At 72.2% G+C, this 54,562-nt stretch carries 56 protein-coding genes and 4 tRNA genes (1 of these 60 cut by a window edge); 37 read left to right on the top strand and 23 right to left on the bottom strand.

The genetic code is table 11. The features are described 5' to 3' along the window. Window positions 1–2 precede the first annotated feature (2 nt). The 6 genes from ADK52_RS26985 to ADK52_RS27010 all read left to right on the top strand — a co-directional run bounded on the left by ADK52_RS26985 (window position 3) and on the right by ADK52_RS27010 (window position 5,347). Window positions 3–1,325, top strand: a complete 1,323-nt coding sequence (locus tag ADK52_RS26985) for a S1C family serine protease (RefSeq protein ID WP_063783948.1) — start codon at window positions 3–5, stop codon at window positions 1,323–1,325. A 115-nt stretch (window positions 1,326–1,440) separates the two neighbouring features. Next, entirely contained in the window at window positions 1,441–2,346 is a 906-nt protein-coding gene (locus ADK52_RS26990) for a LysR family transcriptional regulator (RefSeq protein WP_053692440.1), read from the top strand. 99 nt (window positions 2,347–2,445) lie between these two features. Then, on the top strand, window positions 2,446–3,000 hold the full coding sequence (locus ADK52_RS26995) for a cysteine dioxygenase family protein (RefSeq protein ID WP_053692441.1): 555 nt from the start codon (window positions 2,446–2,448) through the stop codon (window positions 2,998–3,000). Then, entirely contained in the window at window positions 3,000–4,058 is a 1,059-nt protein-coding gene (locus ADK52_RS27000; RefSeq protein ID WP_053692442.1) for a YeiH family protein, read from the top strand. The genes ADK52_RS26995 and ADK52_RS27000 overlap by 1 nt, the downstream gene beginning before the upstream one ends. A 190-nt stretch (window positions 4,059–4,248) precedes the next feature. Then, window positions 4,249–5,223: a trypsin-like serine peptidase gene (locus ADK52_RS27005; RefSeq protein WP_053692443.1), complete on the top strand. Its 975-nt coding sequence runs from the start codon at window positions 4,249–4,251 to the stop codon at window positions 5,221–5,223. Window positions 5,224–5,262: 39 nt separating this feature from the next. After that, a tRNA-Ser gene (locus tag ADK52_RS27010) sits at window positions 5,263–5,347 on the top strand. A 73-nt stretch (window positions 5,348–5,420) separates the two neighbouring features. Here ADK52_RS27010 and ADK52_RS27015 read toward each other — a convergent pair. Further along, window positions 5,421–5,927: a GNAT family N-acetyltransferase gene (locus ADK52_RS27015; protein WP_053692444.1), complete on the bottom strand. Its 507-nt coding sequence runs from the start codon at window positions 5,925–5,927 to the stop codon at window positions 5,421–5,423. 143 nt (window positions 5,928–6,070) lie between these two features. On the opposite strand from ADK52_RS27015, the gene ADK52_RS27020 reads away from it, so the two are divergent. The 9 genes from ADK52_RS27020 to ADK52_RS27060 all read left to right on the top strand — a co-directional run bounded on the left by ADK52_RS27020 (window position 6,071) and on the right by ADK52_RS27060 (window position 14,783). Further along, complete coding sequence (locus ADK52_RS27020; RefSeq protein WP_063783951.1) at window positions 6,071–6,436, top strand: DUF6344 domain-containing protein; 366 nt, start codon at window positions 6,071–6,073, stop codon at window positions 6,434–6,436. 533 nt (window positions 6,437–6,969) lie between these two features. Beyond that, entirely contained in the window at window positions 6,970–7,275 is a 306-nt protein-coding gene (locus tag ADK52_RS27025) for a hypothetical protein (RefSeq protein WP_053692446.1), read from the top strand. A gap of 184 nt (window positions 7,276–7,459) precedes the next feature. After that, window positions 7,460–8,611, top strand: coding sequence for an acyl-CoA dehydrogenase family protein (locus tag ADK52_RS27030; RefSeq protein ID WP_053692447.1), 1,152 nt, complete (start codon window positions 7,460–7,462; stop codon window positions 8,609–8,611). After that, window positions 8,608–9,606 carry a bifunctional MaoC family dehydratase N-terminal/OB-fold nucleic acid binding domain-containing protein gene (locus ADK52_RS27035; protein WP_053692448.1) on the top strand — a complete coding sequence of 333 codons (999 nt, stop codon included), beginning with the start codon at window positions 8,608–8,610 and terminating at the stop codon, window positions 9,604–9,606. The genes ADK52_RS27030 and ADK52_RS27035 overlap by 4 nt, the downstream gene beginning before the upstream one ends. Next, a complete protein-coding gene (locus tag ADK52_RS27040; protein ID WP_053692449.1) occupies window positions 9,606–10,655 on the top strand; it encodes an acyl-CoA dehydrogenase family protein in 1,050 nt (349 codons plus the stop codon). Before ADK52_RS27035 ends, ADK52_RS27040 begins: the two co-directional genes overlap by 1 nt. Then, on the top strand, window positions 10,652–11,047 hold the full coding sequence (locus tag ADK52_RS27045; protein WP_053692450.1) for a MaoC family dehydratase: 396 nt from the start codon (window positions 10,652–10,654) through the stop codon (window positions 11,045–11,047). The genes ADK52_RS27040 and ADK52_RS27045 overlap by 4 nt, the downstream gene beginning before the upstream one ends. Continuing rightward, a complete protein-coding gene (locus ADK52_RS27050) occupies window positions 11,044–12,210 on the top strand; it encodes a lipid-transfer protein (protein ID WP_053692451.1) in 1,167 nt (388 codons plus the stop codon). The genes ADK52_RS27045 and ADK52_RS27050 overlap by 4 nt, the downstream gene beginning before the upstream one ends. Before the next feature lie 216 nt (window positions 12,211–12,426). After that, a complete protein-coding gene (locus tag ADK52_RS27055; RefSeq protein ID WP_053692452.1) occupies window positions 12,427–12,960 on the top strand; it encodes a SigE family RNA polymerase sigma factor in 534 nt (177 codons plus the stop codon). 161 nt (window positions 12,961–13,121) lie between these two features. Then, window positions 13,122–14,783 carry a long-chain fatty acid--CoA ligase gene (locus tag ADK52_RS27060; RefSeq protein ID WP_053692453.1) on the top strand — a complete coding sequence of 554 codons (1,662 nt, stop codon included), beginning with the start codon at window positions 13,122–13,124 and terminating at the stop codon, window positions 14,781–14,783. Between the two features lie 36 nt (window positions 14,784–14,819). Here the strand turns inward: ADK52_RS27060 and ADK52_RS27065 are convergent, their stop codons facing one another. The 3 genes from ADK52_RS27065 to ADK52_RS27075 form a co-directional block, all read right to left on the bottom strand. Then, complete coding sequence (locus tag ADK52_RS27065; protein WP_053692454.1) at window positions 14,820–15,404, bottom strand: antibiotic biosynthesis monooxygenase; 585 nt, start codon at window positions 15,402–15,404, stop codon at window positions 14,820–14,822. Between the two features lie 13 nt (window positions 15,405–15,417). After that, window positions 15,418–18,906: a PAS domain-containing protein gene (locus tag ADK52_RS27070; RefSeq protein WP_053692455.1), complete on the bottom strand. Its 3,489-nt coding sequence runs from the start codon at window positions 18,904–18,906 to the stop codon at window positions 15,418–15,420. A 119-nt stretch (window positions 18,907–19,025) separates the two neighbouring features. Then, entirely contained in the window at window positions 19,026–19,463 is a 438-nt protein-coding gene (locus tag ADK52_RS27075) for an SSI family serine proteinase inhibitor (protein ID WP_053692456.1), read from the bottom strand. Window positions 19,464–19,699: 236 nt separating this feature from the next. Between ADK52_RS27075 and ADK52_RS27080 the strand changes: the two genes are divergently transcribed. From ADK52_RS27080 to ADK52_RS27135, 12 genes are all read left to right on the top strand, one after another. Beyond that, window positions 19,700–19,790 (top strand) — tRNA-Ser (locus ADK52_RS27080). Between the two features lie 254 nt (window positions 19,791–20,044). Further along, window positions 20,045–20,117, top strand: a tRNA-Arg gene (locus ADK52_RS27085). Window positions 20,118–20,305: 188 nt separating this feature from the next. Then, window positions 20,306–20,671: a PH domain-containing protein gene (locus tag ADK52_RS27090; RefSeq protein WP_053692457.1), complete on the top strand. Its 366-nt coding sequence runs from the start codon at window positions 20,306–20,308 to the stop codon at window positions 20,669–20,671. 127 nt (window positions 20,672–20,798) lie between these two features. After that, window positions 20,799–21,233: an Lrp/AsnC family transcriptional regulator gene (locus ADK52_RS27095; protein WP_053692458.1), complete on the top strand. Its 435-nt coding sequence runs from the start codon at window positions 20,799–20,801 to the stop codon at window positions 21,231–21,233. Further along, window positions 21,230–22,111 carry a DUF2797 domain-containing protein gene (locus ADK52_RS27100; RefSeq protein ID WP_053692459.1) on the top strand — a complete coding sequence of 294 codons (882 nt, stop codon included), beginning with the start codon at window positions 21,230–21,232 and terminating at the stop codon, window positions 22,109–22,111. The genes ADK52_RS27095 and ADK52_RS27100 overlap by 4 nt, the downstream gene beginning before the upstream one ends. Window positions 22,112–22,228: 117 nt before the next feature. Further along, the gene (locus tag ADK52_RS27105) at window positions 22,229–22,567 is read left to right on the top strand and encodes an antibiotic biosynthesis monooxygenase family protein (protein ID WP_053692460.1); all 339 of its coding nucleotides are present in this window, start codon (window positions 22,229–22,231) and stop codon (window positions 22,565–22,567) included. Continuing rightward, window positions 22,551–23,429 carry an amidohydrolase family protein gene (locus tag ADK52_RS27110; protein ID WP_053692461.1) on the top strand — a complete coding sequence of 293 codons (879 nt, stop codon included), beginning with the start codon at window positions 22,551–22,553 and terminating at the stop codon, window positions 23,427–23,429. The genes ADK52_RS27105 and ADK52_RS27110 overlap by 17 nt, the downstream gene beginning before the upstream one ends. An 88-nt stretch (window positions 23,430–23,517) precedes the next feature. Beyond that, window positions 23,518–24,285, top strand: coding sequence for a response regulator transcription factor (locus ADK52_RS27115; protein ID WP_053692462.1), 768 nt, complete (start codon window positions 23,518–23,520; stop codon window positions 24,283–24,285). Window positions 24,286–24,296: 11 nt separating this feature from the next. Continuing rightward, window positions 24,297–25,904: a sensor histidine kinase gene (locus ADK52_RS27120; protein ID WP_078988635.1), complete on the top strand. Its 1,608-nt coding sequence runs from the start codon at window positions 24,297–24,299 to the stop codon at window positions 25,902–25,904. A 25-nt stretch (window positions 25,905–25,929) separates the two neighbouring features. Further along, window positions 25,930–27,198: a bifunctional glycosyltransferase family 2/GtrA family protein gene (locus ADK52_RS27125; RefSeq protein WP_053692463.1), complete on the top strand. Its 1,269-nt coding sequence runs from the start codon at window positions 25,930–25,932 to the stop codon at window positions 27,196–27,198. After that, window positions 27,195–29,438: an ArnT family glycosyltransferase gene (locus ADK52_RS27130; RefSeq protein WP_053692464.1), complete on the top strand. Its 2,244-nt coding sequence runs from the start codon at window positions 27,195–27,197 to the stop codon at window positions 29,436–29,438. The genes ADK52_RS27125 and ADK52_RS27130 overlap by 4 nt, the downstream gene beginning before the upstream one ends. Window positions 29,439–29,528: 90 nt before the next feature. Continuing rightward, on the top strand, window positions 29,529–30,206 hold the full coding sequence (locus tag ADK52_RS27135; protein WP_053692465.1) for a TetR/AcrR family transcriptional regulator: 678 nt from the start codon (window positions 29,529–29,531) through the stop codon (window positions 30,204–30,206). 72 nt (window positions 30,207–30,278) lie between these two features. Here ADK52_RS27135 and ADK52_RS27140 read toward each other — a convergent pair whose 3' ends face one another. Beyond that, complete coding sequence (locus tag ADK52_RS27140) at window positions 30,279–31,979, bottom strand: MDR family MFS transporter (protein ID WP_053692466.1); 1,701 nt, start codon at window positions 31,977–31,979, stop codon at window positions 30,279–30,281. A 14-nt stretch (window positions 31,980–31,993) separates the two neighbouring features. Beyond that, window positions 31,994–32,473: a MarR family winged helix-turn-helix transcriptional regulator gene (locus ADK52_RS27145; RefSeq protein WP_053692467.1), complete on the bottom strand. Its 480-nt coding sequence runs from the start codon at window positions 32,471–32,473 to the stop codon at window positions 31,994–31,996. A gap of 139 nt (window positions 32,474–32,612) precedes the next feature. On the opposite strand from ADK52_RS27145, the gene ADK52_RS27150 reads away from it, so the two are divergent. Next, entirely contained in the window at window positions 32,613–32,846 is a 234-nt protein-coding gene (locus ADK52_RS27150) for a hypothetical protein (protein ID WP_053692468.1), read from the top strand. 168 nt (window positions 32,847–33,014) lie between these two features. On the opposite strand, the gene ADK52_RS43965 is transcribed toward ADK52_RS27150, so the two are convergent. The 10 genes from ADK52_RS43965 to ADK52_RS27195 form a co-directional block, all read right to left on the bottom strand. Then, window positions 33,015–33,413, bottom strand: coding sequence for a hypothetical protein (locus ADK52_RS43965; protein ID WP_234344258.1), 399 nt, complete (start codon window positions 33,411–33,413; stop codon window positions 33,015–33,017). 412 nt (window positions 33,414–33,825) lie between these two features. After that, the gene (locus ADK52_RS27160; RefSeq protein WP_053692469.1) at window positions 33,826–34,692 is read right to left on the bottom strand and encodes an RNA polymerase sigma factor SigF; all 867 of its coding nucleotides are present in this window, start codon (window positions 34,690–34,692) and stop codon (window positions 33,826–33,828) included. 220 nt (window positions 34,693–34,912) lie between these two features. Beyond that, window positions 34,913–35,755, bottom strand: coding sequence for an RNA polymerase sigma factor SigF (locus ADK52_RS27165; protein ID WP_078988636.1), 843 nt, complete (start codon window positions 35,753–35,755; stop codon window positions 34,913–34,915). Window positions 35,756–35,976: 221 nt separating this feature from the next. After that, window positions 35,977–36,138 carry a hypothetical protein gene (locus ADK52_RS42565; RefSeq protein ID WP_159046037.1) on the bottom strand — a complete coding sequence of 54 codons (162 nt, stop codon included), beginning with the start codon at window positions 36,136–36,138 and terminating at the stop codon, window positions 35,977–35,979. Window positions 36,139–36,547: 409 nt separating this feature from the next. Then, window positions 36,548–36,835, bottom strand: a complete 288-nt coding sequence (locus ADK52_RS27170; RefSeq protein ID WP_053692470.1) for a hypothetical protein — start codon at window positions 36,833–36,835, stop codon at window positions 36,548–36,550. A 173-nt stretch (window positions 36,836–37,008) separates the two neighbouring features. After that, window positions 37,009–37,093: transfer RNA gene (locus ADK52_RS27175), tRNA-Ser, on the bottom strand. A gap of 57 nt (window positions 37,094–37,150) precedes the next feature. Further along, window positions 37,151–37,579 (bottom strand): tRNA adenosine(34) deaminase TadA, encoded by a 429-nt coding sequence (tadA, locus tag ADK52_RS27180; protein WP_053692497.1) that lies wholly within the window; start codon window positions 37,577–37,579, stop codon window positions 37,151–37,153. 62 nt (window positions 37,580–37,641) lie between these two features. Next, on the bottom strand, window positions 37,642–38,187 hold the full coding sequence (locus ADK52_RS27185) for a hypothetical protein (RefSeq protein ID WP_053692471.1): 546 nt from the start codon (window positions 38,185–38,187) through the stop codon (window positions 37,642–37,644). Between the two features lie 321 nt (window positions 38,188–38,508). Then, complete coding sequence (locus tag ADK52_RS27190; RefSeq protein WP_053692472.1) at window positions 38,509–38,703, bottom strand: hypothetical protein; 195 nt, start codon at window positions 38,701–38,703, stop codon at window positions 38,509–38,511. 127 nt (window positions 38,704–38,830) lie between these two features. Next, the gene (locus ADK52_RS27195) at window positions 38,831–39,787 is read right to left on the bottom strand and encodes a universal stress protein (RefSeq protein ID WP_063783950.1); all 957 of its coding nucleotides are present in this window, start codon (window positions 39,785–39,787) and stop codon (window positions 38,831–38,833) included. A 236-nt stretch (window positions 39,788–40,023) separates the two neighbouring features. Here ADK52_RS27195 and upp point away from each other — a divergent pair, with 236 nt between their 5' ends. Next, a complete protein-coding gene (gene upp / locus ADK52_RS27200) occupies window positions 40,024–40,659 on the top strand; it encodes a uracil phosphoribosyltransferase (protein WP_030160225.1) in 636 nt (211 codons plus the stop codon). A gap of 70 nt (window positions 40,660–40,729) precedes the next feature. Here the strand turns inward: upp and ADK52_RS27205 are convergent, their stop codons facing one another. Together ADK52_RS27205 and ADK52_RS27210 are read right to left on the bottom strand one after the other, a co-directional pair. After that, window positions 40,730–41,392: a LytR C-terminal domain-containing protein gene (locus tag ADK52_RS27205; protein WP_078988634.1), complete on the bottom strand. Its 663-nt coding sequence runs from the start codon at window positions 41,390–41,392 to the stop codon at window positions 40,730–40,732. A gap of 152 nt (window positions 41,393–41,544) precedes the next feature. Then, a complete protein-coding gene (locus ADK52_RS27210) occupies window positions 41,545–41,844 on the bottom strand; it encodes a type II toxin-antitoxin system VapB family antitoxin (RefSeq protein ID WP_030160221.1) in 300 nt (99 codons plus the stop codon). 88 nt (window positions 41,845–41,932) lie between these two features. On the opposite strand from ADK52_RS27210, the gene ADK52_RS27215 reads away from it, so the two are divergent. Then, window positions 41,933–43,525: a helicase HerA-like domain-containing protein gene (locus tag ADK52_RS27215; RefSeq protein WP_053692474.1), complete on the top strand. Its 1,593-nt coding sequence runs from the start codon at window positions 41,933–41,935 to the stop codon at window positions 43,523–43,525. A 112-nt stretch (window positions 43,526–43,637) separates the two neighbouring features. Beyond that, window positions 43,638–44,582 (top strand): glucose-6-phosphate dehydrogenase assembly protein OpcA, encoded by a 945-nt coding sequence (gene opcA, locus ADK52_RS27220; RefSeq protein ID WP_053692475.1) that lies wholly within the window; start codon window positions 43,638–43,640, stop codon window positions 44,580–44,582. On the opposite strand, the gene ADK52_RS27225 is transcribed toward opcA, so the two are convergent. Next, window positions 44,579–45,175 carry an HhH-GPD-type base excision DNA repair protein gene (locus tag ADK52_RS27225; protein ID WP_053692476.1) on the bottom strand — a complete coding sequence of 199 codons (597 nt, stop codon included), beginning with the start codon at window positions 45,173–45,175 and terminating at the stop codon, window positions 44,579–44,581. The genes opcA and ADK52_RS27225 overlap by 4 nt on opposite strands. Window positions 45,176–45,317: 142 nt before the next feature. Here ADK52_RS27225 and ADK52_RS27230 point away from each other — a divergent pair, with 142 nt between their 5' ends. Then, window positions 45,318–46,136 (top strand): VOC family protein, encoded by an 819-nt coding sequence (locus ADK52_RS27230; RefSeq protein WP_053692477.1) that lies wholly within the window; start codon window positions 45,318–45,320, stop codon window positions 46,134–46,136. Between the two features lie 49 nt (window positions 46,137–46,185). Here ADK52_RS27230 and ADK52_RS27235 read toward each other — a convergent pair whose 3' ends face one another. Further along, window positions 46,186–47,073, bottom strand: coding sequence for a hypothetical protein (locus tag ADK52_RS27235; RefSeq protein WP_053692478.1), 888 nt, complete (start codon window positions 47,071–47,073; stop codon window positions 46,186–46,188). Window positions 47,074–47,431: 358 nt separating this feature from the next. Here ADK52_RS27235 and ADK52_RS27240 point away from each other — a divergent pair, with 358 nt between their 5' ends. From ADK52_RS27240 to ADK52_RS27255, 4 genes are all read left to right on the top strand, one after another. After that, the gene (locus ADK52_RS27240; protein WP_053692479.1) at window positions 47,432–48,289 is read left to right on the top strand and encodes a helix-turn-helix domain-containing protein; all 858 of its coding nucleotides are present in this window, start codon (window positions 47,432–47,434) and stop codon (window positions 48,287–48,289) included. After that, complete coding sequence (locus tag ADK52_RS27245) at window positions 48,286–48,528, top strand: DUF397 domain-containing protein (RefSeq protein WP_053692480.1); 243 nt, start codon at window positions 48,286–48,288, stop codon at window positions 48,526–48,528. Before ADK52_RS27240 ends, ADK52_RS27245 begins: the two co-directional genes overlap by 4 nt. A gap of 67 nt (window positions 48,529–48,595) precedes the next feature. Further along, window positions 48,596–48,787 (top strand): DUF1059 domain-containing protein, encoded by a 192-nt coding sequence (locus ADK52_RS27250; protein ID WP_030160209.1) that lies wholly within the window; start codon window positions 48,596–48,598, stop codon window positions 48,785–48,787. A gap of 159 nt (window positions 48,788–48,946) precedes the next feature. Next, window positions 48,947–49,366, top strand: coding sequence for a TOBE domain-containing protein (locus ADK52_RS27255; protein WP_053692481.1), 420 nt, complete (start codon window positions 48,947–48,949; stop codon window positions 49,364–49,366). Window positions 49,367–49,393: 27 nt separating this feature from the next. Here ADK52_RS27255 and ADK52_RS27260 read toward each other — a convergent pair whose 3' ends face one another. From ADK52_RS27260 to ADK52_RS27270, 3 genes are all read right to left on the bottom strand, one after another. Further along, window positions 49,394–49,840 carry a molybdopterin-dependent oxidoreductase gene (locus ADK52_RS27260; RefSeq protein WP_234318312.1) on the bottom strand — a complete coding sequence of 149 codons (447 nt, stop codon included), beginning with the start codon at window positions 49,838–49,840 and terminating at the stop codon, window positions 49,394–49,396. Window positions 49,841–49,920: 80 nt separating this feature from the next. Next, the gene (locus ADK52_RS27265; RefSeq protein ID WP_053692483.1) at window positions 49,921–52,713 is read right to left on the bottom strand and encodes a molybdopterin-dependent oxidoreductase; all 2,793 of its coding nucleotides are present in this window, start codon (window positions 52,711–52,713) and stop codon (window positions 49,921–49,923) included. Further along, on the bottom strand, window positions 52,710–53,555 hold the full coding sequence (locus ADK52_RS27270; RefSeq protein ID WP_053692484.1) for an FAD binding domain-containing protein: 846 nt from the start codon (window positions 53,553–53,555) through the stop codon (window positions 52,710–52,712). The genes ADK52_RS27265 and ADK52_RS27270 overlap by 4 nt, the downstream gene beginning before the upstream one ends. Window positions 53,556–53,789: 234 nt before the next feature. On the opposite strand from ADK52_RS27270, the gene ADK52_RS27275 reads away from it, so the two are divergent. Continuing rightward, window positions 53,790–54,562, top strand: partial view of a PucR family transcriptional regulator gene (locus ADK52_RS27275; RefSeq protein WP_053692485.1) — the 5' portion only. The gene runs 688 nt beyond the window's last position; 773 of the gene's 1,461 nt are visible here — the first part of the coding sequence; its start codon is at window positions 53,790–53,792; its stop codon lies beyond the right edge, outside the window.

Below are 54,562 nucleotides of genomic sequence, written 5' to 3' on the forward strand. Positions count from 1 at the left end.
CGATCCACCTGGCTCCGGCCCCCGCACCGGCCCCGGCCTACGCCCAGGCCCCCGCGCCGCAGGCCCCGGGCGCGGCCCCGGCGGCTCACGGCGCCGAGGGCTGGCCGCCCCCGCCGCCCGCGGTCCCGGCGTACGGCTCGGGCGGCGGCCACGACGGCGGCGGCTGGGGTGTGCCCCCGACCGCCGACGGCTACCCGCCCGCCAAGCCGAAGGGCAAGGGCGGCATGATCGCAGCCGTGCTCGTGGCGGCGCTCCTCGCGGGCGGCGTCGGCGGCGGCATCGGCTTCTGGGCCGCCGAGCGCAGCGAGAACGGCGTCGGCTCGACCACGGTCGCCGCGGCCAACACCCCCAAGGACGTCAAGCGGGAGGCCGGCTCGATCGCGGGCCTGGCCGCGGGCGCGCTGCCCAGCGTCGTCACCATCGAGGCCTCGGCCGGCGACGGCGAGGGCGGCACCGGCACCGGCTTCGTCTACGACCAGCAGGGCCACATCCTCACCAACAACCACGTGGTGGCCTCCGCCGCGAACGGCGGCAAGCTGTCCGCGACCTTCTCCGACGGCAAGAAGTACGAGGCCGAGGTCGTCGGCCGGGCCCAGGGCTACGACGTGGCCGTGCTCAAGCTGAAGAACCCGCCGTCCGGCCTCAAGCCGCTGCCGCTCGGCGACTCCGACAAGGTCGCGGTCGGCGACTCGACCATCGCGATCGGCGCCCCCTTCGGCCTGTCCAACACGGTCACCACCGGCATCGTGAGCGCCAAGAACCGCCCGGTGGCCTCCGGCGACGGCTCCGGCGGCAAGAACTCGTACATGAGCGCGCTCCAGACGGACGCCTCGATCAACCCCGGCAACTCCGGCGGCCCCCTGCTCGACGGGCGGGGCGCGGTCATCGGCATCAACTCCGCCATCCAGTCGGCCGGCAACGGAGGCTTCGGCGGCGGCCAGGCCGGTTCCATCGGCCTCGGTTTCGCCATCCCGGTCAACCAGGCGAAGAACGTGGCCGAGTCGCTGATCAAGACCGGCAAGCCGGTCTACCCGATCATCTCGGTCTCCGTGGACCTCCAGTCCAAGACCGACGGCGCCAAGATCTCCGACCAGGGCGCGCCCGCCAACGACCTGGTCGACCCCAACGGTCCGGCCGGCAAGGCGGGCCTCAAGCCCGGTGACGTCATCACCCGCTTCGGCGACAAGCCGATCGACAGCGGCCCGACCCTCATCAGCGAGATCTGGACGCACAAGCCGGGCGACGTGGTGAAGCTGACCTACCTGCGCGACGGCAAGCCGAACACCGTCGACATCACCCTCGGTTCGCGGGTCGGCGACAAGTAACGACCGCCGACGGGTACCCCGGTAGGCGAGGGACCGGGGCCGCTGGCTTGATGGGAGGGGCCGTGGGCGCGAAATACGCCTACGGCCCCTCCCAACGTCCGCTTATGCTTCCCTTGTGTTCGATTCGCGGCACATACGCACTTTCCACGAGGTGGTCGCCTCCGGGTCCTACTCGGCGGCCGCCCGTGCTCTGGGGTATACCCAGCCCGCGATCACCCAGCAGATGAAGGCGCTCGAACGCGCCGTCGGCACCCCGCTCTTCACCCGGGTCGGCCGCAAGATGCAGCTCACCGAGGCCGGCGAGTCCATGGCCCGGCACGCCGAGTCCATCCTCGGCAGTCTCTCCGCCGCCGAGGCGCAGCTCAAGGCGTACGCACGCCTGCGCACCGGGCGGGTCCGGCTCTGCGGCTTCCCCAGCGCCAACGTCACCCTGGTCCCCGAGGCCCTGAGCGACCTGGCCAAGGACCATCCGGGCATCCAGGTCGAGCTGTTGGAGGGGGAACCCCCGGAGTCGCTGCGCCGCCTGGAGCGCGGGGAGTGCGACATCACCCTTGCCTTCACCTATCCCGGGCTCCACGAGGAGGTCCCGGAGGAGGTCGCCGAGGTCCGGCTCCTGGAGGACCAGCTGACCGTGCTGCTCCCGACCGGGCACCCGCTGGCCCGGCGGCGGGCCGTGCACCTGGCCGACCTCGCGGAGGAGCGGTGGATCGCCGGCTGCCCGCGCTGCCGGGCGAACCTGCTGCACGAGTGCGCCGAGCTGGGCTTCGTGCCCGACATCCGGTTCGCCACGGACGACAACCTGGTCGTGCAGAGCATGGTCGGACAAGGGCTCGGCGTGGCGATGATGCCCGCGCTCGTGCTGCCCTCCCTCTCCCTCAGCAAGGTGTGCGGGCGGCCGCTCCAGCCCGCCGCCCGCCGGCACATCGCCGCGTACGTCTACCGCGACCATCTGCGCATCCCGGCGACCTCCGTGGTCCTCAACGCGCTCCAGCAGGTGGCTTCCAACCGCGTCGGCTGCTGACCGCCGGGCGGGTCCTTCCCCGAATCCATAAGCAGTTCTTGGGATTTCAGGTGAGAACTGTCGTTGGACGTGATGGGTCGGCTGCTCGACGCTGCCCCTATGACCACCACTACGCCGGCCCGTACGACCGCGAGGATGGCCGCCCTCGTCAGTGAGATCCGTACGGTCGTGGACCGGGGGCTGGCCCCGGACCTGACCGCCTACCTCGTCGGCGAGCGCGTCGCCCCGCACCTGGGCACGCCCGATCTGCTCACCCCCGAGCAGCGCGAGGGTGACCCCGACCGGTACCGGCAGCACGTCCTGCACGCTGAGTCGGACGGCAGCTTCTCGGTGGTCGCCCTGGTGTGGATGCCCGGCCAGGAGACCGCCATCCACGACCACGTCTCCTGGTGCGTGGCCGGGGTGCACGAGGGCCAGGAGAGCGAGCTCCGCTACCGGCTGGCCCCCGCGACGGGAGACGGCTGCGCCCGGCTGGTGGCGACCGAGCACGTGGTCAACGGCCCGGGTGACGTCTGCGGATTCGCCCCGCCCGGCGATATCCACAAGGTCTACAACTCCTGTCGCACCACGGCGATATCCCTGCACGTCTACGGAGCGGATGTCATCCGCCTGGGCAGCAGCGTCCGCCGCGTCTACACGCTTCCCACGGACTGATGGCGCTGCTGAACCGCCCCGTACGCGGGGCGGATACCGAGGGCGCCGGGCCTGTTTCACGTGAAACATCCTCGTCCTGGCCGGGGTTGGGCATGGCGGCCGCCGGAGTGCTGGTGGCGTGGTCCGTGCACCGGCTGGTGCCCGCGGTACCCATGCTGACCGCGTCGGTGGTACTCGGCATCGCGGTGGCCCATCTCCCGGGCATACGGGAAGTCGTACGGGGGGCAGCCCGCCCGGGCCTCTCGCTCGCCGGCCGGCGGCTGATGCGGATCGGCATCGTCCTGCTGGGCCTCGGCCTGGGCCTGGACCAGGTGCTCCGGCTGGGCTGGGCCACGGTGGCGATGGTGGCCGCGGTGGTCGCCGCCACCTTCTTCGGCACCCTCTGGCTGGGTCGCCGGCTCGGGCTCCCGGGCGACCAGCCGCTGCTGATCGCCACCGGGTACTCGATCTGCGGGGCCTCGGCCATCGGCGCGGTGAGCCAGGTGTCGGGCAGCGACGAGGAGGACGTGGCTGCTTCGGTCGCGCTGGTGACCCTGTGCGGGACACTGGCCATCGCGGTCCTCCCGCTCCTCCAGGGTCCGTTGGGGCTCTCGGATCCGGCCTTCGGGCGCTGGGTCGGCGCGAGCGTCCACGACGTCGGCCAGGTGGTGGCCACCGCCCAGACCGCGGGCCCGGGCGCACTCGGCGAGGCCGTCCTGGTCAAGCTGATGCGGGTGGCCCTGCTGGCTCCGCTGGTGGCCGCGGTGGCCTTCTCCGTACGGGCACGGCGGCAGGGTGTGCGGATGCCCTCGGGACGCCGCCCGGCGCCGGTCCCGCTGTTCGTGGCCGGGTTCCTGGCCGCGGCCGCGCTGCGCGCCACCGGTGTGCTGCCCGAGGCGGCGCTCGACTGGGCACACACGGCGCAGGAACTGCTGCTGGCTGCGGCCCTGTTCGGGCTGGGCAGCGCGGTGGACCTTCCCCGGCTGGCCCGGACCGGCGGCCGGGCCGCGGTGCTGGGGCTCGGGGCCTGGCTGGTGGTGGCCGGGGTCTCGTACGCGGGCGTGCTGCTGACGGTATGACATCAGCCCGCGAGCTCCCGCAGTCCATCGAAGGGAGTTGGCCAATTCCTGGCCGGAACCGACCGAACGTTCCGACCGCCTCCTGACTTCTCGTGCCGCACGTGCGACCCTGCGGCCGATCCGCACCGACAGCTCTTCACCCCCACCCTGCCCGTTCCGACGGGACCGGGCACGGCAGAAGGAGTCCTGCGTGAATCGTCATCGCACGGCAGCATCGGTCCTCATGGCGGCGGGCGCCCTGATCGCGGGCGCGCTGACGGCGGCCGCCCCTTCGGCCGCAGCCGATTCTCCGGCCTCGTTCCAGCAGCAGCACACCCAGGGTTTCTGGACCGCCGAGCGGATGCGCGGCGCCACCCCGCTGGACGTGACGGCGGCACCCGGGACCGGGCGGGCGCCGGCCGCGGCCGCCGCCCGGCCCACGGTGGTCGCCCCGACGTCGGCCTCCACCGCGTCGGCCTCCGCCGCGTCGGCCTCCCCGACGTCGTTCCCGCAGGCGGGCGGGGCGTGGACGGGCGGCGGGGCAGTGGTCAAGACCTCGGGCCGGGTCTTCTTCACCTTCGGCGACCGCACGGCGTCGTGCTCCGGCGACTCGATCACCAGCGCCAACGGCAGCACCGTGATCACCGCGGGCCACTGCGTGAAGTACCAGGGCGCCTGGCACACCAACTGGATCTTCGTACCCGCGTACGACAACGGAAACGCGCCCTACGGGCAGTGGTCGGCCACCAAGACCTTCGCGACGGACCAGTGGGCCGCCAGCGAGGACATGAACATGGACGTCGGCCTCGCCGTCGTGGCCCCGCTCAACGGCCAGAAGCTCAGCCAGGCCGTCGGCGCCCAGGGGATCGCGTTCAACGGCGGCTACAACAAGAAGATGTACTCCTTCGGGTTCCCCGCCGCCGCGCCGTACGACGGCACCAAGCTGGTCTACTGCAGCGGGAACACCGGCAAGGACTTCCTGCTGACCAAGGACCACAGCCTGGGCTGCAACATGACCGGCGGCTCCAGCGGCGGCCCCTGGTTCCAGGACTTCAACGAGGCCACGGGCCTGGGCACCCAGGTCTCGGTGAACAGCTTCGGCTACACGTTCCTGCCGAACCGGATGTTCGGCCCGTACTTCGGCAACGAGGCGAAGGCGGCCTACGACAAGGCCCAGAATTCCTGACCCAGCCGCCCCCCACCTGCCGGTACTCTGTACCGGCCAGGTGGGTTGCCCGAGCGGCCTAAGGGAACGGTCTTGAAAACCGTCGTGGCGCGAGTCACCGTGGGTTCAAATCCCACACCCACCGCATGAGGCCGGCGTAGCCGCGGGCCGGAAGGGGCGCTCCTCACCAGGGGCGCCCCTTCGTCATACGGTCTGTTTCACCCCGGCAGGACCGCCCGCCAGTCGTTGCTCGTGTGCCACTGGCCCGGCGGGTACTCGAAGGAGGTCTCGCCGAGCAGTACGAAGCCGGCCGCGCGGCAGACGGCGTTGGATGCCCCGTGTTCGACGGACGGGAAGGCGTGGAGGTGGCGGCGCGTGCCGTGCGCGGCCGCGTGGGCGATGAGCGCGCGGGCCGCTTTCGCGGCGAGGCCGCGGCCCTGGAACTCGGGGAGGACGCCCCACCCGGTCTCGTAGACCTCCTCGTCCTTCCATGTGCGCTCCCAGAAGGCGATCGTGCCCACGCTCTCGCCCTCGGCGACGATCCGGAACACCCGTCCGGCCGCCGGCTCGCGGGCGCTCAGCGCCAGGTACCGCTGATGGCGGTCCTTGAGTTCGGCTCCGGATTCCGGGCCGCCGAGATGTTCGGTCATGACGGGCTCGTTCTTGCGCAGCAGCAGCCAGAAGTCGCCCTCTGCCCAGGGCACGAGCTCTAGGGGGGTGTCCATGCCGCCACGGTAGGCGCTAGGCCCTTCGAGTGGTGTTTGTCGGAAGATCGGCGCGGGTGGTGGGGGCGCTGCGGTTGCGACCACATCATGACGAATGTATGCAGATCCGCCCGTCGGAACATCGCGAAACGAAGGACCTCGTCATGGCTCACCGCATCACCGTCACGTCGATCTGGACCGCAGTCGCCGTCGTCGTCGCGCTCCTCGCCTCCCTCGGGTTCGGCTCCAAGGCCGCGCCGGCCGCCGCCTCCACCGTCCCCGCTCCTGCTCCCTCCCGCCGCGCGGCCGCCGCCGTACGCCGGACGGCCAGGCCGATGGGCCGGCCGATGGGCCGGCGGAGCTGGCGGGCGATGATGCGGGGCGGATCGCTCCCGCCGACTATCAAGCAGCGGATCCGTGCCGAGGCGCACGGCAAGGCCCCGTCCGTCCGCCGGTCGACCACCGCCGCCGCGTCCCTGGCCGGCAGCGCCGCCGGAGCCGGTCGCGAGGGGCTCGACCTGGTCGCGTAGCGCCCGTACGGAGTCGCACGCTTCGCGCAGTCGGCAGTAGGCGGCCGGCAGTAGGCAGGAACGAGCAGTAACGGCAGGAGCAGGCGCTGGAGCCCGGTCGGCAGGTCGCGACCGCGGATCGCGCCGGTGATGTGCCCCGGAGCGGGGCACGGTGGGATGGCCCCGGCGGGCGCCGGGGGCGCGCAGGGGGCGTGAAGCCTGGCATTGCAGGGCCGCGGGCCCGGGAGACGGTGGGGTTCCCGGACAGAGCGGCCCTTTTCGGCATGTTCGGCGCACATGAGTTTGAGGAAACGTTTCGGCTCAGATCCAGTGGGGGTTTCAGCCGCCTCCACCGCGCTGACCAGCGGCGTTGGGATGCGAATGAGGTTTATCCGATGTTGCTCATGCTTGCGGGGGAATCGTGGGCTCCGGGCTGGTTCGCCGGGGATTCGGTGGGCAACTCTGGTCTCGCGACGTCGTCACCACGCAACGACGAGGCGGTCGGCCAACTGCCTTGGAGCAACCCCCACTTCGCTCTTCTGGAGGATTCAGACATGGCAAGCATCCGTACCGCCCGCGTCATCGCCGCCGTCGCCGCTCTCCCCCTCGCCGTTTCCCTCTTCGGTGGCGTGGCCACGGCCGACAACGGCTCCTTCGCGAACGACGGGTCGAATGCGAGTGCCGCCAGCATCATCGGCAGCGGTGTCGGCGGGAACAACAGCGGCAATTCGTCGACGTCCCAGCAGGTGGCCACAGGTTCCGGTGCGTCCAATCAGAACAACACCGCGCAGGTCAACGGCTCGGCCTTCACGGCGATCCAGCAGGGCAACCTGGCGGTCAACTTCCACCCCTGGTGGTAGGCGCTCCCCGAGTCCTCTGAGTCTTGAGGGCGCCTGTGCCACCGGACCGGCTGGGGTCCGGTGGGGCAGGCGCCCTCGCGCGTTCGTGCGCAGCCCCTCGCGCGCTCTCCCGACCTTGACATCCACGGTGAATCTGACGGACAGTCAGGTTCACTCGATGATGTGATGCCGGGAGGCCAGCGCCGTGCACCTCGCCCCGACCGAAGGCCAGTTGCGGCTGCGCGCCGAACTGCGGGAGTACTTCCACGATCTGCTGCCGGACGGGCCCCCCGAGGACCCGGCCGCCCAGCGCGCACTGCTGCGCCGCATCGGCGCCGACGGACTGCTCGGCCTCGGCTGGCCCGTCGAGTACGGCGGCCAAGGACGCGGCCCCGACGAGCAGTTCGTGTTCTTCGACGAGGCCTACCGGGCCGGCGCCCCCGTCTCCATGGTCACCCTCAACACCGTCGGCCCGACCCTGATGAAGTACGGGACCCCGGAGCAGAAGGACTACTTCCTTCCCCGGATCCTCAGCGGCGAGATCGTCTTCGCCATCGGCTACTCGGAGCCCGAGGCGGGCACCGACCTGGCCTCGCTGCGCACCCGCGCCGTACGCGACGGAGCCGACTGGCTCGTCGACGGGCAGAAGATCTTCACCTCGAACGCCCAGAACGCCGACTGGATCTGGCTCGCCTGCCGCACCGATCCCGACGCCCCCAAGCACAAGGGCATCTCGATCATCCTGGTCCCCACCGACGCCCCCGGCTTCGCGTGGACCCCGATCGAGACGGTCGGCGGCCTCACGACCACGTCGACGTACTACGACGGGCTCCGCGTGCCCGCCGGGAACCTCGTCGGCCCCGAGCACGGCGGCTGGGGGCTGATCACCAACCAGCTCAACCACGAGCGCGTGGCCCTCGCCGCCATCGGCATGCAGGCCGAGGACTTCTACACGAGCGCCCTGCGCCACGCCCGCACCCCCGATCCGGTCACCGGTGAGCGCCCCGCCGACCGGCCCTGGGTGCAGTCCCGGCTCGCCGAGGCCCACGCCCGGCTGGCCGCCGTACGCCTCCTCAACTGGCGCCTCGTCCAGGACGTGGGCGCCGGCACCCTGGCCCCCGGCGACGCGAGCGGAGTGAAGTTCCTCGGCACCGAGTCCACCGTCGAGGTGTACCGGATGTGCCAGGAGGTGGTGGGCGAGGAGGCGCTCGTACGGGGGCCCGCGGCCTTCGCCGGCGGCGAACTGGAGCGGATGAACCGGGCCGCGCAGATCAACACCTTCGGCGGCGGGGTCAGCGAGGTCCAGCGGGAGATCGTCGCCATGATGCGGCTCGGCATGAAGGGAAGGAAGCGATGACCGCCACGCCGGAGCAGGCAGCGGATACGGAAGCGGGTACGGGAGCGGGCACCGGCGAGGGCCCCGAGGAGGCCGCCCGGTTCCACGCACTGCTCGCGTCCTTCGAAGGGCGGCCCGCCGCCACCGCGGGCCAGGGCAAGGACCCCGTCAACCAGCCGATGATCCGCCACTGGTGCGAGGCGATGGGCGATGCCAACCCCGCCTACACCGGCCCGGACGCCATCGCCCCGCCCACCATGCTCCAGGCCTGGACGATGGGCGGGCTCTCCGGGCACGGCGACCGCTCCTCCGCCTACGACGAGCTCCTCGCCCTGCTCGACGGCGCGGGCTGCACCTCCGTCGTGGCCACCGACTGCGAGCAGGAGTACCTGCGACCGCTGCGCCCCGGCGACACGGTCACCTACGACGCCGTCATCGAGTCCGTGTCCCCGCGCAAGACGACCAAGCTGGGCACCGGCCACTTCGTGACCACCCGCATGGACGTCCGTGCGGACGGCGAACCCGCCGGGACCCACCGCTTCCGGATCCTCAAGTACGCGCCCGCCGCCCCGCGCGAGAAGAAGCCCGCGGCGCGGCGCCCCCGCCCGGTGGTCAACCGCGACAACCAGGGCTTCTGGGACGGGGTCGCTGACCACAAGCTGCTGATCCAGCGCTGTACCGCCTGCGGGACCCTCCGTTTCCCCTGGCTGCCCGGCTGCAACGCCTGCGCGAGCCTGGACTGGGACACCGTCGAGGCCTCCGGCGCCGGCACGGTGTTCAGCTACGTCGTCATGCACCACCCGCCCTTCCCCGCCTTCACCGCGCATGAACATGCCGCTGGCGCGGCGGGACCGTACGCGGTCGCCCTCGTCGAACTCGCCGAGGGCGTCCGGATGGTCAGCAACATCACCGGCGTCCCCTACGACAAGGTCCGCATCGGGATGCCCGTGCACCTGGAGTTCCTGCGGGCCGACGAGGACCTGGAACTGCCGGTCTTCCGAGGGAGCGAGGGCTGATGGACTTCCACCCCACCGAGGAGCAGGCCGCGGCGGCCGGGCTCGCCGCCCGGATCTTCGGCGACCTCGCCACCCACGACCGCCTCGCCGCGGCCGGCACCGGCAGCGACGCCGAGCTGTGGAAAGCCCTCACCGCCGCCGGACTGACCGCCGCCGTGGAGGACGTCGGCCTGCTCGGCCTGGTGCTGCTGCTGGAGGAGCAGGGCCGCACCACCGCGCAGGTCCCGTACGCCGCCACCTGCGCGTACGGGATCCTGCCCGTCGCCGCGCACGGCAGCGCCGAGCAGCGCGCCCGGCTGCTGCCCGCCCTGGGCTCGGGTGAGGCGGTCGCCACCGGAGCCTTCCCGGCCCGCGGCCGCATCACCGCCTCGCCGGACGGCCGGCTGACCGGGACCGCACCCGTCGTGCCCTGGCTGCGCGACGCCACCCACGTGCTGGTCCCGGACGCCGACCGGGCCCTGTGGCTCGTACGGACGGACGCACCCGGCGTCGGGACGCCCGAGGTGGAGACCACCGCCCCCTGGTCGGCGGGGCGGCTCACCCTGTCCGGGACCGAGGCCGAACGGCTCGGCGACGGCCGGGCCTACGAAGAGGTCCTGGCCGCCGCCCGCACCGCCTTCGCCGGGCTCCAGGCGGGGGTCTGCGCGGGCTCCCTGGCCCGTGCGGTCGAGTACACCTCCACCCGCGAGCAGTTCGGCCGGCCTCTCTCCACGAACCAGGGGGTCATGCTGCGCGCGGCCGACGCGTACATGGACACCGAGGCGATCCGGGTCACCGCGTACGAGGCGGCCTGGCGGATCGACGAGGGACTTCCGGCGCGCGAGCACGCCCTGACCGCGGCCTGGTGGGCCTCGGAGGCGGGCAAGCGGGTCGTGCACGCGGGCCAGCACCTGCACGGCGGGATGGGCGCCGACCTGGACCATCCCGTCCACCGGCACTTCCTCTGGGGGCGCCAGCTGGACGCGTACCTGGGCTGCGGCAGCGAGCTGCTGGCCGAGCTGGGCGCGCTCCTGTCCGAGGACGCAGCACCCGAGGGGGAGGACGCATGAACGTCGGAGACACACTGGCGCCGCTGGAGATACCGGTGACGCGCACGCTGATCGTCGCGGGCGCGATCGCCTCGCGCGACTACCAGGACGTCCACCACGACGCCCCGCTCGCGCGTGAGAAGGGCTCCCCGGACATCTTCATGAACATCCTGACCACCAACGGCCTGGTCGGCCGGTACGTCACCGACCGCCTCGGGCCGGGCACCGTCCTGCGCAAGGTGGCCATCCGGCTCGGCGCCCCCAACTACCCGGGCGACACCATGGTCCTGACCGGCACCGTGGTCGCCGTCGGCGGAGACCGGGTGGAGATCCGGGTCGTCGGCGCCAACGGCATCGGTCACCACGTCACCGGCACGGTCACGGTCACGCTCGCCGCGGAGGTGACGGCATGAGCGTCCGGCACCGTGACACGCTCGGCGGGCGCGCCGCCATCGCCGGAATCGGCGCGACCGAGTTCTCCAAGGACTCCGGCCGCAGCGAGCTGCGCCTCGCCGTCGAAGCCGTGCACGCCGCCCTCGACGACGCCGGGCTGACCCCCGCCGACGTCGACGGCATGGTCACGTTCACCATGGACACCAGCCCCGAGATCACCGTGGCCCAGGCCGCCGGCATCGGGGAGCTCTCCTTCTTCTCCCGCATCCACTACGGCGGCGGCGCAGCCTGCGCCACGGTCCAGCAGGCCGCCCTCGCCGTCGCCACCGGCGTCGCGGAGGTCGTGGTCTGCTACCGCGCCTTCAACGAGCGCTCCGGCCGCCGCTTCGGCTCCGGCGTGCAGCAGCGCGAACCCTCGGCGGAGGGAGCGGCGCTGGGCTGGTCGCTGCCCTGGGGGCTGTTGACCCCGGCCTCCTGGGTGGCCATGACCGCCCAGCGCTATCTGCACGCCTACAACCTGACCCCCGAGGCCTTCGGCCACGTTGCGGTCACCGACCGCCGGCACGCGGCGAACAACCCCGCCGCGTACTTCCACGGCAAGCCCATCACCCTCGCCGACCACGCCGCCTCGCGCTGGATCGTCGAACCGCTGCGGCTGCTGGACTGCTGCCAGGAGACGGACGGCGGCCAGGCGCTGATCGTCACCAGTACCGAGCGCGCCCGGGACCTGCGCCACGCGCCCGCCGTGATCACCGCGGCAGCGCAGGGAGCCGGCCGCCGCCAGGAGGGCATGACCTCCTTCTACCGTGACGACCTCACCGGGCTGCCGGAGATGGACGTGGTCGCCCGGCAGCTCTGGCGGACCAGCGGACTGCGGCCCTCGGACATCGACGTCGGCATCCTCTACGACCACTTCACGCCGTTCGTCCTGATGCAGCTCGAGGAGTTCGGCTTCTGCAAGCCCGGCGAGGCCGCCAACTTCGTGGCCGCGGACGCGCTCCCGCTCAACACCCACGGCGGCCAGCTCGGGGAGGCGTACCTGCACGGCATGAACGGCATCGCCGAGGCGGTCCGCCAGCTGCGCGGCACCTCCGTGAACCAGGTGGCGGGCGCCGCCCGTGCCCTGGTCACGGCCGGGACCGGGGTACCGACGTCCGGACTGATCCTCGGCGCCGACTGCTGAGCCCACAGCCGCGCGCCGGTCCCCGGCCGGCCCCGCGCGCCGGCTCCCGGTCGGCCCCTCGGGCCGGTCCCCGGCCGGTCCGGGGGCCGGGACCGCGGTCTGCCCCTCCTCCACCTTCAGGAGGTGGGGCAAGCCCCACTCCTACAACCTGAGATGGATCCAGCTTCGGCACTTGCGGCCGATCCCAGGTCCGGGCCGCGCTTCTAGCGTGGAGCCATGACCACGCCTGTGTGCACGCTCGCCTCGAACCCGACGCCGTACCCGTCGTTCTCGGCGTACGTCCGGACCCGCGGCTCGGTCCTGATGCGCACCGCACGCTCGCTCACCGCCAACCCGTGCGATGCCGAGGACCTGCTCCAGACGGCTCTCGCCAAGACGTACGTCGCGTGGGACCGCATCGAGGACCACCGCGCCCTCGACGGCTACGTCCGGCGGGCCCTGGTCAACACCCGTACCTCCCAGTGGCGCAAGCGCAAGGTCGACGAGTTCGCCTGCGAGGAGCTGCCGGAACCCGAGGCGACGCCCGCATCCGACCCCGCCGAGGCGCAGGCGCTGCACGACGCGATGTGGCGAGCGGTGACCCGGCTTCCCGACCGGCAGCGCGCGATGGTCGTCCTGCGCTACTACGAGGACCTGAGCGAGGCGCAGACCGCCGAACTGCTCGGGGTCTCGATCGGCACGGTCAAGAGCGCCGTCTCGCGCGCTCTGGTCAAGCTCCGTGAGGACCCGGAGCTCACCCCGGTCCGCTGAGCCGACCCGTGTTTCACGTGAAACATCGGTGTTTCACGTGAAACGTCGGCGATTGGTTGCCGTGTTTGTACCCCCGGGTAGTGACATGCCGACCGGTACGTGCGCAGAATCGGCAGCATCCGTAGCCGCCGCAGCGCCGCAGCGCTCACCGGGAGGACGCTTTGCTGAGCACCATGCAGGACGTACCGCTCCTCGTCACCCGCATACTCCAGCACGGGATGACGATCCACGGGAAATCCCAGGTCACGACCTGGACCGGGGAGGCCGAGCCGCACCGTCGCAGCTTCGCCGAGATCGGTACCCGCGCCACCCGCCTCGCCAACGCCCTGCGCGACGAACTGGGCGTCCAGCAGGACGACCGGGTGGCGACCCTGATGTGGAACAACGCGGAGCACGTCGAGGCGTACTTCGCGATCCCCTCCATGGGTTCCGTACTCCACACCCTCAACCTGCGTCTGCCTCCCGAGCAGCTGATCTTCATCGTCAACCACGCGGTCGACCGGGTGGTGCTGGTCAACGGGACCCTGCTGCCGCTGCTGGTCCCGCTGCTGCCGCACCTGCCGACCGTCGAGCACGTGGTCGTCTCCGGCATCGGGGACCGCTCCGGACTCGAAGCCCTCGCGCAGGAGCGCGGCTTCCGCGTCCACGACTACGAGGAGCTGATCGCGGACCGCGCGACCTCGTACGACTGGCCGGAGCTGGACGAGCGCCAGGCCGCGGCCATGTGCTACACCTCCGGAACCACCGGCGACCCCAAGAGCGTCGTCTACTCCCACCGTTCGATCTACCTGCACTCGATGCAGGTCAACATGGCCGAGTCGATGGGCCTGACCGACCACGACACCACCCTCGTCGTGGTCCCGCAGTTCCACGTCAACGCCTGGGGCCTGCCGCACGCGGTGTTCATGACCGGCATCAACATGCTGATGCCGGACCGGTTCCTCCAGCCCGCCCCGCTCGCCGAAATGATCGAGCGGGAGAAGCCCACGCACGCCGCGGCCGTCCCCACCATCTGGCAGGGACTGCTCGCCGAGGTCACCGCCAACCCGCGCGACCTGACCTCGATGAAGCAGGTCACCATCGGCGGCGCGGCCTGTCCGCCCTCCCTGATGGAGGCCTACGACAAGCTCGGCGTCCGCCTCTGCCACGCCTGGGGCATGACCGAGACCTCCCCGCTGGGCACCATGGCGCACCCGCCGGCCGGCCTCAGCGCCGAGGAGCAGTGGCCGTACCGGATCACCCAGGGCCGCTTCCCGGCGGGCGTCGAGCCGCGCCTGGTGGGCCCCGGGGGCGACATCCTGCCCTGGGACGGTGAGTCGGCGGGCGAGCTCGAAGTACGCGGCACCTGGATCGCGGGCTCCTACTACGGCGGAGCCGCCGGAGAACCGCTGCGCCCCGAGGACAAGTTCAGCGCGGACGGCTGGCTCAAGACCGGCGACGTCGGTGTGATCAGCCCCGACGGGTTCCTCACGCTGACCGACCGGGCCAAGGACGTCATCAAGTCCGGCGGCGAGTGGATCTCCAGCGTGGAGCTGGAGAACGCGCTGATGGCGCACCCCGAGATCGTCGAGGCGGCGGTCGTCGCCGTCCCGGACGAGAAGTGGGGCGAGCGCCCGCTGGCGACCGTCGTCCTCAAGGAGGGCGCGACCGTGGACTACGACGGGCTGCGCGTCTTCCTCGGCCAGTCCATCGCCAAGTGGCAGCTGCCCGAGCGCTGGACGACCGTCGCGGCCGTTCCGAAGACCAGCGTCGGCAAGTTCGACAAGAAGGTCATACGGAGGCAGTACGCGGACGGCGAGCTGGTCGTCACCAAGCTCGACTGACGCGACCGAATCGGCGGAGGCGCGAAGCCTTCCTGCTCAGCCCTGGCCGGCCTTCGTCAGCCAGGGCCGCAGCAGCCTGCTGACGGCCGGCATCGCCAGGTAGGTCATCAGCGTGCTGAAGACGACGGCGAAGGCGGCCGTCCGCAGGACGAAGTGCACGTTCACCAGGTACGGCCCGAGCACCGCGTTGCCGGCGAGCGAGATCGGGAAGATGGCCAGCCCCGAGCTGATCGCCATCTTCCACCGCGGCGGCGCGGGCCGGGTCGTACCCGGCTTGGCGAACCAGGTCTCCATGCCGTGCAGTTCGCGCCGGGCTATCTCGGTGTGGTGGTGGCCGAGGCAGTTGGAGAACCACTGGGCCCGCTCGGCGGAGTCCTGCCACCGCTGGAAGGCCGCGTGGTCCCGGAAGCGGTGGACCAGGAACCACGGCCCGCCGTCCGCCGCCGGACGGAACAGCCCGTACCCCAGGTGCCCGGGGAAGGTCGCGGCCGTCTCCAGGATGCCGTGGGCCCAGGCCTCGAACGTCTCCTCGTGGCCCGGCTCCACCTGCCGGGCGATGAGCAGGTTCACCTCCCCGTTGTCGGCGGGGACGGTCTGCTCGCTCGCGTCGATGATGGCCATCGGGCCAGGATGACTAGTTCGTGCCGATCTTGGCCAGCAGGTCCACGATGCGGCCCTGGACGTCCGCCGTGGTGGCCCGCTCGGCGAGGAAGAGCACGCTCTCCCCGGAGGCCAGCCGCGGCAGTTCGGCCGGCTCGATCCCCGTGGCCGTGTAGACCACCAGCGGGGTCCGGTTGAGCTGCCCGTTGGCGCGCAGCCAGTCCACGATCCCGGCCCGCCGGCGCCGGACCTGCATGAGGTCCATGACCACCAGGTTGGGCCGCACCCGCGTCGCCAGCTCCACCGCGTCGGTGTCCGCGCCCGCCCGCGCGACCTGGAGGCCGCGCCGTTCCAGGGCGGCCGTCAGTGCCGTCGCGATCTCGTCGCGCTCCTCGATCAGCAGCACCCGGGAAGGGTGCTGCTCGCTGTCGCGCGGCGCGAGCGCCTTGAGGAGGACGGCCGGGTCGGCCCCGTACGCCGCCTCGCGCGTGGCGTGCCCCAGCCCGGCCGTGACCAGTACGGGGACCTCGGCGGCCACCGCGGCCTGGCGCAGGGACTGCAGGGCGGTCCGGGTGATCGGTCCGGTCAGCGGGTCCACGAACAGCGCGGCAGGGAACGCGGCGATCTGCGCGTCCACCTCCTCGCGGGAGTGCACGATCACCGGGCGGTAGCCGCGGTCGCTGAGCGCCTGCTGGGTCTGTACGTCGGGCGCCGGCCACACCAGCAGGCGGCGCGGGTTGTCCAGGGGCTCCGGAGGCAGCTCGTCGTCCACGGGCAGCGGTACGGGCCGGTTGACCACCTCGACGGCGCCCCCGGGCCCGTCCAGCGGCTCGGGGCCCTCGTCGGCGCCCGCCTCGGGGGCTCCTATAGCGAACGCCCGTCCCTGGGGCGCGGGCTCGGCGAGCCGGCGACGGCGGCCGGAGCCGCCCGTACCGCCCGCGCCGTTGGTGCTTCCGGAGTCGACCGAGATGCCCTGACCGAGCGTGCCGAGGGCGCGCACGCTGATCGGCTGCGCGGCCTCCGCCGGGGCCACCTGGGGCTGCCGGGCACCGGGCACGGCCACCGGGCCGGCGGCCTCCTCGTCCTCGGGAGCGGTCCGGGCCGCCGGGACCGGCCAGGCCGGAGTGGCGGGCAGCGCCCGCCGCCGACCGGTCGGCGGTACGGGCTCCTCCGCGGCCGCGGCCGGCGGCGCGGCGGGGGCCGCGGGCTCGGCAGCGGGCGCACCCAGCACCCGGCGCCCGCGCCGACCGGCCGGGGCGTCGCCCTCGGCCTCGCCGGGAGCGGGGGCCGCACCGGCCATGGCGGAGCCCTGCGCGGGAGCCGCTGCCGGTGCCGGCGCCGGCACCGGAGCGGGAGCCGCTGCCGGGGTCGGACCGGCGGGCAGCGCGAAGCCGCCCTCGGGAGCGATGGGCCGTACGGGGGCCTGCGGGGCGGCGGCCGGAGCCGGGCCGAGGCCCGTCACGGGCACGGGACCGCCGGGTTGCGGCGCGGCGGCCGCACCCAGCGCACGCCGCCGCCCGGCGGGATGCTCGGTCACCGGAACCGGCGGCACGGCGGGCATCGGCGGTACGGGCGCCACCGGCGCGCCCTGCGGAACCGGTACGCCCTGCGGCACAGGGGAGGCCGGCGGCACCGGGGACATGCCGGGACCGCGACCGGGTCCGGGCGCGCCCTGCGGCACCGGCGGGAGCGCGGGCATGGCGGTGCCCTGCGGGGGCACGGGCCGGCCGGGGCCGCCCTCGCCGCTGCCCGTACCGCTGCCGTCGCCGTCCCGGCCGCGCCGGCGCCCGGTGCCCAGGCCCGCCGGGTTCACCGGGGACTGCGCGAGCTCGGGAGCCGCGGCGTCGACGGCACCCGCCTCGCCCGCCCGCCGCCGCCCGGACGGCAGCGCCAGCGCGCCCCCGCCCTCGGCGGCGCCGTTCGGCTTCGCTTCCTCGGCGGCGTCCTCCAGGAACGCGTCCACCCCGCGCCGGGCCCGCCGACCGGCGGGGCCCTTGCCCGCGCCCTCGGCGGCCGCCGCCTCCTTCGCGGGCTCGGGCTCGGGCTCCGGATCGGGCAGCGTCACCGTTCCGGCTCCCGCGCCCAGCGGCAGCTCCAGTACGTACGCACCGCCGGGCGCGCCCGGCACCTCCACCGTCTGCAGCACGCCCCCGTGCGCGGCCACGACGCCCCGCACGATCGGCTCGTGCACGGGGTTGCCGCCCTCGTACGGTCCGCGCACCTCGATCCGTACGACCTCGCCCCGCTGCGCGGCGGCGACGACGATCGTCGAGTCGCTGTACCCGCTGCCCTGGCGGGTCTTGCCAGTGGCGTCCACCCCGGCGACGTCGGCGACCAGGTGCGCGAGGGCGCCCGCGATCCGCTCGGCGTCCACCTCGGCCTCGATGGTCGGCGCGTGGACGGCGAACTGCACGCGGCCCGGGCCGATCAGCTCGACGGCGCCGTCGATGCCGGCCGCGACGACCCCGTCGATCAGGACCTTCTTCTTCCTGAGCTTCTCGGTGCCCGCGTCGAGCCGCTGGAAGCCGAGCACGTTGTCGACCAGCGCGGTCATCCGGGAGTACCCGGCGGCCAGGTGGTGCAGCAGCTGGTTGGCCTCGGGCCACAGCTGCCCCGCGTCGTCGGCGGCCAGCGTGGCCAGCTCCCCGCGCAGCTCCTCCAGGGGCCCGCGCAGGGACTCGCCGAGGACGGCCAGCAGCTGGGCGTGCCGGGCGGCCAGGGCGTCGTAGGGCCGCCGGTCGGTGAAGGTCATGACGGCGCCGACGAGCAGCTCCCCGTCCCGTACGGGCGAGGTGGTCATGTCGACGGAGACGGGCTGCCCGGCCTTGTTCCACAGCACCTGGCCGCGCACCCGGTGCTTGCGGCCGCTGCGCAGGGTGTCGGCGAGCGGGGACTCCTCGAAGGGGAACGGCGAGCCGTCGGCGCGCGAGTGCTGGATCAGTCCGTGCAGCTCCCGGTTGCCGAGGTCGGTGGCGCGGTACCCGAGGATCTGGGCAGCGGCCGGGTTGACGAGGACGACCCGGCCGTCGGTGTCCGTGCCGACGACGCCCTCGGCGGCGGCCCGCAGGATCATCTCGGTCTGCCGCTGGGAGCGGGCCAGCTCGGCCTCGGTGTCCACGGTCTGGGAGAGGTCGCGCACGACGAGCATCAGCAGCTCGTCACCCGTGTACGCGGGCTGCGGCTCGCGGTAGGCGTCGCGGCCGTCGAGGTGGGCGGCGGTGACCTCGACGGGGAACTCGGTGCCGTCGGTGCGGCGCGCGACCATCCGCTTGGGCTTGGCCCGGCCGCCCTCGTCCTCGCCGGGCCGGCGCATGGAGCCGGGGATCAGCTTGGAGTCGAACTCGGGGAGGAGGTCCAGCACGCCGCGGCCGACGAGCCCGGTGCCGGGGCTCTCCATGACCTCAAGGGCGATCGAATTCGCGTTGACGACCGTGCCGTTGGCGTTGACGAGCAACAGCGCGTCCGGAAGAGCGTCGAGTATTGCTGCGAGGCGAGCAGCGCCTCGGGATGGCCTGCTGCTCACGACGAGCTTCCTCCCTGACCACAACTACCGGCATGTCACGGGAGGAGTCTAAGGGCACTGTCCCGGCCTGAGGTGGCGGATGTCCGGTGGATACCGTGCATCCTTCGCATCCTCCCAGGTCAGGAGCGCCCACCCGGAAGCACAGGTTCCAGGTTGTTCCAGCGGGCGATCTCGCATCCGTTGGTCCGCCGGAACGTCGCGTCCACCTGGTGGCCTTGCCATGTTCCGGTGATGTGCGCGGTGGCCGGCCCGCCGTCCTGCATGGTGCAGATCTGCCGCTTGGTGACGGGGGCGAAGGGGTCCTTGTCCTGTTTCGCGAGGACGTCGAGCCGGTCGCAGGCGCGCTCGGCCTCGGGGTGGTTCCCGCCGACGGGGTTGCACTCGAGGAGGTACTCGCCGTTCGCCCGGGGGTTGCCGGTGGCGGACACGGTGATGGTGAGGCGGTCGGGCGGGGCCAGCAGCCGGCCCAGCGGGGCCAGCGGGGGCAGCGGCCCGGCGGCCGTGGCCGCCGAGGCGGCCAGGGCTGAGGTGACGGCGAAGGCGGCGAGACGCAGCATGGGGCACTCCAGGTCGTCCGTACGTCGTACGCCTGACCAACGACGCGCGCCCGCCGACGTTGCGTACGGGCGGGCGTACGGAGGGGTGTGCGGGAGAGCGGGTGCCGGAGGGCGCGTGCCGGGAGGCTTAAGGCTTTGCTCTGGTGGCAGCTGTCCTTGTACCGTGGGAGCGGATTGGTGAGCGGCCCTGTGGCTGTGTCATCATCTGCACGCACCCTCCTACGCGGGGGTGTGCTGGAGGCGTCGCCTAGTCCGGTCTATGGCGCCGCACTGCTAATGCGGTTTGGGTCTTAAAGCCCATCGAGGGTTCAAATCCCTCCGCCTCCGCACCTGCCGAAGCCCCGGTCCTGATGGACCGGGGCTTCGGTGCGTTCCGGGGTCTTGCCTTTGACGCCTTCCGGCCACGCCGACCGCCGCCCCCAACCCCGCCCCGACATCGGTTCGAACCCGTCCGGATGATCTTCATCGGGAGCGTTTCCGCAGGTCAGGCACGGTTTGGCTAATGGATTTCGCGTCCCGCCGAGGTCCATGTATTGTTGTTCTCGCAAGGCCAACGGGGCGCAAAACCCCGAGAAGCCCAAGCACTCGTAGCTTAACGGATAGAGCATCTGACTACGGATCAGAAGGTTGCAGGTTCGAATCCTGCCGAGTGCACAGCCGAAGAGGCCCCCCGGTTCACCGGGGGGCCTCTTGCGTTGTCCGGTGTCCTTCTTGGTGGGGAGGGGGACCTCGGGGTTCTTCGGGGGTGGGGGTCGGTCCTGCGGGGGATGGGCGGCGGCCCGGGGGTGGATACGGTCCTTGGAGACGGTTCGGAACGGTCGGGCCGCGAGAGGGGGACTGTCATGGGACTGTTCGGGAACGCGCACACGGTCGATCCGATGTCGGCGCAGCGGGACTACGCGCGGCTGCTCGGGCAGGGGGAGCAGGTGCACGCCGCGTACTTGTTGATACGCGACACGATCCTGTTCACCGACCGGCGGCTCGTGCTCGTCGACAAGCAGGGGCTCACCGGGAAGAAGGTGGAGTACCACTCCATCCCATACCGGAGCATCACGCACTTCTCCGTGGAGACCGCCGGGCACTTCGATCTCGATGCCGAGCTCAAGATCTGGCTCTCCGGGAGCGCGGCGCCGATCGAGAAGACGTTCACCAAGGGTGTGGACATCTACGAGGTGCAGGCCATCCTGACGCAGTTCGTCGCCCGGTAGCCGCCTCGGCGGAATCGTTCGCCCGGGATCTCGTACAGGTGCTGAATCCTGTTCGGTCCCCTGGTGGCGGAACAGGATCCTGTACCGTCGGCGCGAGGGATTCCAGGGGATGTGGGAGGAAGATCGCGTGGACGACATCGACCGGGCGCTCGTCCTGCGCTTGCAGCAGGACGCGGGCCAGTCGTACGCCGCCCTCGGCGCGGCCGTGGGGCTGTCGGCCGGGGCCACCCACGAGCGCGTACGCAAGCTGCGCGAGCGCGGGGTCATCCGGCGCACGACGGTCGAGGTGGATCCCGCGGCCGTCGGGAGCGGGGTGCTCGCGTACGTGATGGTCGACTCCAACGCCTGGATGGGGGATTCGAAGGCGGCCTTCGAGGCGATCGCCGAGATCCAGGAGGCGCACATCATCGCGGGGAGCGCCTCGGTCCTGGTGAAGGTGCGCACGGCCACGACCGGGCAGCTCCAGGACGTCCTGCGCCGCCTCTACGCCATCGACGGCGTCAGCGGTACGCACGCCACCGTCGTGCTGGACACCTTCTTCGAGCGGCCCCTCCCGCTGTGACCTGGCGGTGCACCGGGATCCGGTGGAACGACGGCGTCCCCGCCATCGGGTGGTGCGCCGACGGGCGCGGGGAGCGCAGCAGTCCGCTCGCGTACGGGCAGCGGCTGGCGTTCACGGCCCGCGGGGAGCGGCACTGCCTCGGTGTGCGGCGGGCCGGGAAGCGGACCCCGTGCCCCACGGGCGCCACCGTGCCCGGCCGGGCCGCGAACGCCCAGTGCCCCGAATGCGCCCGCCTGGACCGGTCGTTCTCGGTGGCCGCCGACACCAACGCCGCCGATCCGCGCACCTACCGCGTCTACCTGGCCTGGTTCGGGCCCGAGATGATCAAGGTCGGCATCACCGCCGAGGAGCGCGGCCCGGCCCGGCTGCTGGAGCAGGGGGCGGTGACCTGGACCTGGCTGGGGCGGGGGCCGCTGATGGCCACCCGCCGCACTGAGGAGTTGCTGCGGGCCGCCCTCGGGGTACCGGACCGGATCGCCTACGCCCGCAAGCGCGCCGTACGGGGCCACCTGCCGGCGGCGGCCGACCGCGCCCGGGAGGTCGCCGAACTGTACGCCCGGGCCGCGGCCCTGCCGGGATGGCCCGAGTCGCTGGAGCGGCTGGAGTGCGAAACCGCCGATCACGCCGGGCCGTTCGGACTGGACGGACTGCCCGCCCCCGCCCGGGCGGTCACCGCCATGGTCCCCGGCGGGGCCGTCGTGGGCCGGCTCGCCGGCGCGGCCGGCCCCGATCTGCACTTCGAGGACGGGCTCGTGGTGGACACCCGGCTGCTCGCCGGCTGGGAGCTCACCGCCCCCGCCGCGGAGGACACGACAGCCGTGCCGGTCGCGGAACTGCCACCGCTCGCCGCCCCCGGCGGGCAGGACGGGCTTTTCTGATCACCGGGCCCGTCCCGGACACCGGCAGGGAGTCCAAGGTCAAAACTTGGATCCCTTTGGGCTCACGGACCCCTATCCGGTGGACATGCCCGGGGCCCGCCGCCGAGGGTGGTGGGCATGAGCATCCAGCCCGTACCCGCTTTCGAACCGCCGTACGTGATGGCGGTTTTCAGCAACGTCCGCACCCCTGACGACACCGGATACCCGGAAGTCCTCGCCCGGATGAAGGAGATCGTGGCCGCGAACCCCGGCTTCCTCGGCTACGAGTCCGCCCGCACCCCCGGCGGCCTCGGCATCACCGTCGCCTATTTCCGCGACCACGAGTCCCTCGCCGAGTGGCGGCAGGACCTGGAGCACCAGGCGGCCATGAAGAAGGGCCGCGCCGACTGGTACGAGAGCTACACGCTGCACGTCGCGACCGTCGAGCGGAGCCACGGCTTTGCCCGCAACGGCTGACGCGGTCCGCGCCTTCCGGGAGCGGCTCGGGCTGCCCGCCCTGGTGGACGTCCACACGCACTTCATGCCCGAGCGGGTCCTGGCGAAGGTGTGGGACTACTTCGACGCCTTCGGACCGCTGAACGGCGTCGAGTGGCCCATCACCTACCGGCACGAGGAGGAGCAGCGGGTCGCGCTCCTGCGGGAGTTCGGGGTCCGGGCCTTCACGTCCATGCTCTACCCGCACAAGCCGGAGATGGCCGCCTGGCTCAACTCCTGGTCCGCCGGCTTCGCCGCCAGGACCCCCGACTGCCTGCACACCGCGACCTTCTTCCCCGAGGACGGGGCCGAGGCGTACGTCCGGCAGGCCGTCGAGGCCGGGGCCCGGGTCTTCAAGGCGCACCTCCAGGTCGGCGGGTACGACCCCAACGACGACCGGCTCGACCCGGTCTGGGGGCTGCTCGCCGAGGCGGGCATCCCGACCGTGATCCACTGCGGGTCGGGGCCCGTCCCGGCCAAGTACACGGGACCCGAGCCGGTCGCCCGGCTGCTGGCCCGCCACCCCCGGCTGCCCTTGATCGTCGCGCACATGGGCATGCCCGAGTACGCCGACTTCCTGGACCTCGCCGACCGGTACGCCGAGGTGCGCCTCGACACCACCATGGCCTTCACCGACTTCTCCGAGCGGTTCCGCGGCTTCCCGCAGCCGGAGCTCGGGCGGCTCGCGGACCTCGGCGACCGGATCCTGCTCGGCACCGATTTCCCGAACATCCCCTATCCCTACGAGCACCAGCTGGAGGCCCTGGAACGGCTCGGCCTCGGCGACGACTGGCTGCGCGCGGTCTGCCACGACAACGGGGCCGGGCTGTTCCGCCTGGTCTGAGGGGCCGGCCGGGCGGCGCCCGGGGTTTCTCAGGAAATTCACAGGTAGGGACAAGAACGCTCTCAGAGGCCGGGGCCAGCGTGGCCGCATGACTGCGACGACCACCTCCCATGCGTCCACGTCCACCAGCAACCCGACGGCCCTCGTCCGGCCCGACGGCGGCCCCTGCCGGGTGCTCGTCGTCGACGACGAGGCCTCGCTCTCGGAGCTGCTCTCCATGGCCCTGCGCTACGAGGGATGCGAAGTCCGCAGTGCGGGCGACGGGGCCGGCGCGGTCCGGGCCGCGCGGGAGTTCCGGCCGGACGTCGTGGTCCTCGACATCATGCTGCCGGACATGGACGGACTCGCCGTCCTCGGGCAGCTGCGCCGGGAGATCCCGCAGCTCCCGGTGCTCTTCCTGACCGCCAAGGACTCCGTCGAGGACCGCATCGCGGGCCTGACGGCGGGCGGCGACGACTACGTCACCAAGCCGTTCAGCCTGGAGGAGGTCGTGGCCCGGCTGCGCGGCCTGGTCCGCCGCTCGGGAGCGGCGCAGGCCGCCCGCGGGGGCTCCGTCCTGGCCGTCGGCGATCTGCGGCTCGACGAGGACAGCCACGAGGTGTCCCGGGGCGGCCGGGAGATCCACCTGACCGCCACGGAGTTCGAGCTGCTGCGCTACCTGATGCGCAACCCGCGGCGCGTGCTGAGCAAGGCGCAGATCCTGGACCGGGTGTGGTCGTACGACTTCGGCGGCCAGGCCAACGTCGTCGAGCTGTACATCTCCTACCTGCGGCGCAAGCTGGAGAGCGGCCCCGGCTACCCGCCGATGATCCACACCCGGCGCGGCGCCGGCTACCTGATCAAGCCGGCCGAGTAGTGGCCCTCCGCCTGCCGCGGCCGCTTCGCGCCCTCCGCCCGCCCCGCCTCTTCCGCCCGGTCCGCTCCTGGTCCCTGCGGGCCCGGCTCGTCGTCTCGGCGGTGGCGCTGATCGCCGTGGTGGGCACGGCCATCGGAGCCGTCACCACCCTCGCGCTGCGCTCGTACCTGGTCGACAAGCTCGACGACCAGCTGAGGGTCTCGGTCGAGATGGGCGTCCGCAAGCCCCTCGGGGAGAAGGTGATCCGCGACAAGGACGACAAGTTCGTCCTGGCCCCCGGCTCCCCGCTGGGCGCCGCCGGGATCCGGCTGCTCGCCGACGGCACGGTCGCCAGCACGGCACGCAGCGCCGCCGTCGGCGGGCCCGGGTACGACCACATCCAGCGCCTCACCGAGGCCCAGACCGCGACCCTGGCCCGAGCCGCCCGCACGGCCGCCGCACACCGCACGCCCGTCCCCGTGAACCTGGACCTGCCGGACCTCGGCGCGTACCGGGTGCTCACCGCTCCGGACGGAAGCCTCGTCCTCGGCTTCCCGCTCGCCGAGGTCGACTCCACCGTGAGCACACTGATCGCCGTCGAGGTCTTCGTCACCCTCGCCGGGCTGATCGCGGCCTCCCTCGCCGGACAGGCCCTGGTCGGGGTCGCCCTGCGCCCGCTGCGCCGGGTGGCGGCCACCGCGACCCGCGTCTCCGAACTGCCCCTGCACAGCGGGGAACCCGCCCTCCACGAGCGGGTCCCGGAAGCCGAGGCCGACCCCCGCACCGAGGTGGGCCAGGTCGGCGCCGCACTCAACCGGATGCTGGGGCACGTCTCCTCCGCCCTCATGGCCCGCCAGCAGAGCGAGACCCGGGTACGGCAGTTCGTCGCGGACGCCAGCCACGAGCTGCGGACTCCCCTCGCCTCCATCCGCGGGTACGCCGAACTGACCCGCCGGGGACGGGAGGAGCCCGGCCCCGACACCCGGCACGCCCTGGGCCGCATCGAGTCCGAGGCGACCCGGATGACCGGACTCGTCGAGGACCTGCTCCTGCTCGCCCGGCTCGACGCCGGCCGCCCGCTGAGCTCGGCCGACACCGACCTCGCCCCGCTCGTCGTCGACGCCGTCAGCGACGCCCGGGCCGCCGGACCCGAGCACCACTGGCGCCTTGAGCTTCCCGAAGAGCCCGCGCCCATCCGCGCCGACCCGGCCCGGATCCAGCAGGTCCTGGTCAACCTGCTCGCCAACGCCCGCACGCACACCCCGCCCGGCACCACCGTGACCGCCCATGTTTCACGTGAAACATTCGCCGTCCGGCTGCGGATCGAGGACGACGGGCCCGGTATCCCGCCCGCCCTGCTCCCCCACGTCTTCGAACGGTTCGCCCGCGGCGATGCCTCCCGCTCCCGGGCCGCGGGCTCCACCGGCCTGGGGCTGGCCATCGTCGAGGCCGTCGTGACGGCGCACGGCGGACGGGTGGACGTGCAGAGCGAGCCGGGGCGCACCCGCTTCGAGGTACTGCTCCCGCTCGCCCCGGACCAGCCCCCGAAGCGGGGCCCCCGGAGGGACTCACAGACGGACTCACAGAGGGACTCGAAAACCGACTCACAGACGGGGCACAGGCTCACCACACAGCGGTGACAGCCCGCCCGGAGAGGGTCGGTCCATGCGAACCGACACCTCCTCCGGCGCCCTTCCGGCACGGGCGCACCTCGCGCCCGTGCCCGGCGAGCCCGTACTCGACGTGGTGATCCCGGTCTTCAACGAGGAGAAGGACCTCGGCCCGTGCGTGCGCCGGCTCCACGACCACCTCACCCGTACGTTCCCGTACCCGTTCCGCATCACGATCGCCGACAACGCGAGCACCGACCGCACCCCCGAGGTCGCGGCCGGCCTCGCCGCCGCCGTCGACGGCGTACGCAGCACCCGGCTGGAGGAGAAAGGCCGCGGCCGCGCCCTGCGGACCGTCTGGTCCCGCTCCGAGGCGCCCGTCCTCGCGTACATGGACGTGGATCTGTCCACCGACCTCAACGCGCTGCTGCCGCTGGTCGCCCCGCTCATCTCCGGGCACTCCGACCTCGCCATCGGTACCCGCCTCGCCCGCTCCTCGCGCGTGGTGCGCGGCGCCAAGCGGGAGTTCGTCTCCCGCGCCTACAACCTGCTCCTGCGCTCCTCCCTCGCCGCCCGCTTCAGCGATGCCCAGTGCGGGTTCAAGGCCATCCGGCGGGAGGTCGCGGAGCGGCTGCTGCCGCTGGTGGAGGACTCGGGCTGGTTCTTCGACACCGAGCTGCTGGTGCTCGCCGAGCGGGCCGGGCTGCGGATCCACGAGGTCCCGGTGGACTGGGTGGACGACCCCGACTCCACCGTCCACATCGTCAGTACCGCCACCGAGGACCTCAAGGGCATGTGGCGGGTGGGCCGGGCGCTGGCCGTCGGCGCGCTGCCGCTCGACCGGCTCGCCCGCCCCTTCGGTGACGACCCGCGCGACCGCAGCGCCCTGCCCGGAGTGCCGCGCGGGCTGGCCCGCCAGCTCCTCGGCTTCTGCGTCATCGGGGTGCTGTCCACGCTCGCCTACCTCGCCCTGTACTCCCTCTTCCGGCTCGGCGCCGGACCGCAGCTCGCCAACGCCGGCGCCCTGCTGGCCTCCGCCGTCGCCAACACGGCCGCCAACCGGCGGCTCACCTTCGGGGTCCGCGGCCGAGACCGGGCCGTACGCCACCAGGCCCAGGGCCTCGTCGTGTTCGGCGTCGGGCTGGCCCTGACCAGCGGATCGCTCGCCGCCCTCGGCGCCGCCACCGCCGACCCCTCCCACAGCACCGAACTGGCCGTACTGATCACGGCCAACCTCGCCGCGACCGTGCTGAGGTTCCTGCTCTTCCGCGCCTGGGTCTTCCCCGAGCGGCGCGCCACTCCCGCGAAGGACGACACCCGATGACCACGGCCGTACCACCCATGGACTCCCCGTTCCCCGAACGGGCCCCGACCGCGCCGAGCGCTCCCTCCGCGCCGAGCGCTTCCGCCGGTACCGCGAGCGCAGGGCGCCCCCGCTGGGAGCGGCCCGCGTACGTGGCGCTCCTGCTGGGCACCGCCGTCCTGCTGCTGTGGAACCTGGGCGCTTCCGGCTACGCCAACTCCTTCTACTCCGCGGCCGTACAGGCGGGCAGCGAGAGCTGGAAGGCCTTCTTCTTCGGCTCCTCCGACGCCGGGAACTCCATCACCGTCGACAAGCCCCCGGCCGCCCTGTGGCCCATGGCCCTGTCCGTCCGGCTGTTCGGACTCGGCGGCTGGCAGATCCTGGTCCCGCAGGCCCTGATGGGCGTCGGCACCACCGCCGTCCTCTACGCCGCCGTGCGCCGCCACTTCGGGCCCGCGGCCGCACTGCTCAGCGGCACGGTCTTCGCGCTCACCCCGGTCGCCGCGCTGATGTTCCGCTTCAACAACCCGGACGCGCTGCTCACCCTGCTGCTGACCGTCACCGTGTACTGCGTCCTGCGCGCCCTCGACGGCGCCCACACCAAGTGGCTCGTCTGGGCGGGTGTCGCGGTCGGCTTCGCCTTCCTGACCAAGACCCTCCAGGCCTTCGTCATCCTGCCGCCGCTCGCCCTCGTGTACGCGGTCTGCGCGCCGACCCGGCTGCGCCGCCGGCTCGGTCAACTGCTGCTCGCCGGAGCCGCCATGGTCGTGGCCGGCGGCTGGTGGGTGGCGATCGTGGAACTCTGGCCCGCGTCCTCCCGCCCGTACATCGGCGGCTCGCAGAACAACTCCTTCCTGGAACTCACCCTCGGCTACAACGGGCTCGGCAGGATCAACGGTGACGAGACCGGCAGTGTCGGCGGCGGTGCTGCCCGCCCGGGTGGCGGCGGAGGCGGCGGAGGCTGGGGAGAGACCGGCATCGACCGGTTGTTCTCGGCCAACATCGGCGGACAGATCTCCTGGCTGCTCCCGGCGGCCCTCGTCATGCTCGTCGCCGGACTCGTGGTCACCTGGCGGGCCCGCCGGGCCGCCGACTCCCTGGAGGGCATGGCCCGGGCCGCGTTCCTGGTATGGGGCGGCGCCCTGCTGATCACGGCGCTCGTCTTCAGCTACATGCAGGGCATCTTCCACGAGTACTACACCGTGGCGCTGGCGCCCTTCGTGGCCGCACTGGTCGGCATGGGCGTGGCCATGCTGTGGGAGGAGCGGGGCAGCAAGGCCGCCGCGCTCACCCTGTCGGGCACCCTCGCACTGACCGCGTGGTGGTCGTACGTCCTGCTCGGCCGCGCCACCGGATACCTGCCGTGGCTGCGCTGGACCGTCCTCGTGGCCGGTCTCCTCGCCGCCGCCGGGCTACTGCTCGGTGCCCGGCTCGGCCGCCGGTTCGCGCTGGGCGCGGCGGGGCTGGGGCTGGCGGCCGCGCTGGCCGGTCCGCTCGCGTACTGCCTGACGACGGCGGACTCCACGCGCGGCGGGTCGATCGTGACGGCCGGGCCCGCGGTCTCGGGCGGCCGGGGCGGCATGGGCATGCGCTTGCCCGGCGGTGAATTCCCGCCGGGCACGGCCCCGCAGGGGGCGTTGCAGGGCGGCCCGCAGCAGGGGCAGCAGGGCGGCGCTCCGCAGGGCGGGCCCCGCCAGTTCCCCGGCGGCCAGGGCGGCCAGGGCTTCCCCGGCGGCCAGGGGTTCCCGGGCGGTCAGGGGGCCGCCGGGGCGCGCGGTGCACGCGGGGCGGGGAACTCCGCGGGCGGCCCCGGCGGAGGTGGCGGTGGCTTCGGCGGCCTGCTGGGCGGTACGAAGGCCAGTACGGAGGCCACGGCGGCCCTGCGCAAGGACGCGGGGAAGTACACCTGGGCGGCAGCGGCCGTCGGGGCGCAGAACGCGGCGAGCTACCAGCTGGCCTCGGGCGAGCCGGTGATGCCGATCGGCGGGTTCAACGGCAGCGACCCGTCACCGACGCTGGCCCGGTTCCAGGAGTACGTGCGCTCCGGCAAGATCCACTACTTCATCGGCGAGGGCGCCCGCGCGGGTGGCGAGGGACAGACCGGACAGGCGGCGCGCGGCGGCCAGGGCGGTGGCCCCGGCGGCGGCACCAGCAGCGCCATCACGAGCTGGATCCAGGCCAACTACCGGTCCACGACGGTCGGTGGCGCCACCCTCTACGACCTGACCGCCCCCCTGAACGGCACGTCCGCCCCGTCCTGAACCCGCCGAAACGCGAGAGGCACCCTCTAGCATCAAGTGGGCGGACCGGGCATTCCGGGCTGGTCCAGCTGTTGTGAGGAGGGTGCCTCCATGGTGACCGCGGCCGATCCCGGCGATACCCGGACCAGCGTGTGGCTGGCCCCCGGGCACAGCGCACCCGCGAGGCGCCGCAGTGAGGCGCCCTCCGGTCTCGACCGGGACCGGATCACCGGAGCCACCGTCCGGCTGCTCGACGCCGAGGGGCTGGCCCGGTTCTCGATGCGGCGGCTCGCGGCCGGGCTCGGGGTCACCGCGATGTCCCTGTACTGGTACGTCGACACCAAGCACGATCTGCTCGAACTCGCCCTGGACCGGGCCCTGGGCGAGCTCCCGCTGACCCGCACCGCCCGCACCGCCCCGACCGAGCCGGTCGCTCCGGCGCACGAGGGCTGGCCCGGCCGGCTGCGGTCGCTGGCCTGCGGCTACCGGCGGCTGCTGGCGGAGCATCCGTGGGTGGCGCCGCTGACGGCCGCGTACCCGAACATCGGCCCGCACGCGCGGGCCTTCGACTCCGCCCTGCAGCGGGTGCTCGACGCCACGGGTCTGGCGGGTGGCCGCCGGACCGGCGCGCACCTGGCGGTGTCGCAGTTCCTGCACGGCTGCGGGGGCGCCGCCCGGCGGGCGCCCGACGGGGACTTCGTCCTCGCGCTCGACGTCCTGATCGCCGGCATCGAGGCGCAGGCCCCCGCCCGGCCCGCCCCGGCCGGGCCCGCCCGGCCGGGGGCGTAGAAAACCCCCGCCGGGCGCCGCTCCCAGGGGAGGGGCGGCCCGACGGGGGTCTGCGGGTACCGCTGGGTGCCGCTATTCCGCCGGAGCCACGGCCGTCGCCGTCGCTGTAGCCGGCGATGCCGAAGTCGATGCCGAAGTCGTCGCCGCGGATGCCGACGCCGTCGGGGCGTGGGCGGCCGGCTTGGACTTCAGGGCGACCTCCTTGATGAAGAGCACCAGGACGAGCGAGAGCAGCGCGAACGGCGCCGCGTAGAAGAAGACGTCACCGACGCCGTGCCCGTACGCGGACTCGACGACCGTGCGGAACGGCGCGGGCAGCTTGTCGAGGTCGGGGATCCCGCCGCCGGCGGTGCCGCCGTGGCCCATCGCCGCCGCCTTCGGGCCGAGTGCGGCCAGCCCGTCCTTGACGTAGTGGGTGACCCGGTTGGCCATGACCGCGCCGAGCGCCGAGACGCCCACGGCGCCGCCGAGCGAGCGGAAGAAGGTGACGACCGAGCTGGCCGAGCCCAGGTCCTCGGGGGCCACCTGGTTCTGCGTGGCGAGGACGAGGTTCTGCATCATCATGCCGAGACCGAGGCCGGTCAGCGCCATGTAGATCGCGATGTGCCAGTACGGGGTGTCGTACCGCAGGGTGCCCAGCAGCCCGAGGCCGGCCGTCAGGAGGACGCCGCCGGAGACGAGCCAGGCCTTCCACTTGCCGGTCTTGGTGATCACCTGACCGGAAACCGTGGAGGAGACGAAGAGCCCGCCGATCATCGGAATCGTGAGGATTCCGGACATCGTGGGGGACTCGTTGCGGGCCAACTGGAAGAACTGGCTGAAAAACACCGTTCCCGAGAACATCGCGATGCCGACGAACAGCGAGGCGGCCGAGGCGAGCGTGATGGTCTTGTTGCGGAACAGGCGCAGCGGGATGATCGGGTCGCTCGCCTTGGACTCGACGAGGAGGAAGAGCAGGCCGAGCACGACGGCGCCGCCGGTCATCGCCGCGGTGGTCCAGGAGATCCAGTCGTACGAGTCGCCGGCCTGCGTGACCCAGATCAGCAGCAGCGACACGGCCCCGCTGATCAGGAACGCGCCGAGCCAGTCGACCTTGACGTCGCGTCGGACGACCGGGAGGTGCAGGGTCCGCTGGAGGACGATCAGGGCGATGATCGCGAACGGCACGCCGACGTAGAAGCACCAGCGCCAGCCGAGCCACGAGGTGTCGGTGATGACGCCGCCGAGCAGCGGGCCGCCGACGGTGGCGACGGCGAAGACCGCGCCGAGGTAGCCGCTGTACCGGCCGCGCTCGCGCGGCGAGATCATCGCGGCCATCACGATCTGGGCGAGGGCGGAGAGGCCGCCGACGCCGATGCCCTGGACGACGCGGCAGGCGATCAGCATGCCGGTGTTCTGGGACAGGCCCGCGACCACGGAGCCGAGGACGTAGATCACCAGGGATATCTGGACCAGCAGCTTCTTGCTGAAGAGGTCGGACAGCTTGCCCCAGAGCGGGGTGGCGGCGGTCATCGACAGCAGGGCGGCCGTGACGACCCAGGTGTACGAGGACTGCGTGCCGCCGAGGTCGCTGATGATCTGGGGCAGGGCGTTGGAGACGATCGTGGACGACAGGATCGCCACGAACATGCCGAGCATCAGCCCGGACAGCGCCTTCATGATCTGCGGGTGGGTCATGGGGGCGGGGGAGCCGGAGCCGGAGGGGGACGCGGGGTCGGACGTGGTCTCCGACCGGCTGCCTCCCTGCACACCGGTGGGTGCGGTGGTCGCCATGTGGTTCCTTTTGTCTAGAAGCTCGATCGGAGCCGGGTCAGCAAGGTGTTGAGTACGTCGATGTCGTGGGGGGACCAGTCGGCCAGGGCCTTCTCCAGTGCGCCGGTGTAGCGGGCGCCCAGCTCGGCGAGGAGGGCGTGCCCGGCCGGGGTGAGGCGCAGGATGCGGCAGCGGCCGTCGCCGGGGTCGATGTCGCGGGTGATCCACCCGCGGTCGGCGACGTGGGCGACGTGGCGGCTGGTCACCGAGATGTCGATGGCCATGAGGTCGGCGAGGCGGCTGAGCCGCATTTCGCCGTGGCGGTCGAGCAGGGTGAGGACGGCGGCGGAGCCCGGCGGGCAGTCCGGGGGGAGCAGGCGGGCCAGGTCGCGCTTGACGGCGCCGATGCCGGTGAGCTGGCGGGCCAGCTCCTCGTAGCGGCTGGTGGGGGTGTGTGCCGCGGGCGGCGCCGGTGGTGCGGGTGGCGCGTGCAGCGTCTGGGTTTCGGTGGTCATGGGGGCTCCCCCCTCTCTTTCCTCGTACTTCTCGATGTTGTTGCTTAGGGCAACCATAGAAGCGATTGGTTGCTACAGGCAAATGAATGGGGGGGTGGGGGCGGTAAAGGAATCGGAAAACCCGCTAGGGTCCTGAGGCATGGCTGCGAACCACAACTCACAGGGCCCCGAGGGCAACTACGACCCCGCGGGCAGCACTCAGATGTTCCGGGCGTTCGTCGAAGAGGCGGCGCCGACCGGGCAGGGGCCCGCGGTGCAGGGATCTCGGCGGCGGCAGGCCGCGCAGGGCTCGGGGTCGAAGGCCGGGCTGTGGCTGGGCGTGGGGATCGCCGCCCTGGTCCTGATCGGAGTGGTGGCCTGGCTGGCTCTGTAGCCTGCCGCGGCGCGGCGTGACCGGGCCGGCCACGCCGGGCAGCGCCACGCCGGGCAGCTCCATGCCGTGCCACGTGCCGGGCCGTGCCGGTGCGGCTGCGGCCGGGCATGGGCCGGGGCCTGGGGCCGGTGCGGCTCCCCGGCGGATGCCGGATTCGCCCCGGCGCCGTCAGCTCCAGGTGGCCGTCGCCTTCTGGGTCTCCACGTGCATGCCCAGGGGGACCCGCCAGGATTCGACGCAGACCGTGTAGGTCTGCGTCTTCGCCGTGCCCCCGGGGATCGGCGCGGGCAGGGGCTGGGTCGTGGTGATGGTGGCCCAGTCGATGCCCAGCGCGCCGATGATGTGCGTCGAGAACGTGACCGTTCCGGACGTGGCCGGTTTCGTTCCCGTGTTGGTGAACGCCAGCGTGACCTTCTCGCACCAGCGGTCCGCCGCCTGGGCGCGGACGGGCGGGCCCAGGGTCAGCTGCGCCGGAGTGCCCGGGGGCGTCGTCCCCGGAGCGGGTCCGGGCGGTTTCGAGCCCGGCGGGACCGGTGCCGGAGGGGCCGACGTCGGCGGGCCCTGCACCGGCGGGGGCTGGGGCGGCCGGGCGGTCCCGGGCGCGTTGGTCGTCGATCCGCCTTGGGCGGAGGCCGCGGGGCCCTGCGGGTCCGGGGCACCGGGCGACGTACTCCCTGTACTCCCTGTGCTTCCCGTGCTTCCCGTGCTCCCCGTACTCCCCGTCGAGGGGGGCGGGCCGTCGCCCAGCTGCCGGAGCTCCACGGGGGACCGCGGCGGTACGTTGTCGCCCGCCCGGCGTTCCGGGCCCGGGGCCACGGCGCCCGCGGCCGCGTAGCCGTCACGTGCCGGGCCGCCGCATCCCGTCAGGCATGCGGCGGCCAGAGAGCAGCACAGGGTGATGAGCGTGAGCGTTCGGCGGTCCACTCGCATCGCCGTAGTTTTACTGACTCTGCGTCAGCTGTGAACCCCTCGTCCGCGGCTACTCCCCGATCAGGCCCACCCGCAGCTGTGCCAGCGTGCGCGTCAGCAGCCGGGAGACGTGCATCTGGGAGATGCCGACCTCCTCGCCGATCTGCGACTGCGTCATGTTCGCGAAGAACCGCAGCATGATGATCTGCCGTTCCCGGGGCGGGAGTTTGGCGAGCAGCGGCTTGAGCGACTCGCGGTACTCGACGCCCTCCAGTGCGGTGTCCTCGTACCCGAGCCGGTCCGCGAGCGAGCCCTCGCCGCCCTCGTCCTCGGGAGAGGGCGAGTCGAGCGAGGAGGCGGTGTACGCGTTGCCCACGGCGAGGCCGTCGACGACGTCCTCCTCCGACACCCCGAGTACGGCGGCCAGTTCCGGCACCGTCGGCGAGCGGTCGAGCTTCTGGGCGAGCTCGTCGCTGGCCTTGGTGAGGGCGAGGCGCAGCTCCTGGAGGCGGCGCGGGACGCGCACGGACCAGGAAGTGTCCCTAAAGAATCGTTTGATCTCGCCCACGACGGTCGGCATCGCGAACGTCGGGAACTCCACGCCGCGTTCGCAGTCGAACCGGTCGATCGCCTTGATCAGGCCGATCGTGCCGACCTGGACGATGTCCTCCATCGGCTCGTTGCGGCTGCGGAAGCGGGCGGCCGCGTACCGCACCAGCGGCAGGTTCAGCTCGATCAGGGTGTCGCGTACGTACGCCCGTTCGGGGCTGTCCGCGTCCAGGGCGGCAAGTCGCTGGAAGAGGGAGCGGGAGAGGGTGCGGGTGTCGATGGCTTCCGAGCGGACAGGCGCTGCAGGCACGACAGGTGCTGCGAGTGCTGCCGGCGCTTCGCTCTTTTCGAGCGTGAGCACCTTGGAGCTGCCCTGGTCTACGGACATGCCACCCCCTTGAGGTCGCGGACGGTCGCGTACGGCGCGCCCGTCGGAGGAACGCAGCCTCCACCTGAATACCGGAGGCGGGGCTGCGGCAAACGCGGTTCCAGCAGAATGTCACATGTCGGCAACACGCTGTAGCGCCAAGTCGACATATATCTCCAGCGACAGAGCGGAATGAGCCCATTCTGTGGGGATACGGCGGAGCGAGCTCCACCCGTTCCAGCTACGCCTCGATCCTGTTTGCGGACCGGAGCCGGGCGAAGCTGCGGGCGAGCAGTCGCGAGACGTGCATCTGGGACACGCCGAGCTCCGCGCTGATCTGGGACTGCGTCAGATTGTTGTAGTACCGCAGCAGCAGGATCCTTTGTTCACGCTCGGGCAGCTGTACGAGGAGGTGGCGGACGAGGTCGCGGTGCTCGACCCCGGCCAGCTCCGGGTCCTCGTAGCCGAGGCGGTCCAGCAGCCCCGGCAGCCCGTCGCCCTCCTGGGCCGCCTCCAGTGAGGTGGCGTGGTAGCTGCGGCCGGCCTCGATGCAGGACAGCACCTCGTCCTCGGTGATCCGCAGCCGCTCGGCGATCTCGGGCGTGGTGGGCGTGCGCCCGTGCAGGGTGGTGAGGTCCTCGGTCGCCGCGTTCACCTGGACCCACAGCTCGTGGAGCCGGCGCGGTACGTGGACGGTGCGGACGTTGTCGCGGAAGTACCGTTTGATCTCGCCCACCACCGTGGGCATGGCGAACGTCGGGAACTGCACCCCGCGGTCCGGGTCGAACCGGTCGATCGCGTTGATGAGGCCGATCGTGCCGACCTGGACCACGTCCTCCATCGGCTCGTTGCGGCTGCGGAAGCGGGCGGCCGCGTACCGGACGAGCGGAAGGTTCGCCTCGATGAGGGCCCCGCGCACCCGGTGGTGCTCGCTCGTACCCGGCTGAAGGCCCTTCAGCTGGCCGAACAGGACCTGGGTGAGGGCCCGGGTGTCCGCGCCCCGGCTCTGCGGTCTCGGGGGCGCTGGAGGCTCTTCAGGGGGCTCCTGCTGGGGTGGCACCTGAGGCGCAGTACTGGCCGGCACGGTCACGCCACCCCTTCATGTCAACTCATCCGTCAAAAGCGGTCATAGCATCACAAGACATGTGCACTGTGTGCAAGCACCGTATATCGCCGTGTTGAGGGCAAGTTGGGCATAATGGGGTGTTTTGGGCGAGGGTATTGCGGGGCGCGCGGGAACGCGAAAGCCCCCCACCCGTCGGAGTGGGGGGCCGGTCGTTCGGAAGGCCGCGTCAGCGTACGGGTTCAGCGCACCAATTCGGTCATGAACGCGCCGATGCCGTGGGCCGCGTCCGATATGCCCTGGAAGCCTATTTTGACGATGTCGGCCGCCTTGACCGGCTGGGTGATGATCACGAAGAGCACGAACACGACGAGCCCACCCATGATCATCTTCTTGGTGTCCACGAGCGGTGTCGGCCTCCCCAACCGGTCCTGCTAAGTCCGGTGAGTCTAACCGTTCGTCTTCGGACACTCACCAGGCCTTTATGGACCAATGACCCGGCGGTCCGGGTCCTTTGCCGAAGTACGGAAGGGCGGGGGTGGCGCAGTATTGAAGACGAGCCCACCGGTTCTGGCAGGAAATCGGTGGGTGAGGGACAGGACCTCACTGCGGGGTCCGAGCCGCAAGCTTCCCCCTGACTGCGGTTCGGACTGGCAGGTTCCGTCCTCGTCGGGGGAAGTGGTTTGTCCCCCCGATGCCACTTCCCCCGCCCGTACGTCGAAGGCCCCGACCCCGGTCGGGGCCTTCTTCGGGTTCTGCGGCTTCTTCGCGGCTCGCCGGGGCTTTCCGGGGCTGTCCCGGCCGGCCTCTCGGCTACTGGATGGCGCCGAGCAGGCCCAGGACGGGCTCGACGGGGGCGATGACGGGTGCCAGGTCGTTCGGCAGCTCCGTCAGGCGGCCGAGCTTGTCCAGCTCGTTGAGCTTCCCGCCGATCTCCTGGACGGAACCGGGCGTGGCCCCCTGGGGCATGCCCGGGGCGGCCTGCGGCAGGTCCGGGAGGGTGATCGGGGCCGCGGGGGCGGCGGAGGCGGCGGGAGCGGCGAGGCCCGCTGCGGCCCCCGCGAGGGCGAAGGCGGCGAGCATGCGCTGGGTCTTGGTCATGCCGTGACAACGGCCGAGCGGGGCACCGGTCACGCGGCCGTCATCCGTAAAGACGCGTCGGGACGTGCTGGGACGTGCCGACATGTGCCGGCACGTGACGCGGCGGATGACGCGGACGAGCCGGGAAAACGCCGAGAGCCCCGTCCCTTGCGGGGCGGGGCTCTCGAACGAAGCGGTAGTGGAGGGATTTGAACCCCCGATGGGTTGCCCCATACTCGCTTTCGAGGCGAGCTCCTTCGGCCACTCGGACACACTACCGAGATGGATCCTAGCCTAAGGATCGGCATCAAATGAAATCGGTACCGCCGAGCCCCCTCAGCGGTCGCGGAAGAAGTCCGTCAGCTGCCGCGCGCACTCCTGCGCGAGCACGCCGCGGATCACCTCCGGGCGGTGGTTGAGCCTGCGGTCCCGTACGAGGTCCCAGAGCGACCCCGCGGCACCCGCCTTCTCGTCGTCGGCGCCGTAGACGACCCGGGCCACCCGCGACTGCACGAGCGCGCCCGCGCACATCACGCACGGCTCCAGGGTCACCACGAGGGTGCACCCCTGGAGCCGCCATTGCCCGAGCCGGGCGGCCGCCCGGCGCAGCGCCAGCACCTCGGCGTGCGCCGTGGGGTCGCCGGTGGCCTCGCGCTCGTTGTACCCGGTGGCGAGGAGCTCTCCGTCCGGGCCCAGCACGACGGCGCCGACCGGCACGTCGCCGGCCGGCACCGCCCGGGCGGCCTCCTGGAGCGCCAGGCGCATGGAGTCCCGCCACGGGTCCCGTACGGGATCGGGGCCGTGCGTGGGGTGGTGCGTGGTGATCACTAGCGGACGGCCTCCAGCACCTCGGTGGCGCCGAGGGACTCGGCGATCTCCGAGAGGGCGTCCCCGTCGAGGGTCATCAGTTGTTTGTTGCTGACGCCGAGGTCGTCCAGCAGCCGGGGGTCGCCGAGCGGGCCGGCGGGTACCGGTTCCGCGCCGGGCGAGTCCTCCTCGTCCTCGTCGTCGGCACCGGCGAACGCGGCGATCGTGTCCTCCTCGCCGTCCTCGGTGCCGTCCAGGTCCAGTTCGTCGAGTTCGTCGTCCTCCTCGTCGCTGCCCAGCAGCTCGTCGGTCAGCATCGAGCCGTAGGAGCTGCGGGAGGCCGCGGAGGCGTTCGATACGAAGTACCGCGGGTCCTCCTCGCCGTCCACGCGGACGACGCCGAACCAGGCGTCCTCCTGCTCGATGAGGGCGACCACCGTGTCGTCGTCGACAGCGGCGGCACGGGCGAGATCGATCAGATCACTCAGGGACTCGACGTCGTCGAGTTCCATGTCGCTCGCTTCCCACCCGTCTTCGGTGCGCGCGAGCAGTGCGGCGAAATACACCGTGACTCTCCCACTGGTCATAGGCGTGCCGGTTGGAGGTCCCCCCGGCCGGAGGTGGGGAGGGTTGGAACGGCTGTCCTGCTCGCCGTTTCGTGCCCCGCCCAATCGGCATCGTGGCAGAAAGCGCGGCTTTGCGAGAGGTCTTCGGCGCTTGCGTCGTTCCGCGCCGTGCGCTCAGCGGGTTGTACGGGGGCCGCCGCGGCGCGCTGCGGCAGCCTCGCGGCACGCACGGGATCCCGGCCGGCTCCTCGGCGCGGCGCCGCCCGGGCGCCCCGCTCGCGGGCGGGCCCACCCCCCGAACGCCGCCGGGGCCGTGGGCGGTCACCAGCGGAACGTGCGCATGCGCATCTGCTGGCGCATGCGGGCCGCGCGGGCGCGGCGGGGCTGGACGCGGTCGCGCAGCGCCTGCGCCTCCATCAGGTCGCGCAGGAACTGCGCGCGGCGCGCCCTGCGCTGCGCCGCCGTCTCCGGCTGCTGCGGCGTGTCGTTCTCTCGGCTCGGCTGCGTGTCGGGCATCCGCCACCACCCCGGCTGGTCCGGTCGTCCTCCTCCGCCGGCGCGAAGCAGACCCCCCGCACCCCACCTTCCCCCGGATGGGGCGATTGATGCCACCCCTTCGCAGCTCAGAAGGGTTGCTGCGGCGCTACGGGCCGTCCGGCAGCGTCGGGACCACCGCCACCGGGCCGTGCGCGTGGTGGAGCACCGCGTGGGCCACCGAGCCGATCATCAGGGACCCGACGCTGCGCCGCGGGTGGTGGCGGCCCACCACCACCAGGGCCGCCGACCGGGAGGCCGTCACCAGACGCTCCGCCGCGTCGCCCGGTACCGCCGCCTGCTCCACCGGCACCTGCGGCCACCGGGCCCGGAACGGCTCCAGCCGCTCCGTCTGGGAGCGCAGCATCTCCCGCTCCGCCGGCACCGCGTTCCCGTCGTCGGCCAGGCCCTCGGGCGGGATCACCTGGAAGGGGTTGTCCACCATCATGGTCGGCGCCGGCGGGATCGCGTACGCCGAGACCACCTGGACGGTGGTCCCCCGTGCGGCCGCCTCCGCGAAGGCGAAGGCGACCACGTCGTCCGCCGTCTCCGCGGCGTGCAGGCCGAGCACCACGCGCCCGCCGGACGGCCCGGCCCCTGCCCCTGCCCCTGCCTCGGCCTCGGCGCTGCGCGCCGCGTGCGGGACCACCACCACCGGGCACGCCGCCGTCGAGGCCACGGCGCGGCTGTTCGAGCCGAGCAGCAGGGCCGCGAAGCCGCCGCGGCCCCGGGAGCCCATCACCAGCATCCGGGAGTCCTCCCCGGTCATCCGCAGGGCCTCGGGCACGGAGCCCTCCAGCGACTCGTACCGCACCTCGGCCGGCAGTTCGGCGGCCCGGGCGAGGATCGCCTGTACGTCTTCGCCGACGGGGTCGGCGTACTCCTGCGGCTGCGAGGGGTCGGCGAGGGAGGAGCGGCGCGCCGCGTACAGCTGGGCGCTGTCGGGCAGCACGTGCGCGACCACGAGCGCGGTGCCGTGCCGGAGCGCCTCGGTCCGCGCCCATTCCAGCGCTCTGAGGCTGTGCTCGGATCCGTCGACCGCCGCGACCACCGGTGCGTTGCTCATCAGTCCAGCGTGCTGGGCGCCCGGGCGGGTCGCATCCGCAGGGCGTCGGCAGGAGATCGGCAAGACGTCCGCGGGCCGTCCGCAGGGCATCCGGAGCGGATCCGTGGGCGCGGCCGCCGGTTCGGACGCACGGGGGTGCGCGCACCGCGTAGCCTTTTGACCGTGGGTCGCGAAAAAGTGCGGCCGTTTTTGCAGGTCGCAGGTCGAAACCCGGCAGCTGAGCCTTGGAGGATGTTGTGCGTTTGCAGGTCGTCGATCACCCCTTGGTGGCGCACAAACTGACCACCCTGCGCGACAAGCGCACCGACTCCCCCACCTTCCGTCGGCTCGCCGACGAGCTGGTGACCCTCCTCGCGTACGAGGCCACCCGCGACGTGCGCACCGAGCAGGCCGACATCGTCACGCCCGTCGGCCCGACCACCGGCGTGAAGCTCTCGCACCCGCGCCCGCTGGTCGTGCCGATCCTGCGCGCCGGCCTCGGCATGCTGGACGGCATGATGCGGCTGCTGCCGACCGCCGAGGTGGGCTTCATGGGCATGGTCCGCAACGAGGAGACCCTGGAGGCCTCCACGTACGCGACGCGCATGCCGGAGGACCTCTCCGGGCGGCAGGTCTACGTCGTCGACCCGATGCTCGCCACCGGCGGCACGCTCGTCGCGGCGATCCAGGAACTGATCAAGCGCGGCGCCGACGACGTCACCGCCGTGGTGCTGCTGGCGGCGCCCGAGGGCGTCGAGGTCATGGAGCGCGATCTCGCGGGTACCCCGGTGACGGTCGTGACGGCCGCGGTGGACGAGCGGCTCAACGAGCACGGCTACATCGTTCCGGGCCTGGGCGACGCGGGCGACCGCATGTACGGCTCGGCCGAGTAGGACCCCGCCGGCCCGCCGCCGGCACGAAACGGCCGGCCGTCTCTTTCCGAGGCGGCCGGCCGTTTCGCGTTCAGCAGGTCTTGGCGGGTGCGGGCTGCGGGTTGGCCAGCAGGTACAGCTCCTTGTCCGCGGCCTCCTTCGGACTGAGGTCCTTGAAGGCGTCGCCGAGGATCAGGTCGATGTCCGCGCCCTCGCGGGCGTCGGTCTGCAGCGTGTCGCCTTCGAGCTGGGTGCCCAGTACGGAGAAGGCGGCCTTGTCGGTCTTGGGCGAGCCGAGCAGTATCCCGGTCCCGGGGACCTTCTTGTCGAAGTCGGCGGGTGCGTTGCCGACCTTGCCGACCGTGAAGCCGCGCTTCTTCAGCTCGTCGCCGACCGCCTTGGCCAGCCCGGCGCGCGGGGTCGCGTTGTAGACGTTGACCGTGATCTCGCCGGGCTGTGGCAGGGACACGGCCGGCTTGGCGGCGGCGGGGCTGGCGGCCGCCGCGGCGCCCGCCCTGGGCTTCGGGGTGGCGCAGTCCTTGCCCGCGGCGCTCTGGTGTTTACCGGTGCCGCCCTCGCCGCGGAACACGTTCATGAGCTGCACGGATCCGTAGCCGAGCAGGGCCAGACCGAGGACTGCTCCGAGCACGGTGAAGACGATGCGGCGGCGGCGCCGCGGTCGCCTCATGCGGGGGTAGGCCGCTCCCGTGACGCGGTACTTTCCGCCCATGCCGGGGGGAGTGAGCATGCTCATGGGCGCAGCGTAATACCGCCCGCCGGTGATGCCCACCAAATGATCTGTTGATAGGGCAAGACCGACCCGAAAGGCGCAATTCTGGCGAACCGGAAACCCAAGCGGCGCCCGGGAAGGAGCGTTTCTCGGGCTCGGCTACGGCGTGTTCCGGCTCAGTAGTCCATTTCGAGTACGCGCGCGTGCAGCACCTGGCGCTGCTGCAGGGCCGCGCGCACGGCGCGGTGCAGCCCGTCCTCCAGGTACAGGTCGCCCTGCCACTTCACGACGTGGGCGAAGAGGTCCCCGTAGAACGTCGAGTCCTCGGCGAGCAGCGTTTCGAGGTCCAGCTGCCCCTTGGTCGTCACCAACTGGTCGAGCCGGACCGGGCGCGGGGCGACATCCGCCCACTGCCGGGTGGTTTCCCTGCCGTGGTCGGGGTACGGCCGCCCGTTTCCGATGCGCTTGAAGATCACACGGAAAGCCTACCGGGCCGGTGCCTGCGGGCGCAGCCTTGCCAAGCCGGTGCAAAAGTGGCAGGCAGGGCTATTTCGGGAGTGATGTATGAGCGAGAGCACCGACCCCGCGTCCCCGGCGGACCAGATCGCCGCCGGGTACGCCTTCACCGGACCCGCGCTCGAACTGGGTGCCCTGCTCTGGGACGGCGCCTGCCTGCCGGAGCGGCAGATCCGCATCCCGCTGTCGATGCTCAACCGCCACGGCCTGGTCGCGGGCGCCACCGGCACCGGCAAGACGAAGACCCTCCAGCTCATCGCCGAGCAGCTGTCGGCGGGCGGCGTCCCGGTGTTCCTCGCCGACATCAAGGGGGACGTCTCCGGGATTTCGGTGCCGGGCACGGCCAACGAGAAGACCGGGGAACGGGCGAAGGAAGTCGCCCAGCAGTGGGAGGCGACCGGATTCCCGAGCGAGTTCTATTCGCTGGGCGGGATCGGACCGGGCATTCCGGTACGGGCCACCGTGACGGCTTTCGGCCCGGTGCTCATGTCGAAGGTGCTCCAGCTCAACCAGACCCAGGAGCAGTCGCTCGGCCTGATCTTCCATTACGCCGACGCCAAGGGACTGGAGCTGATCGACCTCAAGGACCTGCGGGCGGTCGTCGCCTTCCTCACCTCCGACCAGGGGAAAGCCGAGCTCAAGGGCATCGGCGGGCTGTCCACGGTGACGGCGGGGGTGATCCTGCGCGCCCTGACCGCCTTCGAACAGCAGGGCGCCTCAGAGTTCTTCGGCGAGCCGGAATTCGATACCGGCGAATTCCTGCGGACGGCCGCCGACGGGCGCGGGCTGGTCTCCGTACTGGAACTCCCGGCGGTCCAGGACAAGCCGCAGCTCTTCTCCACCTTCCTGATGTGGCTGCTGGCCGACCTCTACGGCGACCTGCCGGAAGTCGGGGACCTGGAGCGGCCGAAGCTCGTCTTCTTCTTCGACGAGGCCCACCTGTTGTTCAACGGCGCCTCGAAGGCGTTCCTGGAGTCCATCACCCAGACCGTGCGGCTGATCCGCTCGAAGGGCATCGGCGTCTTCTTCGTGACGCAGACCCCCAAGGACGTGCCGGCGGACGTGCTCGCGCAGCTCGGCAACCGGGTGCAGCACGCGCTGCGCGCCTTCACCCCGGACGACGCGAAGGCGCTGAAGGCCACCGTGAAGACCTTCCCCAACTCCGCGTACGACCTGGAGGAGCTGCTGACCCAGCTCGGGACGGGCGAGGCGGTGATCACCGTACTCAGCGAGAAGGGCGCCCCGACCCCGGTGGCGGCCACCCGGCTGCGCGCCCCGCAGTCGCTGATGGGCCCGATCGACGCGGCCGCCCTCGACGCGGCGGTGAAGTCCTCGCTCCTCTACGCGCGGTACGCGCAGCCCGTCGACCGCGAGTCGGCGTACGAGAAGATCAGCGCCGAGCAGGCTGCGGCCGAGGCGGCGGCGGAGGCGGCCGCAGCCGCGGCGGAAGCCGAGAAGCAGGCCGACAAGCAGGCCAAGGAGGCCGCGAAGGCGGCGCGCAGCAACCCGAAGCCCGATCCGTCGCTCGCCCAGCAGGTGGTGGGGAGCGGGCTGTTCCGCTCGCTGGCCCGGTCGGTCGGGACCCAGTTGGGGCGGGAGATCTCGCGGTCGCTCTTCGGGACGGCGAAGCGGCGCAGATGAGGGCCGGGGCCGTCTCCGGCGTGCTGCCCGCCCGGCGTACGTGACGGATTCCGGCGGCCGGATCCGCCGCCGGGGTGCCGCCGGGGGCTTCGGCGCTGACAGACTTCGCCCCATGCGGACCGAACTCACGGACACCACGTCCAGCAAGATCGACCGGGCCCTGCTCGACGCCCGCCGGGCCATCGGCAGTCCCACGATGGGCCTGGTGCTGACGCTCGTCATCGCCACCGACGAGGAGAACGCGTACGACGCCGTCCGCGCGGCCTCGGAGGCCTCCCGCGAACACCCCTGCCGCATCATCGTGGTGATCAAGCGCACCTCGCGCGGCTCGCACAAGCTCCGCCCGACCCGGCTCGACGCCGAGCTGCGGGTCGGATCGGACGCCGGGACCGGGGAGATCGTGCTGCTGCGGCTGCACGGTGCGCTCACCGGGCAGGCGGGCTCCGTGGTCCTCCCGCTGCTGGTGCCGGACGCGCCGGTGGTGGTGTGGTGGCCGGCCGACGCCCCCGCCGACCCGGCGCGCGATCCCCTCGGCGCGCTCGCGCAGCGCCGGATCACGGACGCGGAGGCCGTTGCCGACCCGGTGGCGGTACTGGACCGGCAGGCCGCCGCGTACGCCCCCGGGGACACCGACCTCGCCTGGACCCGGCTGACGCCGTGGCGGGCGCTGCTGGCCGCCGCGATGGACCAGAAGCCGCTGCCGGTGACGGGCGCGGCGGTGGAGAGCGAGGCCGACAACCCGAGCGCCGAGCTGCTGGCGCGCTGGCTGGGGGACCGGCTCGGGGTGCCGGTGGAGCGGGTCACCACGGACGGGCCCGTGATCACCCGGGTCCGGCTGGCGACCGCGGCGGGCGAGATCACGGTGGACCGCCCGGACGGGGCGCTGGCCACGCTGATGCTGCCGGGCAGCCCCGACCGCAAGGTGGCCCTGAAGATCCGCAGCAAGGCCGAGCTGATCTCGGAGGAGCTGCGCCGCCTCGACGCGGACGAGGTCTACGCGTCGGCGCTCCGCAAGCCTCCGGCCCCGGCCCCGGCTTCGGGCGTGGCCACGACCTAGGCGTCCTTCTCCGCCTTGGCGGCCTTGGCGGCGGCCTTCATCTCCTGTTTGTGCGCCCGCACCTTGGCCAGGGACTCCGGCCCGGTGATGTCCGCCGCCGAGCGGTAGACGTTCGCCGGGCCGTAGCCGCCGGCCGCCTCGCGCCACCCTTTGGGCCGTACGCCGAGCTGCTTGCCCAGCAGCGCCAGGAAGATCTGGGCCTTCTGCTCGCCGAACCCGGGCAGTTCCCTGAGCCGCTTCAGCAGCTCGTCCCCGGTCCGTACGTCCCGCCAGACGGCCTCCGCGTCCCCGTCGTAGTGCTCCACCAGGTACGCGCACAGCTGCTGTACCCGCTTGGCCATCGACCCGGGGTAGCGGTGCACGGCCGGCTTCTCGGAGAGCAGCGCGGCGAAGGCCTCGGGGTCCTGGGCGGCGATGGCGTGCGCGTCCAGATCGTCGGCCCCCATCCGGCGGGCGATCGTGTACGGGCCCGAGAACGCCCACTCCATCGGCACCTGCTGGTCGAGCAGCATGCCGACGAGCGCGGCGAGCGGGCTGCGGCCGAGGAGCTCGTCGGCCTCCGGCTGCTGGGCCAGCCGCATCGTGATGTCCATGGATCCAGCCTCCCGCGCGGCCGCCTTCCCCGCGCGGTCGGCGCACCGCGGCCCTAGCGTGAGAACCGCGCAAAAGCGACCCATGACACAAACCACGACACAAACCACGACACACGTACGAGGACACAGGAGTCGATCGATCATGGCTGAGTTCCCGGAAGGCGCTCCGTGCTGGGTGGACGCGATGTTCAAGGACGTGGAGGGCGCCAAGACCTTCTACTCCGACGTGCTGGGCTGGACCTTCGGTGAGTCGTCCAGCGAGTACGGCAACTACACGCAGGCCTACTCCGACGGCAAGGCGGTGGCGGCCGTCGTCCCGCCGATGCCGGGCGGCGAGGCCCCGTCGCAGTGGTGTCTGTACTTCGCCTCGCCCGACGCGTCGGCCACCGCAGAGAAGATCAAGTCGGCCGGCGGCGAGCTGATGATGGAGCCGATGCAGGTCGGCACCTTCGGCACGATGGCGATCGCCAAGGAGCCGAGCGGCGCGGTCTTCGGCGTCTGGCAGCCGGGCGAGCACAAGGGCTTCGAGAAGATCGGCGAGCCGGGCGCCTACGCCTGGGCGGAGGTCTTCACCCGCGACCCGGCCAAGGCGGACGGCTTCCTCTCGAAGGTCTTCCCGTACTCCGCCCAGAAGATGGAGCCCGGCGAGGACCCGGAGGCGGCGGGGATGGACTTCAAGATCTTCAGCGTCGGCGGCAGCGGGAACCCGGTCCTCGGCCGGATGAGCATGGGCGACGAGTTCCCGCCCGAGATCCCCCCGTACATCCAGGTCTACTTCTCGGTCCCGGACTGCGACGAGGCCGTGGCCAAGGCCAAGAAGCACGGCGGCAAGCTCCACTTCGGCCCGATGGACAGCCCCTTCGGCCGCTTCGCGGCGGTGACGGACCAGCAGGGCGCGGCGTTCGCCGTCATCGACATGTCGAAGACGACGGGCGAGATGCCGAAGATGTCGGACGCGTAGCCGACCCCTCCGGGCGGGGCGGGGCCACCCGACGGGCGGCCCCGCCCACCTACGTCGTCAATACGGGGGTGCAGCCCTTGCAGGTGCCGGGGGTCGGGGCGCGGAAGGCGCGGTCGCATTTCTCGCAGGTCTGGAAGGGGTCCGGCGGGACGAATGCCGGGCCGCGCCGGATGGGGGCCAGGAAGGGCGGGAGCTGGGTCCTGAGGCGGTGGGCGATCAGGCCCGCCGGGTTGCGGGGGCGGTCCGGGAGGTTCGCCGCCAAGGCGCTGGTCACCGCGGGGTGGTCGGCCCCGCGCTCCAGCCAGGCCTCGACGCCGCCCGCGAGGCGTTGGACGTCCCGGGCGCCGAGGAGCAGGCGCGGATCGACCCGGCGGAGCTCCGCCAGGATCTCCTCGGCCAGCTGCCGACGGGCCGGGTTGTCGGGGTTGCGGGGCGCCGGGAGGGCCGCCGGGGGCTGCTGCGGCGGCGGTGCCGGGTCGGGCGCGGGGGCGGGAGCGGGTTCGGGCTCCGGGGCAGGTTCCGGTTCCGGGGCGGGTTCCGGCTTCCGCTCAGGGTTCCGCTCGGGGTTCCGCTCGGGGTTCCGCACGGGTGGGGTGACGGCCTTCGGCTCGTTGTAGAACACCGTACGGGTGACGATCCGCCCGTCCGGGAGCTTCTCCGGGAGCCGCCTGAGGTACCCGTACGCCTCCAGCTCGCGCAGCGCCTTGGCGATCGCGCTCTCCCCGAGGGGCAGCTGCCTGGCCAGGGCTTTCACGCCGACCGGGGTGCCCGGGGGCACCGACTGGATGTACGTACCGAGGGCCCGCGCCTGCATCGACAGGTGGGGATGCCGGATCAGGTCGTTGCTCACGACGGTGAAATTGCGGGTCTGCCGGACGTTGGCGTGTTGAACGCCGTACGCGCCGCGTGAGGGCGCGTTAGAGTGCTGGAAAGCCATCGGGAAGTTGGATCCTTCTCGTGGTCAGGCCCTCGTCGGGATTGCGAGTCCCGGCGGGGGCCGTCCTGTGCCTGGAAGTTGTCGCGGCGAGCATATGCCGGGCAACCGGCATGAAATCCAGCTGAGTTGGGACAGTTCACCCGTGTGAGTGAGTGGCGCTCCGGGGAGGCTGGAGAGGCAGGGCTGGAGTTCTTTCTCTTGGTTCTTGCAAAAGAAAAGCGTCGTGGCGCGCCGGGTCGCGCCCGGCCGCTACCCGGCGGCGCGAGCGGCCCGCACGTATGTCCACGACTTTGTCCAAAGCTGTCGAGACTGCCTCAACGGGAGTGACGGGTAAGGCGCGTTGAGGAGGTGGGTGCGCATGGGCGTGGACAGTGACGGTACGGAAGAACACAGCTGGTCCGTGGACCCCGAGGACGAACAGGGCGCGGCGGTGGTGGCGGCGCTCGGCCGTCAGATGCGGGCGCGGCGCGAGGCGATGGGGCTGCGGGTCGCCGACCTGGCGGCGGAGATCACGTACGGCGAGGCCCTGATCTACAAGGTCGAGGGCGGCAAGCGGATCGCCAAGCCGGAGTACTTGGACAAGCTGGACGACGCGCTGAGGGCCGGCGGCCTGGTCCGGGCCATGGCGGAGGATCTCTCCCGGGTCCGGTACCCGAAGAAGGTCCGGGACCTCGCACAGATGGAAGAGAAGGCCGTCGAGATCGGCGTGTACAGCGTGCATGCCGTTCATGGCCTGCTGCAGACCCCGGAGTGGGCGCGCGCCATGTTCGAGATGCGGCAGCCGGCGTACTCGCGAGCCGAGGTCGAACGGTTCCTGGCCGCACGCATGGCGCGCCGGTCGATCTTCGATCGCGATCCCGCTCCGGCGCTCAGTTTCGTCCAGGAAGAGGCCACGCTGCGCCGTCGCATCGGGGGCACAATGGTCTGGCGGCAGCAGCTCGAACACCTGCTGGAAGTCGTCCAGTTGCGGAACCTTGCGTTTCAGGTGATGCCGATGGACTGTGAGGTCCACGCGGGGATGGACGGCGGGATCGAAATGCTGAAGTTCGGGGACGGCTCGGCGGTAGGGCGCTCTGAAGGCGCGTTCTACGGGCGGCCCGTGTCCGACGCCAAGCGGTTCCGGATCCTTGAACTGCGGTATGGAATGATCCGGGCTCAGGCTCTCCCGCCACGGGAGTCGCGGGCCTTTGTCGAGCATTTGCTGGGAGAGACATGATCCACGAATTGGCCTGGTCCAAGAGCAGCTACAGCAGCAGCAGCGACATCAACGACTGCGTCGAGGTGGCGTGGGTCAAGAGCAGCTATAGCAGCGGGTCCGAGGGCGACTCCTGCGTCGAGGTGGCCGCCTGCCCCGAGGCCGTGCGCGTCCGGGACTCCAAGGTCCTCGACGGGCCCCAGCTCGCGCTCGCGCCGCAGGCCTGGGCCGGGTTCGTTTCGTACGCGCGCCAGGGCTAGGGCTTTCGCCCCGGGGGTATTCGGAGGATCGTGGGGAGTGAACCTTCGCCATACCAGGAGGCGCGTCATGCGCAAGGTCATGGACTGTAGGGAGTACCCCAGCGAGATCGGATGCACCCTGACGATCACGGGTGAGGAAGACGAAGTCATGGGGGCGGCCGTCCAGCACGGCGTCGCCGTGCACGGTGAAGAGGACACTCAGGAGTTCCGCGACGCGCTGCGCGGCATGCTGAAGCCCGAGGTGCCCCAGCACGCCTGAACGCAGGAATCAGGAATACCGCAGAGGCGAGCCGCCCGGGTGGTTCCGGCTGGCGGATGCGATGGGTCGAATGCGGGCCGGGCAAGGGGTGATTACGGTCGATCTTGTGCGGTTCCCCCGGATCGTGCGAGGTCACTACCGAAGAGGTCGAGCAACCCCATGAGCCTGAGCATCCGCAACCAGATCGCCGGTACCGTCACCGCCGTCACCACCGGGGAGGCCATGGCCACGGTCAAGGTCCGTCTGGAAGGCGGCCAGGACATCATCGCGGCCATCACCACCGACGCCGTGAAGGACCTCGGCATCGCCGAGGGGTCCTCGGTCAAGGCGCTCGTCAAGGCGACCGAGGTCGCGCTGGCCACCGGCGCCGTCGACGGCATCAGCATCCGCAACCAGCTGGCCGGCACCGTCTCCGACGTCGCCACCGGTGGCGCCATGGCCTCCGTCAAGGTGGACGTGAACGGCGGCGGGCTGACCGCCGCGATCACCAAGGACGCCGTCGAGGCGCTCGGCCTGGCCGCCGGGTCCTCCGTCGTCGCGCTGATCAAGTCCACCGAGATCTCGCTCGCCACCGCCTGAGCCGAGGCCTGAACCGAAAGACGCGGCCTAGAGCCCGAGGTTCGGCGGCGACAGCGAGCCGAACCACACGTGCGTGACCGCGCTGACGTAGCGCGCCCCGCACCGGTCCGACGGGACCACCAGCTGCGCGCCCGCCTCGTCGAGGTCCTCCCCGTCGAGGCGGGTCGCCAGCAGCACCGGGCTGTCGCCGAAGTCCGCGTCGAGTTCGGCCCAGGACAGGACGGTGTGGTGCCCGTCCCCGCCGCTGACCGCCAGCAGGAAGCGGCTGCGGTCCTTGCGCCGGCGCGCGTCGAAGGACGGCCCGGCGCCCGCGACCACGTCACGCAGCAGGGCGCCTTCGAACACATGGTGCTGCGGACCGTTCGTCGCGCAGTCGAACGTGACCTCGGCCCGGTGCTGTACCCAGTCCCGCAGGTCCGCGACGCTCAGGGTCGCCGGGTGGTCCAGATCTCCGTGCAGCATGAGTTTGGCCATGTGCGGATTGTGCCCGGGGCCCGTCATTCCGGAACCTCATCTGCAAGGTTGATGGCTTGATACAACCAGCAGATGTGGCTTCATCGTGTGTTCTGCCCTTGCAGGTCCTGCAACCTCTGGTTCACCTTCCGCCAGACGACGTCGCGTGTCACCGGCAGCTCCGTGAACCGCACGCCGGTCGCGTCCCGCAGCGCGTTCGCGAACGCCGGGGCCACCGGGTTGAAGGGGCTCTCGCTCATCGACTTCGCGCCCAGCGGGCCGATCGCGTCCGAGGTCTCCATGAAGTGCACCTCCGTACGCGGGACGTCCGCGTACTGCGGGAGCCGGTAGCGGCGGAACGCCGCCGTGGTCACCTCCCCGCGCTCGTCCACCCGTACGGTCTCGAACAGCGTCGCGCCCAGCGCCTGGGCCACGCCGCCCTCCACCTGGCCGCGGCACTGCATCGGGTTCATGACCTTGCCGGCGTCGGCCGCGTGGACGGACCGGAGGATCTTCATCTCTCCCGTGCCGGGGTCCACGGCGAGGCGGAACCACTGCGCGTTGAAGGCGACCGAGCGCGGTGAGCCGCCCCAGTGGCCGTCCGCGGCCATCTCGTCGAGCTTGCCCTTGTCGTACGCGGCCTCGTACAGCTCCTTGAGCGTGACGGTCCGGCCCGCGCAGTCGAAGGACTCGGCCGACAGCTTGCACAGGTGCCGGGCCACGCCCGTGTGCCGGGCCGCGAAGGTCTGGAGCCGCTCCGCGAGCGAATTGGCCGCCAGCATCACCGCCTTGCCCGCCACCACCGTGCCGGCCGAGCCGAACGCGCCGGTGTCGTGGCGGACCACGTCCGTGTCGGACTGGCGGACCGCGATCCGGTCCACCGTCGTGTTCAGCGCGCCCGCGGTGATCTGCTTGTGGACGGTGGTCGTGCCGTTGCCGAACTCGGCCGTGCCGACGGCGATGTCGTACGTGCCGTCGCGCAGCAGGCTGACCCGGGCGTCGGCGAAGTGGCCGCCCGGCGGGCCGGTCGCGATCATGGCGACGGCCGATCCGGTGCCGGTGAGCCAGCCCTCCGGCACGTCCTCGTGGCTGCGGTCCTCGGCGATGGCCTTGCGTACGACGTCCATGCACTGCTTCATCCCGTACGAGGCGATGAACAGGTCCTCCTCGTGGCCGATCGGGGTCACCATGTGGTCGCCGGCGCCGATGACGTTCTTCTCGCGCAGGACGAGCGGGTCCATGCCGAGCTTGACGGCGAGCTCGTCCATCACCGATTCGAGGGCGAACAGGACCTGGCCCAGGCCGTAGCCGCGGAAGGCGCCCGCCGGTACGCCGTTGGTGTAGACCGAGTACGCCTCCACCTCCTTGTTCGGCGCCTTGTAGACGGCGAAGGACTCGCCGACGCTGTGGAACATGACCGCCGGGCCGTGGTTGCCGTAGGCACCGGTGTTGGAGAGCACGCGGATGCGCAGCGCGGTGAGGGTGCCGTCGGCCTTGGCGCCGATCTTGATGGTGATCTTGAAGGGGTGGCGGGTGGTGGCGCCGTAGAACTGCTCGGCCCGGGTGAATTCGAGCTTCACCGGGCGCCGCAGCTTCAGGGCGGCGAGGACCACGATGTCCTCGGTCAGCATCTCCTGCTTGCCGCCGAACCCGCCGCCCACGCGGCCCGCGACGACGCGGACCTCGTCCTCGCCCAGGTCGTACAGGGCGCACAGCGCCCGCCGGGTCAGGAACGGGGCCTGGGTGGAGGAGCGGACGGTGATCCGCTCGCCGTCGCCCTCCTCCTTGGGTTCGAAGTACGCGACGCTGCCGTGGGTCTCCAGGCTGGCGTGCTGCACGCGCTGGGTCTGAAAGGTCTCCTCGTGGACGACGTCCGCCTCCGCGTACCCCTTCTCCATGTCGCCGATCGTGCCGTGCACCTCGCCGCACACGTTGTTCTCGGCGCGGAAGATCCCCGACTCGGGGCCCTTGGGGTGGAGGACGGGGGCGCCCGGAAGCATCGCCTCCTCCGGGTCGATCACGTACGGGAGCTCCTCGTACGTGACGACCACGCGGCGGCAGCCCTCCTCGGCGGCCTGCTCGCTGTCGGCGACGACGGCCGCCACGCGCTGGCCGACGAAGCGGACCACGTCGTCCAGGACGCGGGTGTCCATCGGGTCCTCGGTCGGGTGCTCGTGGCGGGCGGACGAGTACAGCCGGTCGGGGGCGTCGTGGTGGGTGAGGACGGCGTGCACCCCCGGGACCTGGAGGGCGTCGCGGGTGTCGATGTCGACGATGCGGGCGTGCGGGTGCGGGGAGCGCAGCAGTTTCATGTGGAGCAGCCCGGGCACCTCGACGTCGAAGGTGTAGCGGGCGGTTCCGGTGACGACGAGGGGCCCTGCCGGGGCGCCGAGGCTCCTGCCGACGGCTTCACCCTGTTCCGGGGTTTCGGTGTGCTTCACCCCGCGTACGGCGTCCTCGATGGCGCGGTAGCCCGTACAGCGGCAGATGTTGCCCTTGAAGGCGCGCGGGAGGTCCTCCAGCTTGCCGTCGTCGTGGTCGGTGCCCTGCTCGGCCTGGAGGGCGGCGGTGGTCATCAGGAATCCGGCCGTGCAGAACCCGCACTGGAAGCCCTGGGCGTCGAGGAACTGCTGCTGCGCCGGGTGGAGTTCGCCGCCCGGCTTGGCGAGGCCCTCGACCGTGGTCACGCGGCGGCCCTCGGCGCGGACGGCCGGGTAGAGGCAGCTGTGCACCGGCTGCCCGTCGACGTGCACGGTGCAGGCCCCGCAGTCGCCCTGGTCGCAGCCCTTCTTCACGCCGAACCAGCCGCGCTCGCGCAGGTAGGTGCGCAGGCACTGGCCGGCGCGGGGCTCGGCGTCGAAGCGCTCCTTGTTGATCTCGATCTCGTAGCTCATCGGGAAACCTCCTCCTCCGGCTCCAGCGACGCCGACGTGAGTTCGCGGCGGATCTCCTCGGCCAGGCGCAGGGCCATGTGGCGCCGCCAGTCGGGCAGTCCGTGGATGTCGTCGAACCACTCGTCCGGCCGGACGGCGGTGTCGATCGCCTCGCGCAGCTCGGCGGCGGCCGGCGGCAGCGCGAACCAGAAGCGGAAGGGGCGGGTGGTGGCGGCGGTGACCGTGAGGGCGAAGGAGCCGTCCTGGGGGTCGCGGGTGCCGATGACGAGGGCGCCGGAGCGGCCGAGCCCGTAGAGGGAGGCCTGCCGGAAGGCCGTACGGCAGGTCAGCGAGCGGGCCGGGACGCGCACGGAGCGCAGCAGCTCGCCCTCGCGCAGATCCTTGACCCCGGCGCCGCGGATGAAGTCGGCGACGGGCATGCGGCGGGTGGCGCCGTCCTGGCCCTGGAGGAGGACGGTGGCGTCGAGGCCGGCGGCCAGGGAGATGACCGGGCCGGCCGGGAGACCGTTGCAGAGGTTCCCGCCGACGGTGGCCATGTTCCAGATCTTGAAGCTGGCGAGGAAGGCCCGGCAGCACTGCTCGATCAGCGGCGCGGCGGTCGCCGGCAGGGAGCGGCCGAACCGGGACAGCTCGGTGATGGTGCAGGTCGCGGCGATGTCGAGGGCGCCGTCGGGCTGCCAGGACAGGGGCGGCCAGCCCATGCGCGAGAGGTCGACCAGGCGGCGGACGTGGGGCTGGGGCTCGGAGAAGAGGTACGTGCCGCCGCCGAGCCAGGCGTCGCCGGGGCGCCAGGGTTCGCGGCGGCGTGCGTCGCGCACGTCGAGCACGGTGTTGAGATCCAAGGTGGGCCACCCCCTCCACTCGGGACACCCGGGAAACCGAGCGTTTCCAGTCAGTGAAGCAACGGGGGCGTGGCCGGGACGACTGTGGCCGAGCACGGAAACCGCTGGACTTCGGACGGTTCGCCCTGGAGGATCAACCAAGAGGCTGACTACGCTCTTGCCCTTGCATTTACGATGGTGTTTCTCGTATTCGCCTCGCGAATGTGGGTTGCAGCCCACCGCAAGGAGCCCCGCATGCACGTCCTCGACCTGCTTCAGTCCGACAACCTCGGCCTCACCCTGCTCTGGGGCGAGGACGCCCTTCTCGGCCAGGAGGTCAGCGGGGTCACCGCCACCGACCTGGAGGACCCGCGCCGCTTCCTGGGCCCCGGCGAGCTCGTGCTCAGCGGCCTGGTGTGGTGGACCGACGGCGACCTGGTGAAGGCGGATCGATTCGTCTCCGCGCTCGCCGAGGCCGGGGCCACCGCCCTCCTCGCCGGCGAGGAGACCCACGGCCGGGTCCCCGACGAACTGGTGGCCGCCTGTCGCGCCCACCGCGTGCCGCTCGTGGCCGTGCCCGCGCAGACCAGCTTCCGCGCCGTCACCGAGGCGGTCTACCTGCGCCAGTGGGGCGACCTGAGCCGCCGGCCGAACCGGCTCTTCGCGCTCCCCGAGAACGTGCGCGCCGAGCTCAGCCGCCTCCTCGAAGGCGGCGCCGGACCGGCCGAACTGCTGGACCGGGCCTGCGCGCACCTGGGCAAGGTCGCCTGCTACCTGCTGACCGCGAGCGGCCGCACTGTCGCCCGCACCCCCTCCGCGCCCGCGATCCCGGCCCAGCGGGCGGGCGGTGGCGCGCTGCGCGAGGGGCTCTCGCTGCGCATCGAGTCCGAGAGCACCCCGTACGACGCCTGGCTGCTGCACGTGCCGGACGCGGACGCCGCGCCCCCGCGCGTGCTCCACGAGATCGCCGAGGTCTTCGCCCAGTACCGCGACGGCCGGGCCCGGCGCGCCGACGCGGTGCGGGCCGC

This window comes from Streptomyces sp. WM6372 (assembly GCF_001279655.1).
Classification (GTDB): domain Bacteria; phylum Actinomycetota; class Actinomycetes; order Streptomycetales; family Streptomycetaceae; genus Streptomyces.

What these genes read in the sequence shown, in the direction of transcription:
- ADK52_RS26995 (WP_053692441.1), top strand. Translation starts at nt 2,446, where the DNA reads ATGACCACCACTACGCCGGCCCGTACGACCGCGAGGATGGCCGCCCTC.
- ADK52_RS27000 (WP_053692442.1), top strand. Translation starts at nt 3,000, where the DNA reads ATGGCGCTGCTGAACCGCCCCGTACGCGGGGCGGATACCGAGGGCGCC.
- ADK52_RS27015 (WP_053692444.1), bottom strand. Translation starts at nt 5,927, where the DNA reads ATGGACACCCCCCTAGAGCTCGTGCCCTGGGCAGAGGGCGACTTCTGG.
- ADK52_RS27020 (WP_063783951.1), top strand. Translation starts at nt 6,071, where the DNA reads ATGGCTCACCGCATCACCGTCACGTCGATCTGGACCGCAGTCGCCGTC.
- ADK52_RS27025 (WP_053692446.1), top strand. Translation starts at nt 6,970, where the DNA reads ATGGCAAGCATCCGTACCGCCCGCGTCATCGCCGCCGTCGCCGCTCTC.
- ADK52_RS27035 (WP_053692448.1), top strand. Translation starts at nt 8,608, where the DNA reads ATGACCGCCACGCCGGAGCAGGCAGCGGATACGGAAGCGGGTACGGGA.
- ADK52_RS27040 (WP_053692449.1), top strand. Translation starts at nt 9,606, where the DNA reads ATGGACTTCCACCCCACCGAGGAGCAGGCCGCGGCGGCCGGGCTCGCC.
- ADK52_RS27045 (WP_053692450.1), top strand. Translation starts at nt 10,652, where the DNA reads ATGAACGTCGGAGACACACTGGCGCCGCTGGAGATACCGGTGACGCGC.
- ADK52_RS27050 (WP_053692451.1), top strand. Translation starts at nt 11,044, where the DNA reads ATGAGCGTCCGGCACCGTGACACGCTCGGCGGGCGCGCCGCCATCGCC.
- ADK52_RS27055 (WP_053692452.1), top strand. Translation starts at nt 12,427, where the DNA reads ATGACCACGCCTGTGTGCACGCTCGCCTCGAACCCGACGCCGTACCCG.
- ADK52_RS27065 (WP_053692454.1), bottom strand. Translation starts at nt 15,404, where the DNA reads ATGGCCATCATCGACGCGAGCGAGCAGACCGTCCCCGCCGACAACGGG.
- ADK52_RS27075 (WP_053692456.1), bottom strand. Translation starts at nt 19,463, where the DNA reads ATGCTGCGTCTCGCCGCCTTCGCCGTCACCTCAGCCCTGGCCGCCTCG.
- ADK52_RS27090 (WP_053692457.1), top strand. Translation starts at nt 20,306, where the DNA reads ATGGGACTGTTCGGGAACGCGCACACGGTCGATCCGATGTCGGCGCAG.
- ADK52_RS27105 (WP_053692460.1), top strand. Translation starts at nt 22,229, where the DNA reads ATGAGCATCCAGCCCGTACCCGCTTTCGAACCGCCGTACGTGATGGCG.
- ADK52_RS27115 (WP_053692462.1), top strand. Translation starts at nt 23,518, where the DNA reads ATGACTGCGACGACCACCTCCCATGCGTCCACGTCCACCAGCAACCCG.
- ADK52_RS27125 (WP_053692463.1), top strand. Translation starts at nt 25,930, where the DNA reads ATGCGAACCGACACCTCCTCCGGCGCCCTTCCGGCACGGGCGCACCTC.
- ADK52_RS27130 (WP_053692464.1), top strand. Translation starts at nt 27,195, where the DNA reads ATGACCACGGCCGTACCACCCATGGACTCCCCGTTCCCCGAACGGGCC.
- ADK52_RS27135 (WP_053692465.1), top strand. Translation starts at nt 29,529, where the DNA reads ATGGTGACCGCGGCCGATCCCGGCGATACCCGGACCAGCGTGTGGCTG.
- ADK52_RS27140 (WP_053692466.1), bottom strand. Translation starts at nt 31,979, where the DNA reads ATGGCGACCACCGCACCCACCGGTGTGCAGGGAGGCAGCCGGTCGGAG.
- ADK52_RS27145 (WP_053692467.1), bottom strand. Translation starts at nt 32,473, where the DNA reads ATGACCACCGAAACCCAGACGCTGCACGCGCCACCCGCACCACCGGCG.
- ADK52_RS27150 (WP_053692468.1), top strand. Translation starts at nt 32,613, where the DNA reads ATGGCTGCGAACCACAACTCACAGGGCCCCGAGGGCAACTACGACCCC.
- ADK52_RS27160 (WP_053692469.1), bottom strand. Translation starts at nt 34,692, where the DNA reads ATGTCCGTAGACCAGGGCAGCTCCAAGGTGCTCACGCTCGAAAAGAGC.
- ADK52_RS27170 (WP_053692470.1), bottom strand. Translation starts at nt 36,835, where the DNA reads ATGACCAAGACCCAGCGCATGCTCGCCGCCTTCGCCCTCGCGGGGGCC.
- tadA (WP_053692497.1), bottom strand. Translation starts at nt 37,579, where the DNA reads ATGCGCCTGGCGCTCCAGGAGGCCGCCCGGGCGGTGCCGGCCGGCGAC.
- ADK52_RS27190 (WP_053692472.1), bottom strand. Translation starts at nt 38,703, where the DNA reads ATGCCCGACACGCAGCCGAGCCGAGAGAACGACACGCCGCAGCAGCCG.
- ADK52_RS27195 (WP_063783950.1), bottom strand. Translation starts at nt 39,787, where the DNA reads ATGAGCAACGCACCGGTGGTCGCGGCGGTCGACGGATCCGAGCACAGC.
- ADK52_RS27205 (WP_078988634.1), bottom strand. Translation starts at nt 41,392, where the DNA reads ATGAGCATGCTCACTCCCCCCGGCATGGGCGGAAAGTACCGCGTCACG.
- ADK52_RS27215 (WP_053692474.1), top strand. Translation starts at nt 41,933, where the DNA reads ATGAGCGAGAGCACCGACCCCGCGTCCCCGGCGGACCAGATCGCCGCC.
- opcA (WP_053692475.1), top strand. Translation starts at nt 43,638, where the DNA reads ATGCGGACCGAACTCACGGACACCACGTCCAGCAAGATCGACCGGGCC.
- ADK52_RS27225 (WP_053692476.1), bottom strand. Translation starts at nt 45,175, where the DNA reads ATGGACATCACGATGCGGCTGGCCCAGCAGCCGGAGGCCGACGAGCTC.
- ADK52_RS27230 (WP_053692477.1), top strand. Translation starts at nt 45,318, where the DNA reads ATGGCTGAGTTCCCGGAAGGCGCTCCGTGCTGGGTGGACGCGATGTTC.
- ADK52_RS27235 (WP_053692478.1), bottom strand. Translation starts at nt 47,073, where the DNA reads ATGGCTTTCCAGCACTCTAACGCGCCCTCACGCGGCGCGTACGGCGTT.
- ADK52_RS27240 (WP_053692479.1), top strand. Translation starts at nt 47,432, where the DNA reads ATGGGCGTGGACAGTGACGGTACGGAAGAACACAGCTGGTCCGTGGAC.
- ADK52_RS27245 (WP_053692480.1), top strand. Translation starts at nt 48,286, where the DNA reads ATGATCCACGAATTGGCCTGGTCCAAGAGCAGCTACAGCAGCAGCAGC.
- ADK52_RS27250 (WP_030160209.1), top strand. Translation starts at nt 48,596, where the DNA reads ATGCGCAAGGTCATGGACTGTAGGGAGTACCCCAGCGAGATCGGATGC.
- ADK52_RS27255 (WP_053692481.1), top strand. Translation starts at nt 48,947, where the DNA reads ATGAGCCTGAGCATCCGCAACCAGATCGCCGGTACCGTCACCGCCGTC.
- ADK52_RS27260 (WP_234318312.1), bottom strand. Translation starts at nt 49,840, where the DNA reads ATGGCCAAACTCATGCTGCACGGAGATCTGGACCACCCGGCGACCCTG.
- ADK52_RS27265 (WP_053692483.1), bottom strand. Translation starts at nt 52,713, where the DNA reads ATGAGCTACGAGATCGAGATCAACAAGGAGCGCTTCGACGCCGAGCCC.